46 protein-coding genes (2 of these 46 cut by a window edge) are annotated in these 57,671 nt (G+C 34.3%); 20 read left to right on the forward strand and 26 right to left on the reverse strand.

Annotation, left to right across the window (positions count from 1 at the left end):
* From U6A24_RS11620 to U6A24_RS11700, 17 genes are all read left to right on the forward strand, one after another.
* On the forward strand, positions 1-120 hold the final stretch of the coding sequence (locus U6A24_RS11620) for a glycosyltransferase family 2 protein (RefSeq protein WP_324180139.1). Its footprint begins 828 nt before the window's first position; 120 of the gene's 948 nt are visible here — the last part of the coding sequence; its start codon lies off the left edge, out of view; its stop codon occupies positions 118-120.
* 304 nt (positions 121-424) lie between these two features.
* Positions 425-2,155: a phospho-sugar mutase gene (locus tag U6A24_RS11625; RefSeq protein WP_324180140.1), complete on the forward strand. Its 1,731-nt coding sequence runs from the start codon at positions 425-427 to the stop codon at positions 2,153-2,155.
* Positions 2,156-2,185: 30 nt separating this feature from the next.
* Positions 2,186-4,009 (forward strand): ABC transporter ATP-binding protein, encoded by a 1,824-nt coding sequence (locus U6A24_RS11630; RefSeq protein ID WP_324180141.1) that lies wholly within the window; start codon positions 2,186-2,188, stop codon positions 4,007-4,009.
* A gap of 1,022 nt (positions 4,010-5,031) precedes the next feature.
* Positions 5,032-5,544, forward strand: coding sequence for an RNA polymerase sigma factor (locus U6A24_RS11635; RefSeq protein WP_456062066.1), 513 nt, complete (start codon positions 5,032-5,034; stop codon positions 5,542-5,544).
* 31 nt (positions 5,545-5,575) lie between these two features.
* Complete coding sequence (locus U6A24_RS11640; RefSeq protein ID WP_324180142.1) at positions 5,576-6,214, forward strand: hypothetical protein; 639 nt, start codon at positions 5,576-5,578, stop codon at positions 6,212-6,214.
* 19 nt (positions 6,215-6,233) lie between these two features.
* Positions 6,234-6,680: a hypothetical protein gene (locus U6A24_RS11645; protein ID WP_324180143.1), complete on the forward strand. Its 447-nt coding sequence runs from the start codon at positions 6,234-6,236 to the stop codon at positions 6,678-6,680.
* Between the two features lie 186 nt (positions 6,681-6,866).
* A complete protein-coding gene (locus U6A24_RS11650; protein ID WP_324180144.1) occupies positions 6,867-8,078 on the forward strand; it encodes an RsmB/NOP family class I SAM-dependent RNA methyltransferase in 1,212 nt (403 codons plus the stop codon).
* A gap of 117 nt (positions 8,079-8,195) precedes the next feature.
* Entirely contained in the window at positions 8,196-11,861 is a 3,666-nt protein-coding gene (purL, locus tag U6A24_RS11655; protein ID WP_324180145.1) for a phosphoribosylformylglycinamidine synthase, read from the forward strand.
* 250 nt (positions 11,862-12,111) lie between these two features.
* Positions 12,112-13,884 carry an AMP-dependent synthetase/ligase gene (locus U6A24_RS11660; RefSeq protein WP_324180146.1) on the forward strand — a complete coding sequence of 591 codons (1,773 nt, stop codon included), beginning with the start codon at positions 12,112-12,114 and terminating at the stop codon, positions 13,882-13,884.
* A gap of 193 nt (positions 13,885-14,077) precedes the next feature.
* Positions 14,078-14,533: a MarR family winged helix-turn-helix transcriptional regulator gene (locus U6A24_RS11665; RefSeq protein WP_324180147.1), complete on the forward strand. Its 456-nt coding sequence runs from the start codon at positions 14,078-14,080 to the stop codon at positions 14,531-14,533.
* A 17-nt stretch (positions 14,534-14,550) separates the two neighbouring features.
* Positions 14,551-16,956 carry a 3-hydroxyacyl-CoA dehydrogenase/enoyl-CoA hydratase family protein gene (locus U6A24_RS11670; protein WP_324180148.1) on the forward strand — a complete coding sequence of 802 codons (2,406 nt, stop codon included), beginning with the start codon at positions 14,551-14,553 and terminating at the stop codon, positions 16,954-16,956.
* 83 nt (positions 16,957-17,039) lie between these two features.
* The gene (locus U6A24_RS11675) at positions 17,040-18,230 is read left to right on the forward strand and encodes an acetyl-CoA C-acyltransferase (protein ID WP_324180149.1); all 1,191 of its coding nucleotides are present in this window, start codon (positions 17,040-17,042) and stop codon (positions 18,228-18,230) included.
* A gap of 31 nt (positions 18,231-18,261) precedes the next feature.
* The gene (locus U6A24_RS11680; protein WP_324180150.1) at positions 18,262-20,079 is read left to right on the forward strand and encodes an acyl-CoA dehydrogenase family protein; all 1,818 of its coding nucleotides are present in this window, start codon (positions 18,262-18,264) and stop codon (positions 20,077-20,079) included.
* Positions 20,080-20,769: 690 nt separating this feature from the next.
* Positions 20,770-23,046 (forward strand): starch-binding protein, encoded by a 2,277-nt coding sequence (locus U6A24_RS11685; RefSeq protein ID WP_324180151.1) that lies wholly within the window; start codon positions 20,770-20,772, stop codon positions 23,044-23,046.
* Between the two features lie 147 nt (positions 23,047-23,193).
* The gene (locus U6A24_RS11690; RefSeq protein WP_324180152.1) at positions 23,194-23,973 is read left to right on the forward strand and encodes a sugar-binding protein; all 780 of its coding nucleotides are present in this window, start codon (positions 23,194-23,196) and stop codon (positions 23,971-23,973) included.
* Positions 23,974-24,044: 71 nt separating this feature from the next.
* Complete coding sequence (locus U6A24_RS11695) at positions 24,045-25,163, forward strand: MFS transporter (RefSeq protein WP_407654037.1); 1,119 nt, start codon at positions 24,045-24,047, stop codon at positions 25,161-25,163.
* A gap of 73 nt (positions 25,164-25,236) precedes the next feature.
* Positions 25,237-26,097 carry a TolB-like translocation protein gene (locus U6A24_RS11700; protein ID WP_324180154.1) on the forward strand — a complete coding sequence of 287 codons (861 nt, stop codon included), beginning with the start codon at positions 25,237-25,239 and terminating at the stop codon, positions 26,095-26,097.
* A 15-nt stretch (positions 26,098-26,112) separates the two neighbouring features.
* Here the strand turns inward: U6A24_RS11700 and U6A24_RS11705 are convergent, their stop codons facing one another.
* From U6A24_RS11705 to U6A24_RS11740, 8 genes are all read right to left on the reverse strand, one after another.
* Positions 26,113-27,912 carry a hypothetical protein gene (locus U6A24_RS11705; RefSeq protein WP_324180155.1) on the reverse strand — a complete coding sequence of 600 codons (1,800 nt, stop codon included), beginning with the start codon at positions 27,910-27,912 and terminating at the stop codon, positions 26,113-26,115.
* Positions 27,913-27,954: 42 nt separating this feature from the next.
* Positions 27,955-29,187 carry a DUF4249 domain-containing protein gene (locus tag U6A24_RS11710; RefSeq protein WP_324180156.1) on the reverse strand — a complete coding sequence of 411 codons (1,233 nt, stop codon included), beginning with the start codon at positions 29,185-29,187 and terminating at the stop codon, positions 27,955-27,957.
* Between the two features lie 5 nt (positions 29,188-29,192).
* A complete protein-coding gene (locus U6A24_RS11715; RefSeq protein WP_324180157.1) occupies positions 29,193-31,979 on the reverse strand; it encodes a TonB-dependent receptor in 2,787 nt (928 codons plus the stop codon).
* The gene (locus U6A24_RS11720; RefSeq protein ID WP_324180158.1) at positions 31,969-32,721 is read right to left on the reverse strand and encodes a hypothetical protein; all 753 of its coding nucleotides are present in this window, start codon (positions 32,719-32,721) and stop codon (positions 31,969-31,971) included. Before U6A24_RS11720 ends, U6A24_RS11715 begins: the two co-directional genes overlap by 11 nt.
* Positions 32,722-32,995: 274 nt before the next feature.
* Complete coding sequence (locus U6A24_RS11725) at positions 32,996-34,804, reverse strand: hypothetical protein (RefSeq protein ID WP_324180159.1); 1,809 nt, start codon at positions 34,802-34,804, stop codon at positions 32,996-32,998.
* 35 nt (positions 34,805-34,839) lie between these two features.
* Entirely contained in the window at positions 34,840-36,045 is a 1,206-nt protein-coding gene (locus tag U6A24_RS11730) for a DUF4249 domain-containing protein (RefSeq protein WP_324180160.1), read from the reverse strand.
* A 4-nt stretch (positions 36,046-36,049) separates the two neighbouring features.
* The gene (locus U6A24_RS11735; RefSeq protein ID WP_324180161.1) at positions 36,050-38,818 is read right to left on the reverse strand and encodes a TonB-dependent receptor; all 2,769 of its coding nucleotides are present in this window, start codon (positions 38,816-38,818) and stop codon (positions 36,050-36,052) included.
* 1 nt (position 38,819) lies between these two features.
* The gene (locus tag U6A24_RS11740) at positions 38,820-39,575 is read right to left on the reverse strand and encodes a hypothetical protein (RefSeq protein WP_324180162.1); all 756 of its coding nucleotides are present in this window, start codon (positions 39,573-39,575) and stop codon (positions 38,820-38,822) included.
* A gap of 273 nt (positions 39,576-39,848) precedes the next feature.
* Here U6A24_RS11740 and U6A24_RS11745 point away from each other — a divergent pair, with 273 nt between their 5' ends.
* The 3 genes from U6A24_RS11745 (at position 39,849) to U6A24_RS11755 (ending at position 43,961) form a co-directional block, all read left to right on the forward strand.
* On the forward strand, positions 39,849-41,573 hold the full coding sequence (locus U6A24_RS11745; protein WP_324180163.1) for an amidohydrolase family protein: 1,725 nt from the start codon (positions 39,849-39,851) through the stop codon (positions 41,571-41,573).
* A gap of 80 nt (positions 41,574-41,653) precedes the next feature.
* Positions 41,654-42,994 (forward strand): M28 family peptidase, encoded by a 1,341-nt coding sequence (locus U6A24_RS11750; protein WP_324180164.1) that lies wholly within the window; start codon positions 41,654-41,656, stop codon positions 42,992-42,994.
* A 34-nt stretch (positions 42,995-43,028) separates the two neighbouring features.
* Positions 43,029-43,961 (forward strand): alpha/beta hydrolase, encoded by a 933-nt coding sequence (locus U6A24_RS11755; protein ID WP_324180165.1) that lies wholly within the window; start codon positions 43,029-43,031, stop codon positions 43,959-43,961.
* A gap of 42 nt (positions 43,962-44,003) precedes the next feature.
* Here U6A24_RS11755 and U6A24_RS11760 read toward each other — a convergent pair whose 3' ends face one another.
* From U6A24_RS11760 to U6A24_RS11845, 18 genes are all read right to left on the reverse strand, one after another.
* Complete coding sequence (locus U6A24_RS11760; protein WP_324180166.1) at positions 44,004-44,363, reverse strand: DoxX family protein; 360 nt, start codon at positions 44,361-44,363, stop codon at positions 44,004-44,006.
* A 3-nt stretch (positions 44,364-44,366) separates the two neighbouring features.
* Positions 44,367-44,909 carry a GNAT family N-acetyltransferase gene (locus U6A24_RS11765; RefSeq protein WP_324180167.1) on the reverse strand — a complete coding sequence of 181 codons (543 nt, stop codon included), beginning with the start codon at positions 44,907-44,909 and terminating at the stop codon, positions 44,367-44,369.
* 62 nt (positions 44,910-44,971) lie between these two features.
* A complete protein-coding gene (locus U6A24_RS11770) occupies positions 44,972-45,502 on the reverse strand; it encodes an STM3941 family protein (RefSeq protein WP_324180168.1) in 531 nt (176 codons plus the stop codon).
* A gap of 9 nt (positions 45,503-45,511) precedes the next feature.
* Positions 45,512-45,991: a DUF1905 domain-containing protein gene (locus tag U6A24_RS11775; protein WP_324180169.1), complete on the reverse strand. Its 480-nt coding sequence runs from the start codon at positions 45,989-45,991 to the stop codon at positions 45,512-45,514.
* Positions 45,992-46,156: 165 nt separating this feature from the next.
* On the reverse strand, positions 46,157-46,702 hold the full coding sequence (locus tag U6A24_RS11780; protein ID WP_324180170.1) for an AAA family ATPase: 546 nt from the start codon (positions 46,700-46,702) through the stop codon (positions 46,157-46,159).
* Between the two features lie 30 nt (positions 46,703-46,732).
* A complete protein-coding gene (locus tag U6A24_RS11785; protein ID WP_324180171.1) occupies positions 46,733-47,173 on the reverse strand; it encodes a GNAT family N-acetyltransferase in 441 nt (146 codons plus the stop codon).
* A gap of 79 nt (positions 47,174-47,252) precedes the next feature.
* On the reverse strand, positions 47,253-47,777 hold the full coding sequence (locus tag U6A24_RS11790; protein ID WP_324180172.1) for a DUF4269 domain-containing protein: 525 nt from the start codon (positions 47,775-47,777) through the stop codon (positions 47,253-47,255).
* Positions 47,778-47,816: 39 nt separating this feature from the next.
* Positions 47,817-48,239: a DUF4174 domain-containing protein gene (locus U6A24_RS11795; protein WP_324180173.1), complete on the reverse strand. Its 423-nt coding sequence runs from the start codon at positions 48,237-48,239 to the stop codon at positions 47,817-47,819.
* A gap of 28 nt (positions 48,240-48,267) precedes the next feature.
* Positions 48,268-48,798 (reverse strand): CIA30 family protein, encoded by a 531-nt coding sequence (locus U6A24_RS11800; protein WP_324180174.1) that lies wholly within the window; start codon positions 48,796-48,798, stop codon positions 48,268-48,270.
* Positions 48,799-48,831: 33 nt separating this feature from the next.
* Positions 48,832-51,546, reverse strand: coding sequence for a phosphoenolpyruvate carboxylase (locus U6A24_RS11805; RefSeq protein ID WP_324180175.1), 2,715 nt, complete (start codon positions 51,544-51,546; stop codon positions 48,832-48,834).
* Between the two features lie 1,008 nt (positions 51,547-52,554).
* A complete protein-coding gene (locus U6A24_RS11810; protein WP_324180176.1) occupies positions 52,555-53,013 on the reverse strand; it encodes a hypothetical protein in 459 nt (152 codons plus the stop codon).
* Positions 53,014-53,100: 87 nt separating this feature from the next.
* Complete coding sequence (locus U6A24_RS11815) at positions 53,101-53,571, reverse strand: Crp/Fnr family transcriptional regulator (RefSeq protein ID WP_324180177.1); 471 nt, start codon at positions 53,569-53,571, stop codon at positions 53,101-53,103.
* Between the two features lie 142 nt (positions 53,572-53,713).
* Complete coding sequence (locus tag U6A24_RS11820; RefSeq protein ID WP_324180178.1) at positions 53,714-54,910, reverse strand: leucine-rich repeat domain-containing protein; 1,197 nt, start codon at positions 54,908-54,910, stop codon at positions 53,714-53,716.
* Positions 54,911-55,062: 152 nt separating this feature from the next.
* A complete protein-coding gene (locus tag U6A24_RS11825) occupies positions 55,063-55,533 on the reverse strand; it encodes a YHS domain-containing (seleno)protein (protein WP_324180179.1) in 471 nt (156 codons plus the stop codon).
* A 35-nt stretch (positions 55,534-55,568) separates the two neighbouring features.
* Positions 55,569-55,925 carry an SPW repeat domain-containing protein gene (locus tag U6A24_RS11830; protein WP_324180180.1) on the reverse strand — a complete coding sequence of 119 codons (357 nt, stop codon included), beginning with the start codon at positions 55,923-55,925 and terminating at the stop codon, positions 55,569-55,571.
* A gap of 25 nt (positions 55,926-55,950) precedes the next feature.
* Complete coding sequence (locus U6A24_RS11835) at positions 55,951-56,304, reverse strand: hypothetical protein (protein ID WP_324180181.1); 354 nt, start codon at positions 56,302-56,304, stop codon at positions 55,951-55,953.
* A 73-nt stretch (positions 56,305-56,377) separates the two neighbouring features.
* Complete coding sequence (locus U6A24_RS11840) at positions 56,378-57,430, reverse strand: helix-turn-helix domain-containing protein (protein ID WP_324180182.1); 1,053 nt, start codon at positions 57,428-57,430, stop codon at positions 56,378-56,380.
* 141 nt (positions 57,431-57,571) lie between these two features.
* Positions 57,572-57,671: the end of a M12 family metallopeptidase gene (locus U6A24_RS11845; protein WP_324180183.1), read on the reverse strand. It continues 932 nt past the right edge of the window; 100 of the gene's 1,032 nt are visible here — the last part of the coding sequence; its start codon lies beyond the right edge, outside the window; the stop codon is at positions 57,572-57,574.

Consider the following 57,671-nt stretch of genomic DNA (forward strand, 5'->3'; position numbering starts at 1 on the left):
GCTTTAACTTCAATGATCTTGGGGACCCAGTTTTTCCTGGCCGGGTTTTTAGGTGAAATTATTTTAACCAGTAAAAGAGATAAAGAGCGATATAATATTTCTGAAAGGATTAATTTATAGTGATATTTAGGGCCTTCGAGCTTCGAGAACCTCAGTCCGCAATACGAACGCTGAGGTGTCATACTGAGCCTGTCGAAGTGTTCTCGGAGGGTAAAGTATTTTATTGAGCTTGTCGAAGTGCTCTCAAAGAATGACTTCGTTATACTTAGCAATACCAAAATGTTTAAAACAAAAAAAAATCTAAAAACCGAATATCATTGCTTTATTTTCATAAAATATCGGTAACGAAAACATAAGTTTATCTACTTATTTTAATGCATTTCAAAGAAATTAAATAGTATTTTTGCAATTAAAATTACAGCATATGCAAATCACAGATTCTGAAATTACCAATAGAGTCAACGAATGGTTAACTCCTGCTTTTGATCAGGATACGCAAAACGAAATTCAAAACCTGCAAAATAACAATCCCGAAACGCTAAAGGAAAGTTTTTATAAAAACCTTGAATTTGGTACTGGGGGTATGCGAGGTATAATGGGTGTAGGTACTAATCGTATTAATAAATACACCTTAGGAAAAAGCACACAAGGATTAAGTAATTACCTAATCGGGCAATTTGCAGGCGAACAACCCAAGGCTGTAATCGCATACGATTGTAGAAATAACAGTGATACACTCGCGCAAACCGTTGCCAATGTGTTTTCGGCAAATGGAGTAAAAGTATTTTTGTTTTCGAGCCTTCGTCCTACGCCAGAATTATCTTTTGCAGTAAAAGAACTAGGATGCCACTGTGGTATTGTGCTTACTGCCAGTCATAACCCCCCAGAATATAATGGATATAAAGTATACTGGCAAGATGGCGGGCAATTGGTACCACCACAAGATGGTGAGATTATTGCCGAAATAAATGCATTACAATATTCTGATATAAAATTTGAAGCAAATCCTGATCTAATCGAGACGATAGACAAGGAAATCGACACGATTTTTATAGAACAAAGTGTAAAAAACGGAAGCTTTGCTGCTACGCAGCAGGCCAAAGATGACATTACTATTGTTTTTACATCGCTTCATGGAACATCGATCACCGCTGTTCCCGAAACGTTGAAAAAAGCAGGGTATAATAATGTCCATATTGTTGAGGAACAGGCGGAACCCGATGGCAATTTTCCAACCGTAAAATCACCCAACCCAGAAGAGCCCGAAGCATTGACAATGGCTATGAAACTTGCCAGTAAGGTAAATGCCGATATTGTTATAGGTACCGATCCTGATTGTGATAGATTGGGTATTGCTGTACGGAATAACCAGGGAGAATTACAATTACTCAATGGTAATCAAACCATGATCGTGATGACCTGGTTCTTACTTGAACATTATAAAAACGAACTCGGTTTTAAAGGAAACGAATTTGTTGCATCCACCATAGTGTCCACACCAATGATGCGCACTTTGTCTGAAGCTTATGATGTAGAATATAAAGAAGTACTTACGGGGTTCAAATGGATCGCCAAATTGATAAAAGATTATCCAGAGAATCATTTTATTGGTGGTGGTGAAGAAAGTTTCGGCTTTATGGTAGGTGATTTTGTGCGTGATAAAGATGCTGTGACTTCTACTCTTTTGGCTTGTGAAATTGTTGCCTACACCAAGTCCAAAGGCGGTTCTTTTTATAATGCGCTTTTAGAATTATACACAAAACACGGTTTTTATAAGGAAAGTTTGGTTTCTCTTGTTAAGAAAGGAATTGAAGGTGCTGCAGAGATCAAACAAACTATGATAGATTTAAGAAAAAACCCTCCTACTCATATTAATGACGAAAAAGTGGTGTTGATCGAAGATTATAAGACCAGTATCGCAAAAAATGTTCAGGATAATTCTGAAGGTACAATCGATGTTCCAAAATCGAATGTACTTATATTTTATACTGAAGCAGGAAGTAAAATTGCAGCAAGACCTAGCGGAACAGAACCAAAAATTAAGTTTTACATCAGTATACAAGAGGCCCTGGCTACAGTTGCAGACTTCGACCGGGTGCAACAACAATTGGATAGAAAAATAGAAGCTATCAAAAAAGATTTAAAATTAACCTAAACAACAGTACTATACTGTTTCAATGCATTAATGAATTACTTTAAACAAATTCTTCGCTTTGCGAAACCATACAGGATATACGCTCTATTAAATATCATTTCTAATATTTTTTATGCCCTTTTTGGCACATTGGCGATGGTTTCTTTGTTTCCGATGCTTAATGTATTATTCGGAAAAACTGAAAAATTACGAGAAAAACCTGAATGGACAGGGTTACTCGACATAAGAGAGTATAGCGAAGCCTACCTTAATTATTATGTAACAACAAAAGCCGATCAAGGCAATGATGATGTATTAATTTTTATGGTCATCCTTGTGGTAAGCATGTTTTTTCTGAAGAATATTTTTGGCTATTTGGCCATGTATTTCATTACATTTTTAAGAAATGGTTCCTTAAAAGACATTCGAAACGAATTATACAAAAAGACCGTAGAACTACCGCTATCCTATTTTTCTGAAAAAAGAAAAGGAGATACTATGGCAAGGATATCTACCGATGTTCTTGAAATCCAGCATTCTTTTTTATCAATCTTAGAGCTTATTGTAAGAGAACCTCTAAGTATTCTTTTTGCTATAACCGCCATGTTGCTTATTAGCCCAAAACTTACACTTTTTGTCTTCATTTTTATTCCAGTTTCGGGTTTTTTAATCTCTCTAATAGGTAAAAGATTGAAAAAACACTCTGACAAGGTTCAAAAAGAACAAGGCTTTTTCCTATCAATTGTCGAAGAAACTCTTGGAGGTCTTAAAGTAGTTAAAGGGTTTAATGCCGAAAAGATATTTGGTAAAAAGTTTCAGGACTCTACGTCTCGTTTTTATAAATATTCCAATGCCCTATTAAACAGGCAGAACCTTGCATCTCCCACTAGTGAATTTCTAGGAATAACAACCATTTCGGTTTTGTTATGGTATGGCGGACAAATGGTATTGGTAGAAAAATCACTTGAGCCTAGTTTATTTTTAATCTATATGGGACTTGCATACCAGATTCTTACTCCGGCAAAAGCAATTTCGAAGGCTAGCTATGGTGTAAAAAGAGGAAACTCTGCTGCTGAAAGAGTATTAGAAATCCTAAATACTACTTCTCCTTTAAAAGATAAACCTGATGCCATTGAAAAAAATGATTTTAACAACGACATTACTCTAGAAAATATATCCTTCAAGTATGAAGATGAATACGTTCTTAATGATTTCTTTTTAAAAGTTCCAAAAGGAAGTTCGGTGGCACTTGTAGGTCAATCGGGAAGCGGAAAATCTACTATTGCCAATTTGGTAACCCGTTTTTATGATGTAAATAAAGGTAGTATCAAAATCGATGGCACAGATATAAAAGACCTCAAAAAAGAGTCATTACGTGGACTCATGGGACTGGTTACTCAAGATTCGATCCTTTTTAATGATACTATAAAGAACAATTTACTCGTAGGAAATGAAAATGCAACGGATGAAGAGATTATAGATGCACTTAAAGTAGCCAATGCCTGGGAATTTGTTAAAGATCTATCAAAAGGCCTAGACACCAATATAGGAGATAGTGGAAGTAAACTGAGCGGTGGACAAAAACAACGCCTATCGATTGCCAGAGCTGTTCTTAAGAATCCCCCTATTATGATATTGGACGAAGCAACTTCTGCCTTAGATACTGAAAGTGAACGACTTGTTCAATCTGCGCTGGAAAATATGATGAAAAATCGAACTAGTATCGTTATTGCACATAGGTTGTCTACTATACAAAATTCAGATTTGATCGTTGTAATGCAAAAAGGTAAAATTGTTGAGCAAGGAAGGCATGATGAATTGATTGCAAAAAATGGGGTTTACCAAAAATTGGTGAATATGCAATCTCTTGACTAATACATTTACCTGTAATTCAAATATTTAAAAAGAAAAAAGAGTGCTATATGCACTCTTTCTCTTCACACAAATCATCTTAATTTAGGGGCTTACTCTAAAATTAAAACTCACTCTTATTAAAAATCTTTCATCTTGGGGATAATGAAAGAACCAACTCAAATATTATGATACAAATATAAGTCAAAAGTTCGAGTTACGCAAGAAAAAAATGATTTTTATCTAAAAAAAATGTATTTTATCTTTTAAAAGTATTCAAAACAAATAATTTTGTAATATAATTCTTACAATAATAGAAATGTTTATTCCCTTACATTTAGCAACACTCAAAAGTTATAACCAAAAAAAAGAGTGCTGGACGCACTCTTTCTCTTCACACAAATCATCTTAATTTAGGGGCTTACTCTAAAATTAAAACTCACTTTTATTAAATCTTTCATCTTGGGGGAAATGAAAGTATTAACTCTTTATTACGATGCAAAGATACTATCTTTTTTTAATTCACCAAATAAAAAATGTATTTTATCTAAAAAATTATGTTTTTTAACATATTTATATATAAAATAACCATTAAAACGTAGTCTTTTTCTTACTTTTATAAATTTACCGCTATTGGTCTTCTGAAAATGCAGAACAAAAAAAAGAGTGCTGGACGCACTCTTTCTCTTCACACAAATCATCTTAATTTAGGGGCTTACTCTAAAATTAAAACTCACTTTTATTAAATCTTTCATCTTGGGGGGAAATGAAAGTATTAACTCTTTATTACGATGTAAAGATACTATCTTTTTTTGATTCACCAAACAAAAAGTGTATTTTATCTATAATTTTAGTAAATAAACTTAATATTTAACATTTATTCTTACAAAATTCCTACAAAAAAACCTTGAAAAGTATTTTTTTAATCACATTAAACCTTTTTTGATTAAATTAGTCATAGATGAAAACGAATTTATAAACCATTAACTATAAAATACGTACTGTTGAATATTACTAAAGAAGAAGAAGAACGCCTACTCACCTCTTTGCAGTCCGACACAGATATTAATTCAGCATTTAGCGAATTAGTGTCTTTATATCAGCAACGATTATATTGGCACATAAGGAACATGGTCAAAAACCATGATGATACAGACGATATTCTTCAAAACGTATTCATTAAAGTGTATAAAAACATTAAAAAGTTTAAAGGAGATAGTAAATTATATTCTTGGCTTTATAGAATAGCTACCAATGAATCCATTACCTTCCTTAACCAAAAAGCAAAAAAATACAATATCACCAACGAAGAGTTAAGCATGCAACTCGTACAAAATCTTGAAGCCGATGCCTATTATGAAGGCGATCAAATGCAACTAAAATTACAAATGGCTATTGCTGCGTTACCTCAAAAACAACAGCAGGTCTTTAATATGAAATATTTCCAGGAATTAAAATATAAAGAAATGTCTGAAATTCTAGAGACAAGCGAAGGTGCCCTAAAGGCCTCTTATCATTTGGCTTCAAAAAAGATTGAAGATTTTTTAAAACAACATTAAACCTTTATACATTTGACAAGTCTTACAATTAGTGAAAAAAGATAATAAACATACAAGTACTGATGGTTTTAAGGTTCCAGAAAATTATTTTGAGAACCTTGGCAAAAAGTTAATGGACCAATTGGAAACCAAAAAAGAGAAAAATGATCTCCTTGAAAGTACTACTGCATCCGGTTTTAAAACCCCAGATGATTACTTCAAAAATTTTAAAAAGCAACTACTAAATAAGCTGCAAGTCGAAAAGGAAGAACATACCATTACCAAAAATAAAATCGAGTCAGGATTTAAAACTCCTCAAGGATATTTTGATAGTTTTGAAGAAAAACTGTCAAAAAAGATTGAAAGCCAAAAATCCGAAAGCAAGGTGATTTCTATATTTTCTAAAAGGAATATCCTATATGTTTCTGGTATAGCTGCAATGATAGCTGTTATAATTTCTCTCTCTATAAATAAAGAAACCAGTTTTAATTTTGAAGATATCGAAATCGCCGACATTCACACTTATTTCGACGAAGGCAACATAGAATTAAGTAATGAAGAAATTGCAAATTTACTTGGAGACGGCATCAGTTATACAGAAACTTTAGAAAATGAAGTAATAAGTGATCAGGATCTTATAGATTATATTTCTGAAGAGGATTTGGAAGATGAAATTATGTTTATTGAATAAAATTGACGAAATCAAAAGGATGAAAAAGATATTACTATTTATATGCATAGCTTTTACTGTTTATACTACTACAGCCCAAAATGGCCCGCGAGAAAGAATGAAAGCATTTAAAGTCGCCTATATTACCGAAAAGCTAAACTTATCGAGCAAAGAAGCACAACAGTTTTGGCCCATATATAATAGGCACGAGGAAACATTAGAAAACCTTAAAAGAAAAGAACGAAGAATAATAAAGAGCTTGAAAGAGTCTAATAATGGACCAGATGGCTTATCAGATGCTAAAGCCGGAGAGTTTTTAAAACAATATTTACAAGTTGATCAACAAAAATCAAAGGCAAGGCAAAAACTTATAACCGATTTACAAGAAGTAATGCCAAATAAGAAAATTTTAAGACTTATAAAGGCCGAATCCGATTTCAATAAACGTATTCTTGATAGAATTAGAGAACGAAGAAAGATGAATTAATTGAGTTTTTATTTTATAGTTATACAAAGAGGTTCATTACATGAGCCTCTTTATTTTTAGTTATTATTGTAGTGCTTTATATATACGTAATTTTAATAGTACCCAGTAGATTAAATAATTATCTTCATTAGATAACTGTATTTGGTTACAAAGGTCTACCTTTGCACACCTAAAAAATTAAAAACAATGCGCTTACATAGAAACCTTGTCTTTGCCGTTATTGATGGATTACACGAAATATTCAATGAAGCAGGATATGCCGATAAGGTGGTACAAAAATTATTAAAACGTGATAAAAGATGGGGCTCTAGAGATCGTAGCTTTGTAGCAGAAACTGTTTATGACATTGTACGTTGGAAACGCTTGTATGCAGAAATTGCTGAAGTAAAAGAGCCTTTTTCGAGAGAAAATCTATGGCGTCTCTTTGCCGTTTGGGCCACGTTACGAGGCATTTCTCTACCCGATTGGAAACAAATTGGTCCCACCCCTACTCGACGTATTAAAGGAAAGTTCGATGAGTTAAGTAAAATTCGAAAGTATAAAGAATCAATTCCAGATTGGTTGGACGAACTGGGAGCAAAAGAATTAGGAAAAGCTTGGGATAACGAAATAAATGCCTTAAATCGGAAAGCTCCTGTAATATTACGCGCAAATACTTTAAAAATATCCAGAGATAAATTAAGAGGTGCTTTAGAAGACGAAAATATTGATACCGAATTTATTAAAGGTTATCCATACGCCCTACAGCTAACAGAAAGGAAAAACGTATTTACTACCGAAGCTTTTAAAAAGGGATTATTCGAAGTACAGGATGCATCTTCTCAATTAGTAGCAGATTTTCTTAATGTTGAGCCCGGCTATCGTGTTGTAGATACATGTGCCGGTGCGGGTGGAAAAACATTACATCTTGCTGCTTTAATGCAAAATAAAGGTCAAATTATCGCTATGGATATTTATGGTAATAAGCTAAAAGAATTAAAAAGAAGAGCTCGTAGAGCAGGTGCCCATAATATTGAACCTAGAGTAATTGAAAGCACCAAGGACATCAAAAAACTTCACGGAAAAGCCGACCGTGTATTAATCGATGCTCCTTGTAGCGGTTTGGGTGTACTACGTCGAAATCCAGATGCCAAATGGAAATTACAACCAGAATTTTTAGATAATATTAAACAAACCCAGTTCAATATTCTAGAGAACTATTCAAAAATGGTAAAGCCCGGAGGTAAATTGGTATATGCAACGTGCTCTATTTTACCTTCAGAAAATCAAGATCAGGTTACAGCGTTTCTTTCAAAAGAAGCTGGAAAAGATTTTAAATTAGTGAAGGATAAAAAAATACTATCTCACCAATCTGGTTTTGACGGTTTTTATATGGCCCTGTTAGAGAAAAAGATATAACTAGTATTGTTCAAAATTTGGTGAATAACTCAATAATTCAATTCGAATTTTATACCTTTCTTTGTATAGAAAGTAGTAAATTTGCCACTTATTAAAATCAACACAAACAATCGAAGTATGATTCACTTCTTCGGAAACCAAAACGAGAACGTATTTGCCGTTCAAACCAATCAAGAAATATCTCAGGAAAACATTAAAAAACTCATCTGGTTATTTGGCAACCAACCTAAAATATCTACAGCGTCTATTGACGCTTTTTTTGTTGGCCCGCGTGCCGCAATGATAACCCCATGGAGTACTAATGCCGTCGAAATCACCCAAAACATGGGGGTTGAAGGAATCATTAGAATTGAGGAATTCAAAGCTGTAAATAAAGATTTTACTGACTTTGATCCGATGCTTTCCCAAAAATATAACGGGTTAGACCAAGACATCTATACTATCAATATAGAACCCGAACCTATTCTAGAAATTGATGATATCGCTGCTTACAATGTAAGCGAAGGACTAGCATTAAGCGATGAAGAAATAGAATACCTTGAAGGGGTGAGCAAAAAAATTGGTCGAAAACTGACTGACTCTGAAGTATTTGGTTTTTCACAAGTTAATTCTGAACATTGTCGCCATAAAATATTTAACGGTACCTTTATTATTGATGGTGAAGAACAACCAACTTCACTGTTTAAACTGATCAAAAAAACTTCAGAAACAAATCCCAATGATATTGTTTCAGCCTACAAAGACAATGTTGCTTTTATTAAAGGTCCAAAAGCAATCCAATTTGCACCAAAAACAGCAGACAAACCCGATTTTTATGAAGAAAATCAGTTTGATAGTGTCATTTCTTTAAAAGCGGAAACACACAACTTCCCAACTACAGTTGAACCATTCAACGGAGCTGCAACAGGTTCTGGTGGAGAAATAAGAGATCGACTTGCGGGAGGAAAAGGCTCTTTGCCTCTTGCAGGTACAGCCGTATATATGACTTCTTATTCAAGACTGGAAGAGAATCGACCTTGGGAAGAAGCAATGAATGAAAGAGATTGGCTGTATCAAAAACCTATGGACATTTTAATCAAAGCCTCAAATGGTGCCTCTGATTTTGGTAATAAATTTGGACAACCTCTTATCACAGGGTCCGTACTTACTTTTGAGCATGAAGAAGAAGCCAGAAAACTAGGTTTTGATAAAGTAATAATGCTAGCGGGTGGAATTGGATACGGAAAAGCCGAACAAGCCATTAAAGCTACTCCAGAAAAAGGAGATAAAATTGTAATTCTTGGTGGCGAAAATTACCGTATCGGAATGGGAGGCGCGGCAGTGTCTTCTGCAGATACTGGTGAGTTTAGTAGTGGTATCGAGTTAAACGCTATACAACGATCAAACCCTGAAATGCAAAAACGTGCCGCCAACGCAATACGTGGAATGGTTGAAAGTGAAGAAAACACCATAGTTTCTATTCACGATCATGGTGCTGGTGGACATCTTAACTGCCTTTCCGAATTGGTAGAAGAAACAGGTGGAAAAATTGATTTAGATAAATTACCGGTTGGAGATCCTACACTTTCAGCAAAAGAAATTATAGGGAACGAGTCTCAAGAACGTATGGGATTGGTGATCGGACAAAAAGATATAGACACACTAGTACGTATCGCCGAGCGCGAACGTTCACCTATTTATAAGGTTGGGAATGTAACTGGTGACCATAGATTTACTTTTGAGTCGCAAACCAAAGGAGATAAACCTATGGATCTTGCTCTTGAGGATATGTTTGGCAGTTCCCCCAAAACGATTATGAAAGATCATACAGTCTCTCGTAATTATGATGATATTAATTATGATACAAATGATCTTCAAAAATATCTGGAGCAAGTCTTGCAATTAGAGGCGGTTGCTTGTAAAGACTGGTTAACAAACAAAGTAGATCGCTGTGTGGGTGGGCGTGTCGCCAAACAACAATGTGCCGGACCGTTACAATTACCACTTAATAATTGTGGTGTTATGGCTCTGGATTATAAAAGTACCGAGGGAATTGCCACAAGTATTGGTCACTCCCCTATTTCTGGATTAATTGATCCAGAAGCAGGAAGTAAAAACTCTATAGCGGAAGCATTGACCAATATTATTTGGGCACCTCTTAAGAATGGATTACAATCAATTTCCTTATCGGCCAATTGGATGTGGCCCTGTAAAAATGAAGGAGAAGATGCAAGATTGTATAAGGCCGTGAAAGCAGTTTCTGATTTTTCTATAGCATTAGGAATCAATGTGCCTACAGGGAAGGACTCTTTATCTATGAAACAAAAATATCCAAACGATGAAGTTATTGCGCCAGGTACTGTAATTATTTCGGCTGCTGCCAATTGTGACAATATCAATAAAGTAGTAGAACCTGTATTCCAAAAACATGGTGGAGACGTCTTCTATATAAATGTATCGAATGATGAACACAAATTAGGCGGTTCATCATTTGCGCAAATAGTCAATAAAATTGGTACAGCTACGCCTACAATAAAAGACGCTGGTACTTTTAAAAGAACATTTGATATAATTCAGGATCTAATTAGAAATAATAAAATTGTAGCTGGTCACGATGTTGCTTCTGGTGGTTTGATTACTACACTTTTAGAATTGTGTTTTTCTGAAGTTAACCTTGGAGCCAAACTTGATCTTACCAATGTTGGAGAATCAGATTCTATAAAATTATTATTTGCCGAAAATTCAGGTATTGTTTTCCAAAGTGCTCTTAATTCTAACATTGAATCTGTCTTAGAGAAAAATGATATTCAATTCTTCAAGATTGGACAAGCAAAAGAAGGTGATACATTATCTATTAAAAATGGAGAAGATTCCTTCAACTTAAATATTGATGAGCTAAGAAGCATATGGTACAAAACATCTTACTTGTTAGATCAAAAACAAACGGCTAATAATTTGGCAAAAGACAGGTTCAATAATTTTGTAAAGCAACCTCTAAAATTTGAGTTCCCAATCCATTTCATGGGAAGAAAACCATTATTGGATAATTCAAAGCCAAGACCAAAAGCGGCCATAATTCGTGAAAAAGGAAGTAACTCTGAAAGAGAGATGGCCAACGCAATGTATTTGGCTGGTTTTGATGTTAAGGATGTACATATGACCGATTTGATATCGGGCAGGGAAACCTTAAAAGATATTCAGTTTATTGGTGCCGTTGGAGGTTTTTCAAACAGTGATGTTTTAGGCTCTGCCAAAGGATGGGCAGGTGCTTTTCTATATAATGAAAAAGCCAATACAGCTCTCAAAAACTTCTTTAAAAGAGAAGATACACTTTCTGTGGGGATATGTAACGGTTGTCAATTATTTATGGAGCTTGAAGTCATCAATCCAGACCATAAAGTTCACGGAAAACTTGTTCACAATGAATCTCATAAACATGAAAGTGGATTTACATCCGTAAAAATTCAAGAGAATAATTCAGTAATGTTATTGACCTTAGCCGGAAGCACATTAGGGGTTTGGATTTCTCATGGAGAAGGTAAATTTGACCTTCCGCTCCCGGAAGACGAGTATAATATCGTTGCAAAATATGGATATGACTCTTATCCGGCCAATCCAAATGGATCTGATTATAATACTGCAATGATGAGTGATAAAACGGGGCGCCACTTGGTAATGATGCCACATATTGAACGTTCAATTTTTCAATGGAACTGGGCACACTATCCTAAAGGAAGAAGAGATGAAATATCTCCTTGGATAGAAGCTTTTGTGAATGCAAGAAAATGGATAGAAAACAAATAACTGACAATCAGTTATTTATAAAAAAACCCATTTTATCGCACTATATATGTCATAAAATGACCTTTTTTGTGTCTGGATCAAAAATATATTAACAAAAACAATAAAATATTAAGGAGTTATCAAATTAGAGCTCCTTTTTTTATATATTAGAGTTGCGTATTATCAGATTTTTTATAATTTGCAAAACTATGCACGCATAGTAGTTTTTAAAACATTAAAAAAGCTACTTAGAAATATTTTAAAACAACTTATGACGACAATTACTAGACTATTTGATTTTCCACACTATCAATTAAAAAAGTTTAATTTAGACAAAGCTTTAGTAACCAAATATGAAGGCAAATGGGTTGCTACGTCCTCTGCAGAATACGTAGAAAAAGCAAACCAAATTAGTCGTGGATTGCTAAAATTAGGAGTAAAGCCTAATGACAAAGTAGCAATTATATCTTCTAACAACAGAACAGAATGGAACATCACCGATATTGGTGTTCTTCAAATTGGCGCTCAGGATGTACCTATTTATCCTACTATTTCTCAGGAAGATTATCAGTATGTTTTGAATCATTCTGAGTCTGTTTACTGTTTTGTATCTGATGAAGAAGTATATCAAAAAGTAAAAAATATCAAAGACCAAGTTCCTTCACTAAAAGAAATTTATTCTTTTAATGATATACCAGATTGCAAGAACTGGAGTGAAGTACTAGAACTTGGAAAAGACGATAGCAATCAGGACGAGGTAGAAAAAATCATGGCTTCTATTAAAGAAGAAGACCTTGCAACTTTAATCTATACTTCTGGGACCACTGGTAGACCTAAAGGTGTAATGTTAAGTCATAAAAATATTGTAAGCAATGCAATAGCGAGTTCTACAAGGTTTCCTCTGGAAAGTGGAAAAAGCAAAGCTCTAAGCTTTCTTCCTGTATGTCATATTTATGAGAGAATGACTATGTATTTTTATCAATACTGTGGCGTATCTATTTATTTTGCTGAATCGCTCGAAACCATTAGTGACAACCTAAAAGAAGTGAAGCCAGATGTAATGACGGCAGTACCAAGGTTACTTGAGAAAGTTTATGATAAAATTATTGCCAAAGGAGCAGATCTTACGGGAATAAAAAAGAAACTTTTCTTCTGGGCTGTTGAGTTAGGCTTAAAATACGAACCTTATGGAGCCAATGGGTGGTGGTATGAAAAGAAATTAGGAATCGCAAGAAAACTAATTTTCAGTAAATGGCAAGAGGCACTAGGAAATAACATGAAAGTAATCGCATCGGGAAGTGCTGCGCTACAACCAAGATTGGCTAGAGTATTTAATGCTGCTGGACTTCCGGTAATGGAAGGATATGGGCTTACAGAAACATCTCCTGTAATTTCTGTAAATGATGTTAGAGATAATGGATTTAAAATAGGAACCGTTGGAAGAATCCTTCCGAATACCGAAGTAAAAATTGCTGATGATGGAGAAATCCTTGTTAAAGGCCCACAAGTAATGCAAGGGTATTATAAGGATGAAGAAAAAACCAACGAAGCTTTGAAAGGTGGCTATTTTCACACAGGTGATATTGGTGAAATCGACAGTGAAGGTTTCTTGCGAATTACAGATCGTAAAAAAGAAATGTTTAAAACCTCTGGAGGTAAATACGTTGCTCCCCAGTTGATTGAAAATGCAATGAAGCAATCGCGTTTCATTGAGCAAATTATGGTTATTGGTGAAGGAGAAAAAATGCCTGCTGCATTTATACAACCTAATTTCGAATTTTTACGAGAATGGGCAGAACGCAAAGGATTAATGGTAGGAGACTCTTTTGAAGAAATAGTAACCAATCAAACAGTTATTGATCGTTACCAGGAAGAGGTTGACGAGCACAACGAAAAATTTGGAAAGTGGGAACGCGTTAAGAAGTTCGAACTTACCTCAGATGAATGGAGTATTGATGCCGGACACCTTACTCCTACCATGAAACTAAGAAGAAAAATAATTAAGGAAAAATATAAAGATCTTTATTCGAAAATTTATGGCTAATTCAATTCACTGATTACATAGCATATGCATATAGGCTTAACTATAAATCAGTAAACTCCTCATTTTATGAGGAGTTTTTTTATTAATTCCCCAGAAAAATGTAACTTACTTCAACAAATCACAAATTTTTATCATATTTATTATGCATGCATAATAAATTTTTCTTACCTTTACCTTCACAATTATAATTTGAATGAGGGAAAAAACAATTGATTATGCACTTAGGGCTACCTGGATGGCAGTCGCTAAAATGTATAATGAAGAGGCAAGTAAAAAAGGAAGTACAATGGCAACGGGTTTTGCGTTGTTAAGTATTGATCCTGAAAACGGTACTCCGTCCACTTCATTAGGCCCCAAAATGGGGATGGAAGCCACGAGCTTATCACGTACTTTGAAAACCATGGAAGAAAAAGGGTTGATTTTCAGAAAGAAAAACCCCCAGGATGGCCGTGGTGTACTTATTTATTTAACTCCGTTTGGAGTTGAAATGAGAAATTTTTCAAAAGAAGTAGTTTTCACTTTTGACAGTGCTGTAAAAAAGCATATTCCAAAAGAAAAATTAGACACTTTCCTGGAAGTATTTCAAATGATAAATGATTTGATCGCTTCAAAAAAAGTGTACACAAAACAAGAATCTATAAAACCTTAACAACTTTAAGTTTAAAAATGAAAAGAACCATTAAAAAAATTGCAGTCGTCGGGTCAGGAATCATGGGATCCGGTATTGCATGTCACTTCGCAAATATTGGTGTAGAAGTGCTATTATTAGATATCGTTCCCCGTGAACTAAACGACAAAGAAAAAGCCAAAGGGCTTACTCTTGAAGACAAAGTAGTACGTAATCGCTTGGTTAATGATTCTCTAACCACCGCTCTTAAATCTAAACCCTCTCCTATTTACCACCAAAAATTTGCAAGCAGAATCACTACAGGTAACCTTGAAGATGATATCGCAAAAGTTGCAGATGTAGATTGGATTATCGAGGTGGTTGTAGAAAGACTTGACATTAAGAAACAGGTTTTTGAAAACTTAGAAAAATATAGAACTCCAGGAACATTAATTACTTCAAACACTTCAGGTATTCCTATTAAATTTATGAGTGAAGGAAGAAGCGAAGACTTCCAGAAACATTTCTGTGGAACGCACTTCTTTAATCCGGCTCGTTACTTAAAGTTATTTGAAATTATTCCTGGACCTCAAACTTCCAAAGAAGTATTAGACTTCTTAAATGGATATGGTGAGCAATTCTTAGGAAAAACTTCAGTAGTAGCAAAAGATACTCCGGCCTTTATCGGAAACCGAATCGGAATCTTTAGTATTATGAGCTTGTTCCATATGGTTAAAGATATGGGATTAACTATTGAAGAAGTTGATAAATTAACGGGTCCTGTGATCGGACGTCCTAAGTCTGCTACCTTTAGAACGGTAGACGTGGTAGGATTAGATACCTTGGTGCATGTTGCCAATGGTATTGCAGAAAATTGCCCTGATGACGAACGTCACGAATTGTTTAAACTTCCAGATTTCATCAATACAATGATGGAAAACAAGTGGTTAGGAAGCAAAACAAAACAAGGTTTTTACAAAAAGAATGTAACTGCAGAAGGTAAAAGGGAAATCCTTTCTTTAGACCTTGATACATTAGATTATAGAGATAAAAAAAGAGCCTCCTTCCCTACTCTTGAAATGACCAAAACTATTGATAAGGTAATCGATCGTTTTAAGGTACTAGTTTCTGGAAAAGATAAAGCTGGAGAATTTTATCGTAAGAATCTTTCTGCTCTTTTTGCCTACGTTTCAAACCGTATTCCTGAAATCACAGATGATCTTTATAAGATCGACGATGCTATGAAAGCAGGATTTGGTTGGGAACACGGACCATTCCAAATTTGGGATGCTGTAGGTGTAGAAAAAGGTATCGAAATGATGAAAGCTGAAGGGTATGAACCAGCAGCTTGGGTTAATAATATGATCGCTTCTGGTAGTACTTCATTCTATACTGTAAAAGACGGAGCAACTTACTATTACGATATCCCAAAGAAAGAACAAGTAAAAGTACCAGGGCAAGATGCCTTTATTATTCTTGATAATATTCGTGAATCTTCCCAGGTATTTAAAAATAGCGGTGTTGTTGTAGAAGATCTTGGAGACGGAATCTTAAATGTAGAATTCCAAAGCAAAATGAATACTATTGGTGGAGATGTATTGGCAGGACTGAACAGAGCTATTGATATTGCGGAAAAAGATTTCCAAGGATTGGTTGTTGGTAACCAAGCTGCAAATTTCTCCGTAGGTGCCAATATAGGAATGATCTTCATGATGGCTGTAGAGCAAGAATACGATGAGCTTAACATGGCTATCAAATACTTCCAAGATTCAATGATGCGTATGCGTTACTCTTCTATCCCAACAGTTGTTGCTCCACACGGAATGACACTAGGAGGTGGATGTGAAATCTCACTTCATGCGGATAAAGTTGTTGCTGCAGCAGAAACATACATGGGACTTGTAGAGTTTGGTGTAGGTGTTATCCCGGGTGGTGGTGGATCAAAAGAAATGGCCTTAAGAGCTTCAGATCTATTCAAAAAAGGTGATGTAGAGCTTAATGTTCTTCAGGAGCATTTCTTAACTATCGGTATGGCAAAAGTATCTACTTCTGCATATGAAGCGTATGATACTAACCTACTTCAGAAAGGAAAAGACATCGTAGTTGTCAATAAAGATCGTCAGATTGCTACCGCAAAAGCGTATGCAAAATTAATGGCAGAACAAGGATATACGCAACCAGTTCGTCGTAAGGATATTAAAGTACTAGGTAAACAAGCTTTAGGTATGTTCTTGGTAGGAACAGATTCGATGGAAGCTAGTAAATACATCTCAGAGCATGATCATAAGATTGCCAATAAACTAGGATACGTTATGGCCGGTGGAGATCTATCTGAACCAACAATGGTGACAGAGCAATATTTATTAGATCTAGAAAGAGAAGCTTTCTTATCTCTTTGTACAGAACGTAAAACCCTTGAACGTATCGAACACATGTTGAAAAAAGGGAAACCATTACGTAATTAGATTTCTGGATTGTTGGATTGCCAGAGTATTTAGAAGTCCAACTAATCTAAAAATCAAATAATCTAAAAATCTATTTAATAAAAATGAAAACAGCATATATAGTAAAAGCATATAGAACAGCCGTAGGTAAAGCACCTCGTGGAGTGTTCAGATTCAAAAGAACAGACGAATTGGCTGCTGAAACTATTCAGCACATGATGAAAGAGTTGCCTCAATTGGATAAAGATCGTATCGATGATGTGATTGTAGGTAATGCAATGCCAGAAGGGTCTCAAGGTTTAAATATGGCACGCCTTATCTCTCTTATGGGACTTAACTCTATTGATGTTCCTGGGGTGACTGTGAACAGATTCTGTTCTTCTGGTATAGAAACAATAGGAATCGCTACTGCAAAAATTCAAGCAGGAATGGCAGATTGTATTATTGCCGGTGGTGCAGAAAGCATGAGTTCTGTGCCAATGACAGGTTTTAAAACAGAGTTGAACTATGATTTAGCAAAGTCAGGTCATGAAGATTATTACTGGGGAATGGGTAATACTGCTGAAGCCGTTGCCAATCAGTTCAAAGTGTCACGCGAGGATCAAGATGAGTTTGCATACAATTCTCATATGAAAGCATTAAAAGCGCAGGCAGAAAATCGTTTTCAAGATCAAATCGTTCCTATTGAAGTAGAGCAAACTTATTTGGATGCAAATGGAAAGAAAGCTACCAAATCTTATACCGTTACCAAAGATGAAGGACCTCGTGCAGGAACTAGTGTGGAAGTATTAGCCAAACTAAGACCTGTTTTTGCCGCAGGAGGAAGTGTAACCGCAGGAAATTCTTCTCAAACTAGTGATGGCGCTGCATTTGTAATGGTAATGAGCGAAGATATGGTGAAAGAACTAAATCTTGAGCCTATCGCAAGATTGGTAAACTACGCAGCAGCTGGTGTTGAACCAAGAATTATGGGTATCGGACCCGTAAAAGCCATTCCAAAAGCGCTAAAGCAAGCCGGATTAAAACAAGATGATGTTGAACTTATTGAGCTTAACGAAGCTTTTGCTTCTCAATCTTTGGCGGTAATTAGAGAACTTGGATTGAACCCAGACATTATTAATGTTAATGGAGGTGCAATTGCATTAGGTCACCCACTAGGATGTACTGGAGCAAAACTTTCGGTGCAATTATTTGACGAAATGCGTAAACGAGATATGAAAGGAAAGTACGGTATGGTTACTATGTGTGTAGGAACAGGTCAAGGAGCTGCCGGTATTTTTGAATTTTTAAATTAAGAAAAGTAAAAAGAAAATAACACGAAATAAGATGAGTACAGAAACTATAAACAAAGATATTCTTAGGGGAGGACAATTCCTTGTAAAAGAAACCAATTGTGACGATGTATTTACTCCAGAAGATTTTTCTGAGGAGCAACAAATGATGAGAGACTCGGTTAGAGAATTTGTTGACCGTGAAGTATGGCCAAATAAAGAGAGATTCGAAAAGAAAGATTATGCATTAACTGAAGAAATAATGCGTAAGGCAGGAGAACTTGGGTTTTTAGGAGTTTCAGTTCCTGAAGATTATGAGGGTCTAGGAATGGGATTCGTTTCTACTATGTTAACATGTGATTATATCTCTGGTGCAACTGGTTCTATCGCTACTGCTTTTGGAGCACATACTGGTATTGGTACTATGCCAATCACTTTATACGGTACCGAAGAACAAAAGAAAAAATACGTTTCAAAATTGGCTACCGGTGAGTGGTTTGGTTCGTATTGTTTGACTGAACCTGGTGCCGGATCCGATGCAAATTCAGGAAAAACCAAAGCTATTCTTTCTGATGATGGAAAACATTACATGATCTCTGGGCAAAAAATGTGGATCTCTAATGCTGGTTTCTGTAACGTAATGATTGTATTTGCGCGTATCGAAGATGATAAAAATATCACAGGATTTATCGTTGAGTATGATCCAGAAAATCCAAACGGAATTACATTAGGTGAAGAAGAACACAAATTGGGTATCCACTCTTCTTCTACGCGTCAGGTATTCTTTAGTGATTGTAAGGTACCTGTAGAAAATATGCTTGCAGGAAGAGGTGATGGTTTCAAAATTGCGATGAATGCACTTAACGTAGGACGTATTAAATTGGCTGCTGCTTGTCTTGATGCACAACGTAGAGTAATCAACGAAGCTACAAAGTACGCCAATGAGCGTATCCAGTTTAAGACACCAATTATGAACTTTGGTGCAATCAAAGGTAAAATTGCAGAAATGGCGACTTCTACCTATGCTGGTGAATCTGCATCGTACAGAGCTGCAAAAAATATTGAAGATAGAATTGCTATCCGTCAAGCAGAAGGAAATACACACCAAGAAGCAGAGCTTAAAGGTGTTGAAGAATACGCAATCGAGTGTTCTATACTTAAGGTAGCTGTTTCTGAAGATGTTCAAAATACTACAGACGAAGGAATACAAATTTTTGGAGGGATGGGATTCTCTGCAGATACACCAATGGAGTCTGCATGGAGAGACGCTCGTATTTCTAGAATTTATGAAGGTACCAACGAGATCAACCGTATGTTGGCAGTAGGTATGTTGGTGAAAAAAGCAATGAAAGGACACGTTGATCTTCTTGGCCCTGCAATGAAAGTAGCAGACGAATTAACAGGTATTCCATCTTTTGATACTCCAGATTATTCAGTTTTATTCTCTGAAGAAAAAGAAATTATTGCAAAGCTTAAGAAAGTATTCTTAATGGTTGCAGGGTCTGCCGTTCAAAAGTATGGTCCTAAATTAGAAGAGCACCAGCAATTATTAATGGCAGCTTCAGATATTTTAATTGAAATTTATATGGCTGAGTCTGCAATTCTTCGTACCGAGAAAAACGTAAAACGTTTTGGAGAGGCCGCTCAAGAAACTCAAATTGCAATGAGTCAGTTATATCTATACAATGCAGTTGACATCATCATCAAAAAAGGAAAAGAAGGAATCGTTTCTTTTGCTGAAGGTGATGAGCAAAGAATGATGCTTATGGGACTAAAACGTTTCACAAAGTATGCTAATCAGCCTAATGTGGTTGCATTAAGAACCAAAATTGCTAATAAAATAGCTGAAGAAAACGGATATTTTATTGGATAAGACATTTGCCCTCCCGATGGCATTAAACTAGGGAGTTGTTTAATTTTGATTTAAAAAACCGCTTTTTAATTGGGTAAAAGCGGTTTTTTTATTTTCAAACCTCCCTTCTACCATTTGCACAAAACTCATTTGCAGCACTTTATAAACACATCTCATCAATTTTAAGAGCAAAAACAAAAATTTATCAACACGAAAACGTTGTAGTAATAAAATCACATCGGCAAATTGATTATTTCGTAATAACTTAGTAAAAATTTAACACAAGAGACACTTTAACAAACAAAAAATTACTAATTATGAAATCTATTTACTTTTCTACGAAAACACGAAAATTATTTGAGCTACTTCAACAATAAACAAAAACAAGTCCATTTTTCGTGAAATAATTCTTACGAATTGAAATTTGAAAAATTTATCTTCAGGAAATTTCATGTTATGTTTAAGTTGTAATTAGTACATAAACGACCCAACCTGTAATTTTATCAATTACTAAATTCTCTTTTACAACTTTACAATCAAATATTTATATTCATTTTTCATGAATATAGCTTGACCAAAGCATATACCCGAAAAGCAACCACTCCTTAAGATTTGATCAAACCATCTCTTTGTAATTTCTTTTTACAGAGCTATACAAATCGAAAATGAGCTACCTATGCTTATGCTTTAACTAAACTTAAAAACTACAAAATGAAACGAAAACCTTTTATTTCAATTTTAGTAACACTTCTTATGTTGCTGCCTTTTACAGGAACTCGAGCACAGGATGAAGATGTTTTGTTCCAGGCTTTTGATTGGAACGTCCAAAACCAACCCGCCGGTCAAACCTGGTATAATGTGGTATCACAAAACAGAAATGCAATTAATGATGCCGGTATAGATCTCATCTGGATGCCGCCACCGAGTAATTCTGCTGCTCCCCAAGGATATTTACCTCGAGAACTTTATAACTTTGACAGTGCCTATGGTACTGAAACACAATTACGCAATTTAATAAATCAATATCATGCTCTTGATATAAAAGTGATAAGTGATATTGTTATTAATCACAGGGTTGGTTCTAACGATGCTGTTACTTTTACAAACCCTGCCTGGCCCACTTATTATATAACCGCGGATGATGAAGGAAGAAATTTTGTTAATTTCCCCGTTGATTTTAGCATTAACAATGATTTTTTTCCAGGCACAGCCCTGAAATCTGACGGATCTAATGGTGGGTTTGCGGCCGCTAGAGATTTGGATCACGAAAACCCAGAAGTACGTCAAGAAATTATTAGATGGATGAACTTCTTGAAAAATGATCTTGGGTTTGACGGATGGAGATATGACTTTGTTCATGGATACAACCCAATATATAACAAAGAATACAATGATGCTACAAATCCTTATTTTGCTGTAGGAGAATTATTAGAAAGTAGTCGAGTACAAACAAATAACTTTGTAAATTGGACCCAAGGTTCTTCTTCTGCATTCGATTTTAACACAAAGGTAAGCCTGCAAAATGCTTTGCGTGACAATAACTTATCCTACTTAAGAGATTTTTCTGGAAATCCTTCTGGCATGATTGGTATCAACCCTACAAAATCTGTTACCTTTCTTGATAATCATGATACAGGTGAAGCACAACAGTGTTGCGGATCAGGTTATGTTTTTCCAGGAGGAGAGACAAATCTTAGAAAGGGATATGCTTATATCTTAACGCATCCTGGAAACCCTATGGTGTTTTGGACACACTTTTTTAATACCGGATCTGGAGTACAGAACGCAATTAAAGACCTTATTGCAATTCGAAAAAGCGTACGTGTTTTTGCAGGATCAACTATTAATATAGTAGAAGCAAGAAATGATTTATATGCCGCCTATATTGATGGTAGATCGGGAACAATTGCTATGAAATTAGGTAGTGGAAACTGGTCTCCCAATGGTAGTGGTTGGACGCTAAGAACTTCAGGCAATGATTATGCAGTATGGACTCAGGGCGGAAGCAATACTGGTGGTGGAGAAACTGTACCTCCTTTTACGGTTAACTTCAAAAAACCAAATGGTTGGGGTAATAGTGTAAATGCATATTTCTTTGATGCTTCAGCAAATGCTACGTTACCGGGAACCTCGGGTTGGCCCGGACAACAAATGACTAATATTTCTGGAACGTCTTGGTATTCATATACTGTAACCCCACAATCTGGTGTTTCTGCTGCAAATATTAGAGTAATATTTAATGATGGAAACAATCAAACAGGAAATTTATCAAGAAGTGCAGATGGCTGGTATGACAATGGTACATGGTCAAGCACTTGTCCTTCTGAATGTACAGGAACTCCAACTTCTAACGATGTAACTCTTAACTTTCAAAGACCTGGGGGTTGGGGTAACAATACAAACATATATTTATACAATAAAGCAACCAACCAAACCTTAGCAGGAACCTCGGGGTGGCCTGGTCAATTAATGTCCAATCTTAGTGGGACTTCATGGTTCAGCAGTACATTCACCTTACCAAACGGCGTTTCATCAAATGATGTCGGTGTTGTTTTTAACAATGGTAATGGGCAACAAACTGTGGATTTGACCAGAGGAACCGATGGTTGGTTTAGGGTTACAGGAACTAGTAATGGAAAAAGAACCGGTACTTGGTCAAACAATTGTACTACTGGTTGTCCTGCCAGAAATGCATTCAATGTTACGACCAATACAGACAAACTAATTACCATTAGTAACAAAGCCGTTATTTCTCCGAATCCAATAAATTCAAGAAGTAAATTATATGTCTCTACGACTGAAGAAGGTTTGTTACAAGTTACCATCTCTAATATTCTTGGTCAAACAAGAACTATTTTCAATCAAAATACAATTTCCGGAAATCAAACTATTGATCTTGGTAACCGACAAATAGATCAACAAGGAATGTATTTTTACACTATTAAACTTAATGGAAGAACTATAGACCAACTAAAAGTTATTCATTAGACAGTAAGTCTTTACCCCACCCTTTATTTTCACTTTCAGTATTGACGCTGTTTGAAGGGCTAGCGGTTGTTACTATTTACAAGTAGCAACCGCTTTTTAAATTTTGTTTACTACCTTTATTGTAAATTGAACCTGAACTCGACTCTTATGAATATTTCCATTGTTTCGGTACTTCTGCTTTTTCTATTAGCAACCACTCCTTTAACGAGTAATGATTTATCAACAGGTAAATCTGCAACTTCTCAAAAAAGTAGTAAAACCGATCATCAGATTAGAGAAGTAAAAAGAGCGGTTATTGTACCCAAATTAGATGGAGAAATGGATGATCCTGCCTGGAAGGAAGCTATATGGTATGGTTTAGATCAACGATGGTTAGGAGAACCATATACCTTTACCGATTTTTTTGGAAGGTATAAATTGGTCTGGACTCCTGAAGCACTATATCTGTTAGTTGAAATAAAAGATGATTTATTGTATGATCAAAACAAGGATCCCTTAAAATTGTGGTGGGACGATGATTGCGTTGAGATATTTATAGATGCTGATAACTCGGGAGGTGGTCATCAATACTCTAACAATGCATTTGCCTATCATGTCGCCTTGGATGGTAATGTTGTTGATTTGGGGGCAGACAAAAAACCCCTGCTATACAACAATCATGTTACAACAAAAAGAGTTACCAAAGGTGATGTTTCTATTTGGGAATTTGAAATTATTATTTATGATGAGACTTATAAAGAAGGAATAGTAAACGATCCTCTAATACTTACCGAAAATCAAAAACTTGGCTTTGCGCTGGCTTATAATGACAATGACGGCAGTCAAGAACGAGAGAATTTTATCGGTTCTGTTTTTATTCCCGGTGAAGATAAAAACCTAGGCTGGATTAATGCAGATGTTTTTGGAACGATAGTACTTAAAGAATAAAACCTTTATATTAGCTATATAATTCTTCCAGCACTCTGAAGCCAAAATTTTACATACTTCCAGTCATTATCATTTCGCAATTTTTTTGCACCTCTCTTTGGTTTGCGGGTAATGCCGTGATAGATGACCTGGCAGTACAATTCAATGTAGAATTTAATATTCTTGGTTATCTATTATCTTTTGTACAATTTGGATTTATTGTTGGGACGCTCACTTTTGCTCTATTAACTTTGGCAGATCGATTTTCTCCATCTCGCATCTTTATGATTTGTGCCTTTTTAGGCAGTATATGCAACTTATTGTTACTTGTTCCAAATATCACAGTTTTTAATTTATTAACCGCACGTTTTGGTACTGGTTTTTTTCTTGCAGGTATTTATCCTGTTGGAATGAAAATAGCGTCAGATTATTACAAAGGTGGGTTAGGCAGAGCCTTGGGATACCTTGTTGGAGCCTTGGTTTTAGGAACAGCATTTCCACACTTTATTAATGAGTTTTCCTGGAGTCGAGATTATAAAGCTGTAATTATTAGCACTTCTATCCTTGCTATTATTGGTGGGTTAAGCATGTGGTGGTTAGTAAATGATGGTCCCTATCGAAGACCTGTATCAAAATTACAACTAGGTGTAATCACCCAACTTTTCAGTATTCCAAACTTTAGAAAAGCAGCTTTTGGGTATTTTGGACATATGTGGGAACTTTATGCCTTCTGGGGGTTTGTACCCATTATTCTTAAAACATATGCCGATATACATAGAATTGAGCTACAGGTTTCATTCTGGTCTTTTGTAGTTATAGGTATTGGAACCATATCATGCATTTTAGGCGGGTTAATTTCATTAAGAACGGGAAGCAGAAAAGTAGCATATAATTCTCTCTTAATATCTGCAATTTTATGCATTACCTCTCCTCTACTATTTAAATTTCCTCCGCAATGGTTTATTGTTGTATTATGCATTTGGGGAATGGTGGTCATATCAGATTCTCCTCAGTTTTCTACTATGGTAGCTTCAACTTCACCGCCAGAATTAAGAGGAACCGCCCTCACTATCACTAATAGTATTGGTTTTGCTATAACTATTATAAGTATTCAATTATTGTCTTTTTTGTTGGATAAATTAGATCCCACTTTATTATATCTATTCTTGGGAATTGGCCCTATTTTAGGCCTATATTCTATTAGAAAATAAAACTCAATAATTCTCTTAACATATCCTTAAGAGTAAAAAAACAGGAATCCATGTATTTTAGAAAACAAAAACAATGAGAAACCTAATTGTATTTATTTCACTTATCTCTTTCTCTTCATTTTCGCAAACCAATACAGAAGTTTACTTGTTTGATCTCACAACAAAAGATAACACATTCAATCTTAGAAATCAAAGAAACATATCTAATAATAAAGGATATGATAATCAACCTTCATTTTATAATGACAATATTGTTTTATTTTCTTCATCGAGAAACAATCAAACCGATATCGCTGCATATAATATAAGAGATGCAAAAGTTAATTGGATTAGCGATACTCCCAATGGAGGTGAGTACTCTCCTACCAAGATTCCCAATCAAAAAAATGTTTCTGCGATACGACTGGATAACGATGGAAAACAGTTGCTTTACAAGTATAATTATAATGACGGCAATTCACATGAGCTTTTAAAAAATTTAAAGGTAGGTTATCATTGTTGGTACAACCAAGAAGTTATTATTTCTTCGGTATTAGAAGACGATGCTTTATCCCTAATAGTATCTAATCTAAAAGATGGTTCTAATTATACGGTTCAAAAAAAAGTGGGTCGATCTTTACACAAGATTCCTAATTCCAACCTAATAAGTTATATTAGTAAAGAAAATGAAACTTGGGAAATCAAATCTTTGGATCCTATATCAGGGGACACAAAAAAAATAATAAACACCATCCCTGAAGCCGAGGATATGTGTTGGTTAATCAACGGAACAATTTTAATGGGAAAAGATGACCAGATATTCAAATTCGATCCAAAAAAAGATGATGATTGGAGTATATTTTACTCTTTTAAGGATAGCGGATTAAATAATATTACTAGAATAGCTACAAATTCTATAAGTACTTTACTTGCTATAGTATTCGAATCCAAATAAGGGTATAATCTTCTCTTATCTAACTTCAAAGTACTTTTTAACCGATACGGGGATACCATTATTTGTGAACCCCTCCAAAACTATTTCATAAACACCATTCACATCAGAAGTAAAAAACGGTATATTGACTGTTTCATTATGTATTAAAACATTTGGTTTCCATAATAACTGATTTCTGAAATCCGGAATGCGATTGTATACATTATTAGAAGGTGAATATTGTTGTGTATAATAATTCTTATATGATTGAGGTCTTGAAAGTGTCGTATTTAGCAAATAGTCTTTATGTAAATTTTCGACATAATTGCCTTCAAAAGTCTCAAAAACCAATACACCTTCAAAAACCTTACTTCCTAAAAAATATCTATCTCTTACAAAACTAATATTCTTAATCTTTCTAGCATCATAATCTATCCATTGTTCATGTTCTTGTTCAACGATTCCATCAACAATAAGAAGAGTCGAAAGATTATTATTGGATTGGGTGGGGTAATACCCTCTTACAGCAAAATGACTTTCTCCCAATTCATTTTTTTCTATCCATACATTATCTACTACTTCTACAATAGTCTCTTTTACAGTAGGGAATCTTGTGTAATCATCAAGATTATACACTACACGATCGGTACCATAAAAAGAGACATCATCTTTAACCTCGGGAATAGTATCAGGTTTTACGCTAAAAAAATTATTCTCAACTTGATTATAAACACTTCGTTCAATTATTTCGTCTTTAAACTCTTGTGTTATTTTAAACTGGTAAAAATTAAAATCTGGAAAATTGAATTGTGGCGCTTCATCAAGTTCTATTTTATAGTTATTTCTGCTTTCTCCTAATACCTGAAGCACTATATTATCAGTTTTATAAGTTTTATCCAAATTAAAAACAAAAACTCCTTGTTCGTTGGTAGAGGCAATTTTAACATCATGTATTTTTCCTGGTACTGATACCGCTATATCTATAGAAGATACCATAAAATCAGGCTCTTTTGGTACAAGCTTCCCATAAATTAATTCTCCGCGCATTTCAGGTAAAAAAAATGAAGAGGAAATTGACTTTTCTTGACTTTTAAAGTTTTTAGTTGATAAAGAGGAGAAACTATCCGCAGTAACTGGTTGTGCCGTCTTAAATGCATTCTTTTTCCTTACGGAAATAGAATAGTTTCCTGGCTCACTAGTAAATCCAGATTGATTAAGGGTTAGAGTTACGGGGCTTCTCTTTTGAAAAACCTGTTTGTCTATTCTCAACTCGATCCTACCGTTACTTTTTTGAGCACTTATCGTAGACTTTGATTGCTTTTTATTGACAGAAGAGTTTATAGAATTTAGTTGAGAATTATTTAAATCATTATCTACAAGAAAAACTTTTTGATCTCCTTGATACGGATTAAGTATACTGATATCCCCAAGAAAGAAATTATCTTTTTGAGCATTTAGCATCCATTGCGTATACCCCATCAGTTTATAATTTCCCGAGGGGACAGAAACAGGAATAAAGAAATCACCCTGCCCCAAACCATTTTCTAATTTAACTTTTTGCTTAAAAACAACTTTTTTCTTTTCGTCTATAAGTTCAACATAAGCAATTTTACTAATTTCACTCAAAAGGTTACTTTCGCCATTGAAGCAATACAAACGATAATACAAATATTCTCCCGCAAATAATAATGTTGTATTATAATGAATAAACATTTTTTCCTGAGGCACTTTTTGATATCCAGCTATATCCTCTGGTGTTTTTAAAATAGCTTGTCTTTGCGCATAGATACCAGCAGTACAAAGAAATATAATATATAACAGTGGTTTAATTTTCACAGAGATAATTTTACATTATAAATTTATTATTCATTTTTTCTCTTAGTCTATCCAAAAATCGGGAGCTTCACTCCTACCAAATACAGTGCAATCTCCGCATTCTCTGGGCACAAAAATATATAGTCCTTGCTGTATGTCTGCTCCTTCTTGGAAATCAAAGAATTTGAAATCTCCAGAGTTTATTACTCCTATCACTCGTGTTAGAAAATCTTCACTAGATTCTCCCGAGGCGGGTTCTGGTGCAAACAAATCGCAATCTGGCGAGAATCCTGGAAGATCAATAACAAAATCTTCTCTATCAAAAAAAATACGTTCTGTAGCTATTGATGAAACATCAAAAAAACCAATTATCTTCTCGCTAGGATTAACCTCAGAAACGATATTTCCCCCAACAAAACCAGGTTGTATTTGAGAGAACAAGCTCTCAGATTCAGAAAAACTACTTAGCGTTTCATAAAATTCATTGGCCTCTCTAGATTGCACATATTGTTTAACCAGTATCGAATAACGATCTGCAATTGCGATCTCATCTGGTCTTAAAAATCTTACCGGAAATCGTGTAAGACGATCTTCTCCTAAAGTAGTAGTGTTGTTAACATTTATATTATTAGACACAACCGTATTATAGCAGATTCTTTGTCCCTCTGGTCTTTCTGTAAGAAAAAAGAGAAATGGTCCTAACGGACTTCTTAGGCCATTTATATCATCACTATTCCAGTTTTGTGTTATGATTCTATAGGTTTCTTCATATTCGTAACGATAATATAGTGAGTTACCAGTCGGATCAAATGTATCTACAAACACCTCGACACCTTCGGTACCATCATTATTCGTTGTTCTTTCGGCATATACCCGATCAATAGACGTCTCTTGCGGTAACGTAGTTTTATTAGAAATATAAGATCTGTTATTTTGAGTAACAATTGATAATTGATATTCATTTCCTGGTGTAGCGGCAAACTCTTGTATTGAGGTGTATACTCCCGGTGTAAGTTCCTCAAAAAGATATTCTGTTCCCACTCCTTCAATTACTTTTACTGTAGCTCCTTGTTCAGCAAGTGGACCATCATCTTCAAATCTAAATGTTCTTGATAACAAAATTTGCTGATGCTTAACTTCATTGGTTATGGTAGCATTAACTACCAAAATATCTTCGAAATTCTCGGTTTCTATGTCAAAAGGCTCAACACATTGAGAAACTATTACACTAATCATTAGAAGAGCTAATACTCTTCTAGTTTTCTTATATATCGATATTTGATTAAGGAATTGCATTCTCATTAGAATTTAAAATTATATGTAATAGAAGGTATCGGAACCGAGAAAATAGAACTTTGTAACGCTTTTACTTCTCCATCTTCAGTTACAAAGAACACTGAAAAAGGATTATTTCTTCCCAAAACATTATATACCGATATTGTCCAAAAACTATGTGCGAGTTTATTTTTTTTATGATTCCCTTCAATATTAAAACCTAGATCCAATCTAAAAAAATCTGGAATTCTAAATTTGTTACGGTCACTAAAAACAGTAAAGTCAGATCCATTAAACGAAAAACTACCTACAGGAAAAGTAACGGGACGTCCGGTTTGATAAACAAAATTTGTAGCCAAACTAAAACGCTTGGTAAATCTATAATTTGCTACCAAACTAAAATCATGAGGTTTATCAAAATTTGATGGAAAAAAATCTCCGTCATTTACTCTTTCTTCTTCAAATTCACCATCAAGCCTAATGAAGGATCTGGAGTAGGTATAACCAAGCCAACCATAGAGTTTCCCCTTTTGTTTTTTAAGTAAAAATTCTACCCCATATGCTTTACCGTCACCTTGTAAGGTCTCTGTTTCAATATTCTCATTAAGTAAAATTTCTGCTCCGGTTTTAAAATCAACAATGTTTTCAGATTCTTTATAAAACCCTTCTAAACTTAACTCATATGCACCTTCATCAAAGTTCTTATATAACCCAAGTGCATATTGCTGGGAGCTTTGTGGTTCTATATTAAGGTCTGAAAGTTTCCAGGCATCAATTGGCGATACGGTTGTATTATTGGATAACGTATGAATAAACTGAAATGTTTTGTTATAGGAAGCCTTTACTGAAAAATTATCTGTTAATAAGTATCTTCCAGAAATTCTGTACTCTGGTCCTCCATAAGTTTCAATGACTTCGTTCTTATCGAAGAACAATGTTTCTTGTATCGTACCTTCGCTCCTAGGGGTACCTTCTTGATATACATTCTGTGTTCCCTCTCCCAATGCATTGTATACAGAATATCGAATACCCGCATCTAAGGTAAATCTTTTGGTGAGGTCAATTTCTGCGGTTAAAAAGGCAGCCGATTCTAGTCCTCTTTCTTCATCAATTTCTAGTGGTTCAATAATCGACTCTTCCCCTTTTGGTTCAATACTACCAGGATTTACGACGTATAACTTACTAGAAACTCCATAATCAAACTTAATTTTATCGCTATACAGATACTTGAATTGAAATTTTAATTCGGTTTCGTCAATGCTATATCCTAAATCAAAATCATCGTTGGTTTGTCCATCAAACTCGATATCAAATTTATATTGGCTATTTGCCAATGACAATTTTGCAGAATTCTTATCATTAAACTTATAATTCCATCGTAGTGACAATGCTCTATTATTATAAACAAATAGTGAATCGGAAGTAATACTAAAATCGTCTCTACTGAGATATGCCATTGCTTCAATCTTGGAATTTTCGGTGATTTCATGATTGTATTTTGCTATAACATCATAAAAAGAAGCCTCACTGTTTTTAAGTGATTCTTCATCCAGGTTTTGCAAGATCCAATTGGCATATGCTCCTCTTCCCCCAATCATTATTCCTGCTTTATCCTTAACCACAGGGGTTTCTATAAGAATATTACCTGTTACAGGTCCTATAGATGCCTCTCCCGTGAATTTCTCTGTACTGGCGTCTTTAGTTTTTAAATCAAATACCGAAGATAATCTTCCTCCATATTCTGCCGGAATACTATTTTTATAAATATTAGCATCACCAAGAGCAAATGGGTTGAGCGCAGAGAAAACACCAAAAAAGTGTTGAGGATTATAAACCACGGCATCATCTAATAGGATAAGATTTTGATCAGATTTTCCTCCTCTAACATTATAACCCGTAGCACCTTCACCTGCCGTTGTAATTCCCGGTAATGTTGTTGCAACCTTGAGTACATCTCGTTCACCTAACGCAAGTGGAATATTCTTGGACTCTTCGACATCAATTTCTGTTTTTGTTATGGCTTCATCTACATTATTATTAGTTTCTGATTGTAAAATCACCTCTTCTAATTGCTCTATTTTTTCATTTAATGTGACATCAAATCTTCCATCGTTGTATATCACAATTCTTTTCTTAAAATCTTCCATCGCCAAAGCATTAATCTCGACAATATTTGGTCCAACTTTAAGTTCTGTATCAAAGAATCCGTTGGCATCTGTTTCTGCTCCTACATCTTTACCATTAACTACAATAACTGCATCAGGTAATGGCTTTCCTGTTTGTCCATTTTTGACATAACCATAGAATCTGAATTTTTCTTTCACACTACCTCGTAGCGCCTTGCCTATTTTAATCGTTTCTATTTTCTTCTTTTTGGGTGATTTATTAGTTGAAGAAAATATAGGAATTATGGCTTTTTTTCTTTCGGCTATGTTATCCGATTTTTCGTCAATCCTTTCCTCTCCAAAGAATTTGTCTGGAAGCGTATTATATATTATAGCATTTTGGGTAAGAATAATTTTATCCTCACCCATGATATAAAAATTGATAATTGTAGCACCAAAAATGTCATTAAGAAGATTTTCAATAGTAACATCATTATAATTTCCAGATATATTATCAAAACCTTCTAGCCATGAATTAATAAAATAAAATTGATAATTGGTTTTCTCTTCGATTTGGTTTATTACCGATTTTAAATCAGAATCTTGAAAAGAGATTGTAATTCGTGGGCTTTGTTCTTGTGTCCAAGAATATTGCGAACACATTAAAAGGATCAATATCAAACATCTTTTCATAGCCTTATATCTCATTTTTTGACATCGCAGGTTCTACAATTTTCTCAAATAATCTTTGCATAAATCTGTCGGGTTGTGACTTTCTTAATTTTTTATTATCCTCATAGAAATCCTTTATTTCTTTTTTCAGACCTGGATAAATCTTTATGATATCGGTTTTCGAAGTAATTCTTTTATAGTTCCTTTCAGAAAGGAGAACATATTTATTTGCGTTGACAAATTCGTATTTTACTATACTTCCGTTTATATTTCCCAGTTTTTTCTTTCTTATTTTCTTATGTCTTTTTAGCAATGAAAAATGCGGAGTCTCTAGAAGCACTTCATGAAATCCATTAGTCATGTCGTTGTTTTCGATAAAACCATCTATTCTTACAAATCGGCTACCGTCTATCGTAAACTCTGCAATATTATCCCTAATTAACTGTAGTATATATGCTGTCGATCCAGATTTTAATGCTGCCAACACCATATCTGTTTCAAGATTGTATTTCATTTCGACATTAAAATAATGTTGACCTTGATAGAGAAGAGAGCCAAGAAGGACATCATCAGATTTATAGAATGCGTGCTTTCCCTCAAATATTCGATTAACATCAAGATTCACATACTGCTTACCATTAAATAAACCTGTATGTTCTGATCCTATTACTTTGTCAAACCAATTGTAATAGGAACTTCTTTCTTGTTTACTTTGACCAAAAAATAGTATAGGTAACAATAAAAAAATCATTACACTACTTTGATTAATTTTCCCCATATTTTCAGTAGTATTCTATATAAGCATCTAGACCTTTGATATTTATCTACAATAACAATAGTCAAAACTTATAATTGAGTTTAATTGGTGTAAGAACTGTCCCTCAAAGTTCTTTTAAATCTACTTAATGATAACTCAAAAATGAAAAATAAAAACTATAAACAATGTTAATAAAAGAATAAATCATTGTTATGTGTTATTTTTTCCAGGTGATATGTCTTTAATAGAAGCGTGATGATATCCTACAATTTCTAGAAGAGTTTTGCCTATCTATTTATCTCATTATTCCTGTTGCTTGTGCTTGTCGAACCTTAAAATTTTTCTTAATAGAAATAGGAGTTCCATTATTTGTAAAACCTTCTACAGATATTTCATAATCTCCAACAACATCCGAAGTAAAAAAATCTATAATCTTCTCACTATTTTTATTCGTCTTTATCTTTGGTTGCCAAAGCAACTGATGCCTATAGTCTGGAAGGCGATCATATTTTTTTTCCTTGTCATAAGTTTGTTTAAAATATCTCTTTTCTCTTAAAGGAGGTATAAGTTTCGAAACCGCAGTACTACTATTTTTAGAATTTTTATGAAAGTCGGTATTTATTGTCTTCACCACGAGTACCCCATCATAAGTTTTGGATCCCAAATAATATTGATTTCTTATAAAGCCAATACTCTTTACGTTTCTGGCATCAAAATTTATAACCTCCTCGTGATCCTGAATTACTAAACCATCGACCAAAACCAGTGGTAAAAGATTATCATCTTTTTGCCCGGGGTAGTTACTTTGTATTGCAAACACAAAACTTCCTTTATTAGTCTTCCTTATCCACACCCCATCAACAATCTCAATTATACTTTCTTTTACAGTTGGGAACCTCGTATATTCATCAAGATCATAATTTGTAATTCCTTCTCCATAAAAAGACGCGCCCCTTGAGGCCTCTGGTATTGTATCTGGCTTTACATTAAAAAAGCTATTATCTATTTGATTATGAATACTACGATTTAAGATTTCTTCTTTTAATCCAGAGGTGAGTTTTAATTCGTGCCATTCAAGATTTTCGAGGTTTATTTCAGGAATATCTTCAATATGTAAAGAATAGTCGTTCTTATTATCTCCCAGTACCTGGAGATGAATTCCTCCTTCTTTATATTCTGCTTCTTGTGTAAATATAAAGCCTCCGTTTTTGTTGGTTGAAATAATATTTATATTGCTTGTTCTTCCTGGAACCGAAATAGCAATATTTACATCTGATACTGATATCCCCGATTTTTTGGGTATAATCTTTCCGTATATCAACTCTCCTCTCATTTCGGGAAGGAAGACAAAATCTCCTAATTCCTTCTGAGGCGCGGAGACTTCAGGATAGTGCCCAGAATAATCCTCAGCACTCAATTTTATTGCTTTGGCAAACCCACTCTTTTTTCTTACCGATACCGAGTAATGAATACTTTCGTTATAACGATTCTCAACTTTCAATTGTACCCGAGATCTTTTTGAATAAATGGTATCATCAATAGATATTAATATCTTTGCTACCTTGGTTTCCTTTTCTTTCAATTCATCGATACCCTTTATAGAATTGATCAAAACACTATTCGAATCTTTACTGGCGGTAATTTCTTCAGAGTTGGATTGATAAGGGTTTACAATATTTAGATCTCCCTTAAAAAAGTAAGAGTCCCCCCTATTTAACATCCATTGTGTATACGCAATAAGTTTATAACTTCCTGAAGGAATTGAAACGGGCACAAAGAAATCTCCTTGTCCGGTGCCTTTATTTAAAAGTATTTTTTGATCATATACTGATATCCCTTCTTGATTAATCAACCGAACATAAGCCAATTTACTTAAACGGCTTAATTGTTTGTTATTTGTATTTACACAATATAGTTTATAATAAAGATACTCTCCTGCAAACAACAAAGAACTATTATAATGTATAAATAGTTTTTCTGCGGGCATCAAATTATAGCCTATTACATCTCCTTCTGTCTTAAGCTTTGACTGCCTTTGCGAATATCCAAAGATGTGTATAAATAAAAAGGCGAATAGCAAAAATTTTGTTTGTAAGGCTATCATTCTATATAAAACTTTAACTAACAATTTATTACGCATTAATCTATCCAAAATTCAGGTACGGCACTACTTCCAAAAACGGTACAATCTCCACATGGTCTTGGAACAAAAACTAAACTTCCTTCATCTTCTGTATCTCCTCGTTGCTCTTCAAGAAACCTTACGCTTCCGGTGCGTATCAACTCTTGTAAACGTACTTCAAATTCTTCTATGCTTTCTCCTTCTCCTATTACTGGCGCTATTCTTTCGCAACCAGGAGAAAAACGAGGAAGACCATTGATGACATCCACTCTATTAAAAAAGATTCTTTCTTCGATAACCGATGCAACATTAAAAAAACCTAAAACTCTTGCTTCATCATTATCAATCGATGATATATTCCCGCTTATAAATCCCGGTTGCACTTGAGAAAATAAACTTTCAGACTCAGAAAAATTGGCCAGTGTTTCATAAAAACCATGAGCCGCTCTCGATTGAACAAATTGTCGTACCAAAACACTATATCGATCTGCAACGCGAATATCTTCACCTTCAATAAAATGAAGTAAAAAACCAGTGACTCGATCTTCAGACAATGTATTTGTATTGGTAAGGATAATATCGTCAGACGATCTACTGTTGAAACATATATCCTGCCCTGGGGGTCTATCAACAAATTCTAATGAAGTGGTTAAATCTACAGGAACCCAAAATGGAGCTACAATTTTATAAGTTTCTTCAAACCGATATCTATAATACACCGAGTTTCCACTGGGATCAAAACTATCTACCAAAATACCTACACCTTCTTTTCCATTATCACCAAACATTCTCACAGGATACACTCTTTCAATTGAAGAAGTTGTGCTTGGTAACGATTCTGTTCCCGAAACGTACATTTTTCCATCAGAAGTCTCAATAGATAGTTGATAATCTTTATTTGAAACAGCGGCAAATGGATTAACAGACCTATAGATTCCAGGAAACACTTCTTCAAAAAGAAATTCTGTATTTCCATCTTCTATGACTTTGACAACCGCTCCTTGTTCTGCCAAGGGACCATTATCCTCAAACCTATATGTTCTAGTAAGCTTAATCTCCTGGGTTCTTAACTCATTGGTTATGGTTGTATTAACTACAAGAATATTTTCTGAATCCCCACTTTCCACTTCAAACTCCTCTACACAACTTGAGTACAGCAAGCAAATGAGCAAGAAAAACATTCTATAGTGATAATTATTAATCTGTAAGATGGAAAACTTCATTATCCTAAAATTTAAAGTTATAAGTGATGGAAGGAATTGGAATCGAGAAAACCGAACTCTGCAAACCCTTCACTTCTCCATCTTCAGTAACAAAGTACACCGAAAGCGGGTTATTACGTCCTAAGACGTTATAAACAGAAATCGTCCAAAAACCATGTGCCAGTTTGTTTCTTTTATGGTTTCCTTCTATATTAAGTCCAATATCCAAACGATAAAAGTCGGGGATTCTGAACTTATTTCGGGCGCTAAAAACTGCAAACTCGGTATCGTCAAAACTGAAAGTTCCTATTGGAAAGGTAACTGGTCTCCCTGTTTGATATACAAAATTTGTTGATACGCTAAATCGCTTGGTAAACTTATAATTGGTTACCAAACTAAAATCATGAGGTTTATCGAAATTCGAAGGGAAAAAATCTCCATTATTAACGCGTTCTTCATCAAAAGGGCTATCCAACTGTAGAAAAGATCTCGAATAGGTATACCCTAACCAGCCATACAGCTTTCCTTTTTGCTTTTTAAGTAAAAATTCAACCCCATATGCTTTACCTTTTCCTTGCAAAACCTCGGTTTCTATATTTTCATTGAGTAATATTTCTGCTCCAGTCTTAAAGTCCAAGATATTTTCTGAACGTTTATAAAACCCTTCAAGGCTCATCTCGAACATAGCATCTGCAAAATTTTTATATAGACCCAATGAATATTGTTGTGAGCTTTGAGGTTCTATATTTAAGTCTGAAAGTTTCCACGTGTCAATTGGCGAAACGGTAGTATTATTAGAAAGGGTATGAATGTATTGAAAAGTTTTATTGTATGATGCTTTAACAGAAAAATCATCTGTAAAAAGATATCGTGCAGAAACTCTGGTTTCGGGACCTCCATAGGTCTTTATTACCTCATTATTATCAAAGGTCAAGGTTTCGACTATGGTACCTTCATCTTTAGGTACACCTTCCTGAAAAACATTTTGAGTACCCGATCCAAGAGCATTATAGAGAGAATATCTAATTCCTGCGTTAAGCGTAAATCCTTTGAATATATCAATTTCTGAAGCAATAAATGCTCCCGATTCTAGTCCTCTTTCTTTTTCAATCTCAAGAGGATCAATTATAGATTCTGGCCCTTTTGGTTGTAATGTACCTGGATTTACTTCGTATAATTTTCCTGACACCCCATAATCCAATTTTATCTTATCATTGTATAAATATTTGAACTGTAATTTCAGCTCAGACTCGTTAATTTTATATCCAAGTTCAAAATCATTATCTGCATCACCATCAAATTCAATATCAAAACTATATTGACTATTGGAAGCAGCTACTTTTACGCTGTTCTTTTCATTAAATCTATGATTCAATCGAAGTGAAAATGCTCTATTGCCATAAACATATAGAGAGTCTGATGTAATACTAAAATCATCTCTGCTCCAATACGCTGTAGCTTCAATTTTTGTTTTATCGCCAATCTGATGATTATATTTTGCAATGGCATCATAAAATGAAGCTTCACTATTCTTTAAAGATTCTTCATCCAATGAACTTAGAATCCAATTAGCATATGCTCCCCTACCTCCAATCATTATTCCCGACTTATTCTTAACTACTGGAATTTCTGCCAATAAATTCCCCGTTACAGGTCCTATAGAACCTTCTACAGCAACCTTTTCTTTACTGGCATCTTTCGTTTTTAAATCAAAAACCGAGGATAATCGACCACCATATTCAACCGGGATGCTACTTTTGTAAATATTGGCTTCTCCCAAAGCAAAAGGGTTTAATGCAGAAAAAATCCCGAAAAAATGTTGAGGATTGTATATTACAGCATCGTCTAGCAATATTAAATTTTGATCAGATTTTCCTCCCCTAACATTGTAACCATTTGCACCTTCACCTGCTGTCGTTATGCCTGGTAATGTAGTCGCTACTTTAAGCACATTTCTTTCTCCCAAAGCCAAAGGAATATTTTTGGACTCTTTTACATCAATCTCGGTTTTGGTAACAGTATTATCAACATTAGTGTTTTTTTCGGATTCCAAAATTACTTCGTCCAACAACTCAACCCTTTCTTTTACAGCAATGTTCAGCGTACCATCATTATAAATGATCACATTTTTTTTAATGCGCTCCATTCCCAATGCATCGATTTCTATGAGATACTGCCCCCCCTTTATAGACATCACAAAAAATCCATTTTTATCTGTCTGTACTCCCAAATCTCTTCCGTTAACAATTATCTTGGCATCTGCAACACCTCTTTGAGTTTGTTTATTGCTTATACGTCCCGAGATATTAAAACTCTTTTGATTGCTATTTGCAACCGATTTCCCTATTCTTATTATCTCACTACCGGCATTGTTTACTTTACTACTTAAAATATTCCCAAAGCTTTGTGATTGCGTTATAATGTTATTCTCTTTTACTTTATCAGTCTCTTCATCAATAATAAAACCATCGGGGAGGTAATCATAGATACGATTGTTCCTGGTTAAAATAACTCTTCGCTCTTTTTCAATAATGAAAAAATTAAGCAGTGTATCTTTAAAAAGATCGCTAAGCACTACATTAATATCTGCATTTTCATAATTTCTTGATATTGACTGATATTCTTCTAACCAAGAATCCTGAAAAAAGAAAGTATATTTAGATTTTTCTTCGATCTTCTCTATTGCTGTCAGTAAATCTATATTTTCAAAAGATAGTGTTATGGAGATTTCAGTATTCTGGGCGTAAATACTTTGAATACATAAAACAAACGCTACTATATATTTCTTTATCATCTTAGAAGTCATTTTTTAATAATGATTCGCTAGCGATTCTTTCAAATAAACCTTTCATGAAACTATCGGGTTCGGTCTTTTTTAAAATTTTATTATTACCGTAGTATAGCTTAACGTCTTGTTTTGTATCTGGAAAGATTTCTATGATATCATTTTTGGATTTTACGACATGATATGTGCTGTCATAAAACAAAATATAAGTATACTCTTTTATAAATTCGAAATAGATTTTACTTCCACCAAGGTCTTCTATTCTTTTTTTTCGATTTTTTTTGAGCTTTTTATAAAGGGTCATATCAGAATTTTCATATACAATTTGATAAAAACCCCTTGTAATCTCTTTTGTATTTCCAATATTTTTTAGTGATCTAAATTCGAAACCCTCTATTTCAAAATGAGAGATATTGCTCTTAATAAGTTCTAGGATAGCAGTAGACGACTTCGACTTTAAAGAGACCAATAAGTTATCTGTTTCCAAATTGTATTTTAAAGGAATATCATAGTACGTTTGCCCTTTATATATTATGGTTCCCAGTAAGACTTTATCCGACAAAAAAAAGGGGTGTCGATTGGCAAATATCTTGTTGATATCTGTATCTATGTATTTTTTTCCATTAAATAGTCCTGTATACTCCCTTCCGATCATATTGTCAAACCAGACATAACTGGTTTTATACTCTTTATCAATCTGCCCAAAGAATAAAGAAGGGAACAACAGAAAAGCACATATGCTTTTTGTTACATGTTTTGTAATCATTTCGCCCCGAGATATTTTTGTCTGTAATTTTGCAGGTTATCCTCAAAAGATATCCTTAACCAACTATCACTATTTAAAAGTAAGCTGAAATAATTTATATTATGTTAACGAAAAACACTACAACGTTTTCGTGTTAATAAGTTTAATGTTATTCGATTAGAATTGGATAATAGCACTAACATTATATGATTCGAAGTGCTATAAAATGTATTCTTATTGGTTATAAAAATACAAAGTGATTATTTTTATGCTAAATTAAACTAACTCTACTCCATGAAAAAAGGCATATTGTTTTGTATTCTGTTTGTAGTAAACACTACTAATCTCATTTCACAATCTACATTAATAAAAAATACAACGATTATCGATGTAGTAAAAGAAAAAATTATTCCAAATCAAAATATATTAATTGATGGGGAAACAATTTCGGCAATCTCTTCAAAAAATATAAAGGTCAAAGAGAATACAATAATCATAGACGGTACCGATAAATTTATCTTACCAGGAATGATCGATACGCATATACATTTTTTTCAAACAGGAAGCCTATATACTCGCCCTGACGCCCTAGATCTAAAACATGTTTTTTCTTATGAAGATGAAATACAATTTGCAAAAGATATCATTCCTGATAATTTCAAAAGATACCTAAGATTAGGGATTACGTCTGTTATGGACATGGGAGGACCTTTTTTCAATTTTACCATTCGAGATAGTATTGCCAAAAACGATGTTTCTCCTAATGTATATGTAACAGGCCCATTATTCTCTCCTTATCAACCAAAAGCATTCTCAGAACTTGAAGATACTCCTATAAAACAAATTAATTCAATAGCACAAGCTACTGCACTTTTTAATAAAATGATTTCATATAAACCTGATTTTATAAAAATCTGGTACATAACAAGCAAAAAATTTCCGGCAGAAAAGACATACCCTATTGTAAAACACATTGCTAGTTTAACTCATAAAAATGGATTACCCCTTGCCATACATGCAACAGATTTAAAGACGGCAAAACTCGCTATAAAAGCAGGTGCAAATATCCTGGTGCATAGCGTGAGAGATGAAATCGTAGATAAAGAGTTCATTGATCTCTTGAAAAATAACTCGGTAACATATATCCCTACACTCATTGTTTCTAAAAACTATGGAAAATCATTTCTCGGCAAACCTGATAATCATCCCCAAGACTTAGCATTCGCCCATCCTTCAGTATATCGTTCTTTAACAGATATGAATAAATTAAATGACACTGAAGTTCCTGAAAGAATCAGAAAATTACGTAAAGATCGTAAATGGTTGGAAAGACGGTATCAAAAGGCTGACAGTATCATGTTTTTGAATTTAAAAATTCTGACAGATAATAAGATCAATATTGCAACAGGCACAGATGCCGGAAACATAGGTACTATACACGCTTCATCATATATTCAGGAGATCGAAGCAATGCAAAAGTCAGGCATATCCAATATGAATATCATCAAGGCATCTACCCTTAATGCAGCCAAAGGGTTTGGATTGGACAATAAGCTCGGTTCTATCACTGAAGAAAAACTTGCAGACCTGATAATCTTAAACAAAAACCCAATAGAGAATATTCAAAATCTGAATACTATTTACGAAGTCATTAAAAGCGGTAAAGTATTGGACATAAAAAATCTGATACAAGAAACTCCAGAGCAGATTGTTCAACGCCAGGTAAACGCTTATAATGCAAGAGATATCAATGCATTTATGGCTACTTATGCAGATGACATCAAGATATACCACTTTCCAGATAAACTTGTACTCGATGGAAAAGAGAAAATGCGTCAACAATATAAATCTTTGTTTGAACGTGTGCCTAATTTATATTGCGAGATCAAAAATCGAATTACATTAGACAACAAGGTTGTTGATCGAGAACACGTAAGGATTAATGATAAAAACTCTGACTTAATAGCTATTTATGAAATTAATGACGGTAAAATTTCTAAAATAACCTTCATAAAATAAGATCGTTCCTCTTATAAATTTGTTAAGAAACTCTCCTTGCAAGTCAACTTTATTTAAATTAGGCGATCAAATTAACACAAATGAAGACATTCTTTACCTCGACTTTACTTTTAGTTTCCACAGTTTTAATAGCACAAACCGATCAAAAAATATATGACATCATCGATGCAGTTTCTGCACAAAGAATAGAAAAAGATATTAAAACTCTAGCCGGTTTTGGTACACGCCACACTCTTAGTGACACTATTTCTAATACGAGAGGAATTGGAGCAGCCAGAAGGTGGATAAAATCCCAGTTTGACAAAATTTCAAAAGATTGTAACAATTGCCTGGAGGTATTTTATCAAAAAGATTTGGTAAAAAAAGGAACCAATCAACGTATTGTAAAAGATGTTTGGGTAGTAAATGTGGTTGCTATACAAAGAGGAACCAAATACCCTAATCGCTTTATTATGATGAGCGGGGATATTGATTCTCGTATTTCAGACCCAACAAATTATACCGACGATTCTCCTGGTGCTAATGATAATGCCAGCGGAATGGCCGGAGCTATTGAAGCAGCACGGGTGTTGTCTAAGTATAAATTCGAGAATAGTATCATTTATGTTGGATTATCTGGAGAAGAACAAGGGCTTTTTGGAGGACAAGGACTGGCAAAATATGCTAAAGAAAAAAATTGGGATATTACAGGAGTCATGAATAATGATATGATCGGAAATATTAAAGGAGTTGACGGAGTAATTGATAATCGAACCTTTAGGATATTCTCTGAACCTGTACCCCCGACTGAAACCGAAAAACAACGTAGATCCAGGCGTTTTTATGGAGGCGAAGTAGATGGTATTTCCCGGCAACTAGCTAGATATGTTCATAAAACAGTAAAAACCTACATGCCCGAGATGAACCCTATGCTTGTATATAGATTAGATCGTTTTGGACGTGGGGGCCATCACAGGCCATTTAATGATGCTGGTTTTGCTGGCATTCGTATCATGGAAGCCCATGAAAACTATACACAACAGCACCAAGATATTCGGAAAGAAAACGGGATTAAATATGGAGACGTTGTGGAGCATGTTAATTTTGATTATGCCGCCAAACTCACCGCTGTAAACGCCATTAATCTTGCCAGTATAGCTTCTGCCCCTCCTACAGTTACAGAATTGGAAATCGGAGGAATTGTAGAGCCCGCAGCCAAATTTAGATGGAAAATGATAAAAGACAACGATATTAAAGGGTATAAAATATATTGGCGAGACACCACTTCCCCTACCTGGGATCACAGTCGTTTTGTAGGAAATGTTGATAATTTTGTACTTAAAGGAATCGTTATTGATAATTATCTATTTGGAATAAGTACCGTGGGTAAAAACGGATACGAAAGCCCTGTTGTGTTTCCTTCAAAAATTTTTAGAGAATAGTTTTTACCACATAAACCAATAAAAAACTTAAATAATGAACCTTTTAAAATTAATTTTAGCCACTACAATTGTTTCCTTTATTTCCTGTAAAGAACAGTCAAAAACCAATGACATTGCAGCAAAAGGAACATCTGAAAAAAATGTTCTAAAAGAAAACGAAATTGTGATCCACAAAAGTTTTAAATCAAAACATGTGGATGCTCGAAATGTTGAAGTTTTCTTACCTACCGGATATGATGCAACCTCATCAAACAAATACAAAGTTCTCTACATGCATGATGGTCAAAATGTTTTTAACCCAAAAACATCATACACCGGAATTGATTGGGGAGTAGATGAGGCTGTGGATAGCCTGCTAAAATTGAAAAAAATTAAAAATACAATCGTCGTAGCGGCATGGAATAATGGTTCCAAGCGTTTTTCTGAATATATGCCCCAGGCCCCTAAAGAAATAAGCGAAACCAAAGAAGCAAAAGAAGGATTAAAGAAAAATACAGGTTTTGATAAACTCTTTTCTGATGCTTACCTTAAATTTCTTGTCGAAGAATTGAAACCTTTTATAGATAGAACATATAATGTTTCAACCAAACCTGAAGACACCTCTATTATGGGATCCTCTATGGGTGGCCTCATATCGTTGTACGCTATATGTAAATACCCTGATGTTTTTGGTGCTGCTGGGTGTGTGTCTACTCATTGGCCCGTATTTATATTAGGAGAAGCATATATGAGTACTTTACCTTCTACCCTTCCCGATCCTTCTAATCATAAAATTTACTTCGATTTTGGTACCGAAACTTTGGATGCACAATATGAACCTCATCAAATTAAAGTTGATCAAATGATGGCCAGTAAGGGGTATACCAGAGGAGAAAATTGGATTACTAAAAAATTTGAAGGTGCAGACCATAGTGAAAAGAGTTGGAAAGCCCGCATACACATCCCACTAGAGTTTTTATTAAAGTAAGAATTTTATTATTATAGAAATCTGTTGCAAAATGATTTACAACTAAAAAGGGGCCTTTATCTTGTGAAGGTAAACATATGAAATAATCAATATCGCAATCAACACCAGATTGATAAGGTTAATAAATATTGGATCTTTATGTGCAAAATGAGCAACAATCGCAGTGATAAAAAATAACCCCACTCCTGCATAGGCCCATTCCTTTATTCCCGTTGGGATCTGAGGTACTAAAAGTACAGCGACAGCAATAATCTTTAATACCGCCAACTGAAGTCTAAAAAAATCCGGGAAACCCAGCTCTCTAATTCCTTCTATTGTTTGTTTACTATAAAGATAGGTGTAGGCGCTCCATAATAAAAATGTACACAGTATTGTGGTACTTACCCAATATGCTAATTTCATAATTTATAGTATTTCATGATTTAGTTTGCCATAATAAATCAAATCTACAATCTCTCCAGAGGTTGTCTTATAGTCCATTTTAATTACACCTTCTACCTCAAAACCACATTTTTCTGCAAGAACTTGTGCAGCTTTGTTTGAGTGATGTGTTCTAAGAAAAATCTTTTTGAAGTTAAAATGATCAAAACAATACGGTATAAAGAGTTTCATCGCCCTGGTAGTAAGTCCTTTACCCGAATATTTCTCATCGGTATAGCACCCAATTTCGGTTTTAGGGATCGACCAATCTACGTTTTTAAGATCAAAAAATGCTATGAAATCATTCGTTGTATTATCTACCAAAAGGTAAGGAAAATACTGTTTGGCTTCTCTTTTTTGAACAATTTCCTGCAAAAAAGACGCAGTCTCAGTAATGTTTGCCGTTCTAGACACGGTTCCTGTAAAAAAATCTTCCAGTCTTTTTCTATTCCTATCAACCAAGTAAAAGTAAGGTTCCAGGTCCCTTAATTCCAAGGGTCTTATGGTATAATTTTCAAAATTTATCATTCAACAAATCTATTTCCGTAATACATCAAAACCAACAATCATACCCTATCAATTTATCTGTATTAATTTTTATATTTTTCAAAATAACTATTCAACGTATTGTTCAATTCTTTTGAACTTATATCCAATCCATTGGCAGCAATATTAAAAGGAGAGTTATAATTATTGACATTAAATTGCATGATTTTCTTTCTAAAAGTATTTGATTCTTTGTCTAACCAATATTGAGGATCTTTTACCTGAATTATTAAAATTTTTGTGCTGTGAATTTTGATTTCTTCGAACCCCAAAACATCTTCCCATTTAATGAATTCTACGGGAGATTTTTTAGGATTAACACTAATACCTTCTGCGGCAATGATCAACGCAATTTCTGATTTTATTATTCTTTTGATCCCGGCAAAAATCCCTAATCCAAAAAACAATATTGCAACGATACCAATTCCTCGTATCAATATGGGGCTTTTTATTCTCCATTCTGTTAGATTATCCGCTTCAATTACAAACCATATTCCAAGGACGACAAATACAATAGAGCCAATCAATAACAAAACCGACTTTTTCTTACTGGTATAAATTTCTTTCCTTTCCATTTATCTTTATTAGTTTCGTTGGTTGTGTTGACCTTTTTGTTGATTTAGAAATTCTAAGATTTTTTGAACTTGCAAATCAATATTTTTGACCTTGATAATTGAAAATATAAGGCTTCTTTTTTTTCCATCGGTAAGTTGGTTATACATACCCTTAGCTATAGGGTCTTGTTCCAGAAGTACTTTTAAAACTTCGGGTTCCTCTACTCCCAGCGGATTAGGATCCTCAAAAATTTCGAATGAAACGATATCTCCAAGCGTCTTATTTAATTTTTTCAATTTTGCATTAGCCAGAATAATAAAGAAATTCCCATCACCCAAATGATTCAACCCACATGAATAGGAAAGATTGCCATCAATAACACACTTTAACCTGGTTGCACGTTTTTGTTCGAATTGGTTTACAACATCGGCATCGATTTTGAGATAATGATATCCTCCTTTTCTTTGTTCTAATTGTAGTATAGGTTGTTCGAATGCAAAACGCGGCATTATATAGTATCTTTATTTATTATCATATCAATTTATTAAATATATCGAATAAAATTTCATTTACACCATAAATTAAACCCTTCTACATTTTGCTTCCAATTTGAACTAATCCATAACAGAAATGCGAGATTAAAAAAGAATATTCTTTTCATTATAGTTGGTCCCTCATTTGTGGTATTTTTTTAGTTCGTTTAAAACTTTTTCTGTTTTTCTTTCTAATTCTATTCCTCCATCTATTCTGAGCACCGGACAATCAAACTTTTTGATCCAATTATTATGAATGGTAATAGATCGTCCCAAAAAATTGGGATCATCATATTTCTTTGCCCATTCGAGAAACTTAAGAGAGTTTTGTTGTATTTGTTTATCTGTATATAGCGATTCCCCATACCTATCAAACTCTCTTTTTTCGAGACGTTTTATTCTTATAGCAGGGTCCAGATACATAAATACTGCAAAATCAAAAATGCGCTCCCAGTATTTACCCCAACTCACCATCGATCCCACTACTATTGCTTCCTTGTGCTTGTTTAGATCGGCAATTAGATTCGCATTTCGTTGATCCAAAGGCACTTTTTCGATAAACGGCGGTTTTGTTGGTTTCCAATAATAATCATCAACATCCAGATGCCTAAACCCTGTATGCTTTTCGAGTTCTTTTCCCAAGGTTGTGGTTCCCGAACCAGAGGCACCAAATATTAAAATTTTCATGACTGGATTATTCTGGCTTGTAATTGTATACTACTTTAAAATTAAATCACAATTAACTTCTACATCATCAATAATAGCCCCTTTGCTTTTATAGAATTCTTGTGCTTTATTATTCCAATTTGAAACCTGCCACTTCATTTTATAACAGTTTTCTTCTTTACCCTTTTCTATAACTTTGTCAAACAGCTGGGTGCCAATTCCATCTCCTCGATAGGCATCTTTAACATATAGATCGTCTAAATAAATAGCCTTCCCTGTCCAGGAATAATACGAAAAGAAATAGGTAGCAAAACCAATGATTTCATCTTCATCAATTGCAACGAGACAATTAAATATCCCCTGATCCTTGACCATTTGCTCTGGAGTAATTTTAACTTTTTCTGGGGTTTTAATAAAAGTAGCAAACTCCTTAATTAGTCTATGCACCTCTTCAAAATCGTTTGGTAAGGCTTTTCTTATTTCAACAGTCATTGATCTTCTTTTTTACATTCAGTATTATGGTCTACACACAAAAATATATTTATTTATATCACTTTTGAAAGTACTTTGATTATACCTTAACATTTAGTAATACTGAATAAGGGTCTCCTTCTAACCCCAGTAATTTTGCAAAGGCAGGTTCGGTCTTATATCCTTCTTGTTTTAGTTTTCTGACTCTTGCCCTGAAATCTTCTCCTTTTTGGTTTAATAGTTCATATTCGATCACCATATGGCGATAGGCATGCTGTGATTTTGTAGGTATATCTTGCCCGAAAATCTCAATTTTAAAACTTTGACCAATAAAGCTTACCACCGTAGATTTGACTTCATTTTGTTTATAAGATCGTATTTTAAAATCATTTTGATGGCCAAATAGTTCGCAAAGCTGTGATGAGAATTCGATATGATTCTTGCATTGGCATATGATATCCAAATCACTTTTGGGTACATCTATTTGGATAGGAATAGTTCCTGTTAAGATTGGATCGTAGTTTTTAAGATGTTCAAAAACATTTAACCTGGTAAGTTCTCGATATGCTTCTTGTTGGCGTTTGCTCCCCGACTTTAGATATGTAATGTCACCAAAATCAAACATTGTTTTTTCTTTTACTGAAATAATGGGAATAATTAAAAGCTAGTCATTCTTTGAACGCAACTCTTGTTTTCTCATTGGCATTTGATCTATGGTTTCAAAAATCTGCCTGGCACTTACATAAGAATCAAATTTCTTTTTTATACCACCATCCAAACCAATTAAAATTACTTTAAACGTTTTTTCATCAAAATTAAATCTATCATACAGTTTCGAAGATTGAATCGGATCAGTATCCTTTACACCCAAAAAGTATGAAGTTTTGCTAATTTGATACACGATCAATTTTCTTTCTACTAATCCCGATTCATTTTTTATTAGTCCTCGTACTTGTTTTTTAAACGTATCATTATGGTACGAGTCGGCTATCACCAATAAAACACGGTCCTGCCACAGATGTTGTTTCAAATCTTGCGAAAATACCACTAGGGGCAAAAGAACTATAAGACAGCATAGTGTTTTCATACTAAAAAGATACAAAAAAAGGGAATCCCTATTGTAATTCTATTTTGTCTATTAAAAGCATAAAATCTTCGGCTTTTTTATTACCAATTAAAAAAACGATTTGTTCTATATATGCTCCAGAAAAATTAGGCTGATTTAATCTTCTTCCCCGAAACGCAGGATACATGTCTTTTAAGGGGATTTTGATTTCTTGCCATTCTCCAGAAGTTTTAAAAGGGTATACATACGAATAATAGATAGTTGTAGAAGGTTTGATCCTAAATTGATACTTCTTACCATCACCTTTTAACAGGATTTTGATGGCTGTATATTCCTTTATTGATTTTTGGGTAAATTGATACCTCACCGACGAAAATCCACCATTATTTTCTAAAGATACTGTCCCTTTAAATATTCCGAAGCCATCTTCACTTAAATCAAATGTTCCCGAAGACCTTCCTCCCATAACAATATCATCTACAATTCTCCAATACTGGATATCTGAATTTGCATTGAAGTCAAAAATGGTTTGTGAATGCATTGAAGAGGTTGCCATTATTAATACGACTAAATATTTCATTAGATTTTTTTTATTTTCTATCCATGTAACCTTTTACCCTGTGCTTTTTAATCCACCTGATAATGCATTTACAAGCAATAATAACTGTAAAAGATACTTATCCCCCTCTTGCTGGTTCGTCCCCCGGATGCTTCGCCACTTTTTTAGATAATCTATTTGTATTGCATGTAGCACTTTCAAGGCGTCATTTCTTAATTTGTTGTTTTCGAGTTTCGAAATGCGTCGTGTTTTTACAGATTCTCCCAAGATATCTTTAATTTTTTCAACACAAGCATTATAATCCATAACTATTAAATTAATCAACTCTTGCTTGACTTCTGGATCCTCAACCAAATTGGCAAAGTCATTCATAACGTCAATATCCGAGTTCAATAAATTCGACTCAATTTGAATAAGGCGATATTTCAAGAATGGCCATTCTTCTGCTAAGAGTTTTAAATGTTCAAAATCATCCGGATATTGTTTTTGAAATTCATTCAAAGCTGTTCCCATTCCAAACCAACCAGTCAGATTAAATCTGGATTGACTCCAACTAAATACCCAAGGTATAGAACGAAGATCCTCTAAAGAACGTTGACCCGTTCTACGTGCAGGTCTTGATCCAATTTTGCTTTGTTCTAAAACGTCAATAGGTGTTGCACCAGCATAAAATTCAATAAAGTTGGGATGATCAAGTAATCTTCTATAGGTGCCCCTAGCAATGTCAACCAAATTATCCATCATTTCGTAGCATCGATTATCTTTGGTTTTGCTTTTGGCTATCATAACTTGTCTCGCTGTTCCGGCAACAAACATTTCGAGATTATAAGCCGCCGTAAGGCGATTCGCAAACTGGTTGGCAATGGTTTCTCCCTGGATGGTCATTTTAATACGTCCGCTCATTGAACCTGGAGGCATACTATCCAAAAATCGGTGAATTTTTCCACCTCCACGACTAATTGTTCCTCCACGGCCATGAAAAAAACATAACTTTATACCAAGTTCTTTGGCCACTTTGGTAAGATTTTCTTCGGCTTTATAAATATTCCACCTACTGGTTAATATCCCTCCATCTTTATTGCTATCACTATAACCAAGCATTACTTCTTGGGCAAAATTTTGTGTCGCTTCGCGCTGTTTTTTAAGGAATGGATGGTTTAAATAAGCCATCAAAATCTCGGGCCCTGCCATGAGATCATCGATAGTTTCTAAAAGTGGAACCACTGGAAGATTTTCCTCTTGCAGCCCAACTTCTCTTAAAAACAAAAAAACCAATAATAAGTCACTTACATTGCGTGTCATACTTACTATTAAAGAACCAATACCTTCGGTACCATATTGATCTACATATATCTTAACCTCACGAAGATAACCAAGTACATTATCCGCTTCGGGTCCGCAAGAGGCTCCTGCAACCAAAAAAGGTCGGTTACTTTTTAATTCCTTATTCAAAAACGTTAAGCGCTTTTCTTCATCCCAATTGGTATAATCTGAACTTTCATAACCCACCGCAGCTAAAATTTGACTGATTGCCTTTTCGTGATATGCGCTATTTTGTCTAATATCAAGCTTGACTAAATGGAAACCAAAACATTGAATTATTCTTTCTACAGGAAATAACCATTGTTTAGCAATTCTGGTTGCACCTAAGTCAATAAGTAACTGCCTTAATTTTTTGAGCTCAGTAGACAATTCACCTGCCGAACTAAAATAACTAGCTTCACCAAGGGTATTGTTACCCTCAATGGTAGTATCTAACTGTAAAAGGAGTAAATTCAAAAACTGTCGTAAGGGTTCTGAAGGATTTCGCTCTATGGCTTTTTGTCCCTTGTCTCCAAATAATTTGGCTTTGGATTGGATTTCATCTAAAAAACTTTGTGGTATAGAAACTTGATAACTTGAAAAACTAAGTTTTGCAGCCAGATCAATCAGTTGATCACGAAGCATATTTAATACTGCTTTACGGTGTAATCTTAAAGTAGAACCAGTAAAATTGGCAGTGACGAATGGATGACCATCCCGATCACCTCCTACCCAACTACCAAACTGTATTAAAGGAAAATGTTCAGGCCATTCCAACAGTTCTGGTGTAAACCCTAAGCTTGTCCACGCATCAAGCAAACGCTGATCTGTTAAACGTACTGCTTCAGGAAAAACGTTTACAAAATAGTGCATCAGATTGTCTCTTTCATCTTCAAGACGTGGTTTTTGAAGATAAATTTCACCCGTGCGCCACCAACGTTCCATTAAACTAATAACTTCCTGTTTGAGGCTAGATTGCTCTAAAGTGGACCAATTTGGATTTTCTTTTTTAACTAATAACAGGTACAATTCTCGATGGATGTCTAAGACCGTTAAACGTTTTGCCTCTGTTGGATGAGCAGTCAATACCGGAACCACTTTTATTTCATTCAGTTTTTGAGCTATTTCTTTCTCATCAATTTCATTAGTTTTCCATTGATACAATGTCTCTCCCCACGAACCTCTTGTTGACTGTATACCAAATTGTGTTTCCGCTTTTCGCCGATATTGGGTAGCTGCATTTTCTTCTGCAAGGTTCAATAACTCAAAACAAATCCCAATGGCTTGAGTCAACTTTTCATTGGAATGTATGTTTCTTTCTGCAATTATGTCATTATTAAATGGTAATTTTTGAGCCAAATCTTCTTCCCCTACCGATTCCAGCATTTCTTTAAACAGAGATATCAAATAATGAAAATCGACCTTTATTTTTTCAAGCCCCTCGTACTGAAGTGATTCTTTTATCATTGAATTATTCTTTGATAGATGATTTATTTTATTGTTTCTTGTGGAATTATCTGCGAGTATTATTCCGTTAATGAAATATACAAAGATTATCGAGAGTGAGGACAAGTTATTAAGAAACAATTACCTATACTTGTTGTTATAATTTCGGTCAGCTTTATGTTCTGTTTTCCTCCCGCTAGCTCCAGAATGTTTCTGGTGCCGGTAAGAGTAAGAAGAAGTAGAGATGAGTATAAGCAAGGTTTTTATAAAAATTAATAATACGATTAAAAGCACATGAGATACGAGACACAGTCTCGCACCAGCTGAGGATAATTTTTAAGGAAAAACAGGCCTGAAACTCCGGCAGCTTATTATCCCATCAGAATGTGTTGCCGGAAAACCCGGCACAACTTTCCGAGCGGGGAATATGCTGCCGGAAAACCCGGCACGTTTTTCCGGGCCCGGAAAATGTTCCCGGGTTTTCCGGGGCGTTTTTCCCAGGTGTAGAATCATTCTAAATAATTTAAGTTACATATAACCTATGAACCATGTATTGGTCATGCTACAATGAAAAAGTTTTAAGAACAGAGAATTTTACTATTGGTATAAAACTTAACGTTTTTTATAAAAGATAAAATAGTTTTAAAGTAGATTATACTCCTGCTGGTCCTCGTATAGGCTAGCACCCGAATCCTTTCGGGTGCCGTTAATGCTTAGTAAATTACTGTAGGACAAAGTAAATAGAAAAAAGCTATGGTATCTAGGTATCATAGCTTTTTTTGTAGTAGTTAATAGAGGCACAAGTTGCAAATTTGCGCCAGCAATGGAACAAAACTGGTGACTAGAAATTTTCAGCTTAACTAGTATAACAATTTGTAAGAGAACAGATTCAATTAACCTGCGTGCCTAGAATAAAGTATAGCAATTGTTGTACATAGTTATTCTTCAAAATGGATGGATTGCAAATTTAAAGGCTATAATTACCCCCAAAATCGGTAGTAAGCGGTAGCAGGTATATTTTATGCTGTTTTATTGTGATATGTTCGGTTTTCTGTTTTTAAAATACACATAGAAACTGGTCATAATTGCCAGTGAAGAAAATATAGTCATCACCGTACCTGGAAGGAATTTTACAAAGCCCCCCAAGTCAAGGAAAAGAAAATATCCCAAATCTGCCAAGCCACCGGTTATGGCCGCCAAAAAAATAGCATGTTTATTTCCTTTCCAGATATAAAAAGCACAAATAAAAGTGACAATTCCGATCCAAAACAAATTGAAACCGTGTTGTCCTATAATTGCACCCGAGGCATCAGGATACGCTAATTGTAGCGTATTGGGGTCTACCGCATCAGCGATTCCGGCAATTGACGAAGTGATATCATCGGTTAAAATACCTTTCATGGTCATGATCCCTGCAAGAATATGTACTAATCCCCAAATGATCCATAGCATAGTTGAAATTTTTAATAGTGTTGATAGGTTTTTCATTTGAATCTAAATTTAATAAGATCAAATATCGTACTCTGTCATTCGATATGCATTAATCTAGATTAAGAAATAGAGGTAGTTTCTATATCATTTATTAGTAATTCTCTTACGTTTTACATTACTTAATGCCTCAGGTGTAATGCCAAGGTAAGAAGCAATCATTTTTTGAGGTACACGTTGTGCTATACCCGGATACGTTTCTATAAAATGCTCGTATCGCTCAATCGCCGAGGCACTCATTAACATGATGACTCTTTTTTGTAGAACCAATAATCTGTTAACAAGAGGTTGTACATTTTTTTGTTCACTTTGTATGTCTTTTTCACGGATGATAACAATAGAATCTTCCAAGGCATCTATAAACAAATTGGTTTGTACTTCTGGCGGACAACTATCTGCAATGACCCAACCTTCTGGGGCAAACATGAAAATATGTTCTTTCCCCTTTGCGTCTATAGAATAGCTTCTAAGCAAACCAGATTTTACATGATAAATCTTACTATTTAGCTCTCCGGCCTTTTGAAGAAATTCTCCTCTTTTTATCTTTTTTTGTTTCATTATTTTGAGTCGAATTCAAAAATGGTATCGTATGATTGAATATTGGCTAATGTAAAAATATTATTATGATAACTCGTTGTGTATTTTGTATTTCATTTAGACTTTCTGGTATGATAAGGTGTTGATGTTTTTATACGTATTCTTATCTCAGTTTTTTACTAGGCTCTAGTTGATAGATCGAATTGATTTCTGTAGGGTCTAGAGAAATATTCTTCCCTTCGGTATCAATTTTTTGGATCACTTTATCATTCATACTAGTCAATTTGGTGGTAGTATTAATAGGATTGTCATGAAGCATAATATCTGTAATCCCTTCTAAGTTATACAATGGCCAGAGGTTATCGACCTTATTGTTTTCAAGTAGCAACCATCTTAGGTTTTTCATTTTAGATAAGGCCACGATTGAACTAATTTCATTTCCTGACAAGAATAACTTTTTGAGCTTATGCAGTTTTTCTAAAGCTGTTATATCTGTTATTTGGTTATCTCTTAGGTCGAGCCATTCAATATTTTTTAATCCCATAAGAAAATCAAGGTTTTTAATGTTGTTTTGTCTTAATACGAGAACACCAACATTTTCTAACCTTGATAAGGTTTCAAAATTTTGAACATGGGTGTTCATAAGATTAAGTTGTACAATCTTGATCAATTTTGCAAGCGCTGTGATCTCTGAGATCGGATTTTTTTCGAGAATCAACACTTCTAAGTCCGTTAAGTGTGATAGTGGTGATATATCATCGATTTTGTTATTGGGAATCCAGATACCTTCCAGTTTGGTTAGTTTTTTAAACGGGGACAAATCCTGTAATTGATTGAATCCCATATTGAAATGAGTTAACTTTTTCCAATTCTTGATGATAGATATATCAGATATAGTATTGAAATGCCCGGTTATTCCTTGTATTTTTTTTAGTTTACCCAAAGAAGAAATGTCAGAAACTTTATTCCGATCAAACGAAAGCATCTCTAAGTTAATCAGGTTTTTAATGGATCCAATGTTTTCAATTTCATTTCCATTAATATTCAGATACTCTAGTTTTATAAGATTAGCTATGGGGTCCAGGTTTTTAATTTTATTATTATCTAATCGCAAGTATGTAAGGTTCTTGGCATATTCTAGTCCTTTTAGCGAAATAATTCCTTTACCAACCGCAATAAAACGGGTTAGTGATTCTAAGTCTGACTTCGTAATTTCTCCTGTAGGTTTATCAAAATGTACTCGTATAGCCGTTTCAAGATAAAAATCTGGAATAGTAACGGCTTGTTCTTTTTTTTGACTGAAACTTAAGGAAGTGAATACTAGAAATAAGGCGAAGATATAGCGTTTTGTTTCTTTCATTTTATCAGAATTTTGTTATTAAAGAAAACTTAATATTTCTATCCAACAATTACCAATAAAAGTATGTATATTATTTGTAAGAGCATGTTAATTTATTAACATGCTCTTACATTGTATTAATCCTTGGACAATCTAAAAAAGGATTCCAGTTTTTAATTATGTGTTTTACTCAGTTTACTCCAATTCTTATCGGCTGTATTTTTCAACTTATCATGATTATTTTCTGCCAACCATAATTGTTTGGCATCCAATTCTACATTATTTAAATATAGGTAGTACTTACCATTATTTACAATAAATTTATTGGGGTCAACTCTAAATTTTGCTCCCGCATAAATACCAAAAGCACAAAACCCTCCATATTGAGGCAAGTACTTTGATGGGTTTTTGTCAAAAGTGGCTTTTTGTTCTTTTGATGTAAAATAGTATATTACTTTTTTGTGTTCAGATTTATAGTTTTTATTTCCTCTTTGAGCCAACCCTAAATCAAGGTAAGACACGGGACTATATCCCTGAAGTGCGATATTACTATTATCTATATTATTTGCCATTTTGTCTTGTGCCGATAAGGTAATTGTAAATAAGAATATCGATACTACTATTATTGATGTTATTGTTTTCATTTTTTATATATTTTGATGATTTATTTGATTGTTAATTATTGAATAGCCATTTCTGGTTTATGAAGACTAACTACTATGAGCACCGCTGCTCCATTGATCCAGTAATAATAGGCATCTATTCCCTTGAAAGAAAAAATAAAAGGAGCGGCAATGAATACTACGGCAACTAGAAGATCTACTACCAAATGAAACTGATATGAGATCACTTTATAAACTCCTAACTGGTGATCGGTCAAAAGGGTAAGAACAAATGCTGCGATTCCTGTAGCGACAGACAGTTGCAGAGCAATCGGATTAGAACTTCCCAAACCTAATAAGAAAGGTAAAATTATCAGTGCTATCGCAACGGGATAGTCTAAATATGCATGTATTTTTTTGGTTACAAATTTCATGTTCTACGATTTTTAATACGTTTTACTATTCTGCATTGAAGTATTCTTCTTGAATTACTTTCCCTTCTTCATTCCAAATTCTACGAATGATTTCATGCCAATATATTTTGCTTCCGTCTTTCATATCAAAATCAAATGTAAATTCTGAAGCCGATACATGTTCATCTACAATAGAATGATGATGTGTTATTGCATTGACCTTATTTATGGCACCTGCAAAGTTTTCCATTTTTGAAATCATTTCTGATTTTCCGGTTGTGCTATTGTTCCCATAATCTGATGTGATAGCATCGTCTGCAAAAAATTCTTTTACAGCATCAACAATAGCTCCTTGAGCCACTATTGAATCCATTTTTGTTACTTGGGTTTTAATATCCATCTTTATTTTTTTTGTGAATTAATATGTCACAAAGATGATGGATAATAAGGGTTTAAAGGCTACCAAAAAGACGCTATGAATTGTACTTTTTAGTTTTGAATTGCGAAGGAGTTATTCCTGAATAGTGTTTAAAGAATCTCGAGAAATGATTTGCTTCTTCGAAACCTAGCTTGAAAGAAACGCTAGCAACGCTATCTCCCGCCAGTAACATTATTTTTGCCGTATTTATTAATTCTAATCGGATTAATTGGCCAAGAGAAGTATTCATTTTGGACTGTACTTTTTTGGAAAGAGCTTTTATAGAAAGATTCATTTTATCTGCATAAAACTGTAATGATCGTTCTTGCATATGATATTCTTGTAGTAAAGCAATGATATCTTGTGCAAACAAATCCCTATTTTCGAAATCAAAATTATCTCGAAACTGCTTAGGTGTTTGATTGGTCATATTCTTGAATACACGATTAAAGTATGCATCATCCTTAAAACCTAAATCATACGATATCTCTTGAATTGTTTTATCGGTAAAGGCGATTTCTTTTTTGCTTTCTTTCAACCTCTTGCCAGTTAATAATTTTTTGACAGATAATCCTATTTTATTCTTGATTAAAGCTTGCGCATTATATCCTCTTTGATTTATTAGACTGGTCAATTCGGCACCGGTTAAATGATTGGAATACTCTTTATCAATAATATCTTTTACATCAAAAATGATCTGATATTCTTCTTTGTTTGCCTTAAAAGGATTTTGCCAATACCATTGTTTTGAAGATACGTCGATGATATGAGAAGAATTTTCGGTTATAGATTCTGATAAAAACGCATGACATTGCTCACATTCCATCAAATTAATATACCCCAAAGAAATAAGATGTTTAAATAATACTCGTACATCCTTATTATAGAATTTTGTTTCTTCATAGAACTCTATTTTTCTAATGAGAAATTCATCTGAAAGAAACTTGATGTATTGTCCTTTTTCAAGAAAGATAGCTTTTTCTTGCCAATCAAAGTAGTTTTTAAAATCAACCTGAATACTTCCTTTACCCGATAATATATGTATCAGGCTATGAGTTTCAATAAAGTATACTTTATTGATTTCTGGAGAGAACTTTTCAACTTTCAATTTTTCAGACACTTAATTATACCCTAAAAATAAACATAATTCTACTATAATATTTGGTAATAATAAGGGTTCTATAGTAGTGTAACAAAAAACCCCGAGCTTACATCAGACTCAGGGTTTTTCTCTATTCAAAAACAAGGGTTAACTAATATAATACCAGGTTGTTCCTCTTAATTCTACACGTCTCCAACGACTTTGATTTCTATCATAATACCACCACTGATCATTCCAACGGTATACT

This window comes from Aquimarina gracilis (assembly GCF_035285365.1).
In the GTDB taxonomy this organism is placed as follows: domain Bacteria; phylum Bacteroidota; class Bacteroidia; order Flavobacteriales; family Flavobacteriaceae; genus Aquimarina; species Aquimarina gracilis.

Excerpts from the sequence above, each read along its gene's own strand:
- U6A24_RS11625 (WP_324180140.1), top strand. The coding sequence starts at position 425 with ATGCAAATCACAGATTCTGAAATTACCAATAGAGTCAACGAATGGTTA.
- U6A24_RS11630 (WP_324180141.1), top strand. The coding sequence starts at position 2,186 with ATGAATTACTTTAAACAAATTCTTCGCTTTGCGAAACCATACAGGATA.
- U6A24_RS11645 (WP_324180143.1), top strand. The coding sequence starts at position 6,234 with ATGAAAAAGATATTACTATTTATATGCATAGCTTTTACTGTTTATACT.
- U6A24_RS11650 (WP_324180144.1), top strand. The coding sequence starts at position 6,867 with ATGCGCTTACATAGAAACCTTGTCTTTGCCGTTATTGATGGATTACAC.
- purL (WP_324180145.1), top strand. The coding sequence starts at position 8,196 with ATGATTCACTTCTTCGGAAACCAAAACGAGAACGTATTTGCCGTTCAA.
- U6A24_RS11660 (WP_324180146.1), top strand. The coding sequence starts at position 12,112 with ATGACGACAATTACTAGACTATTTGATTTTCCACACTATCAATTAAAA.
- U6A24_RS11665 (WP_324180147.1), top strand. The coding sequence starts at position 14,078 with ATGAGGGAAAAAACAATTGATTATGCACTTAGGGCTACCTGGATGGCA.
- U6A24_RS11670 (WP_324180148.1), top strand. The coding sequence starts at position 14,551 with ATGAAAAGAACCATTAAAAAAATTGCAGTCGTCGGGTCAGGAATCATG.
- U6A24_RS11675 (WP_324180149.1), top strand. The coding sequence starts at position 17,040 with ATGAAAACAGCATATATAGTAAAAGCATATAGAACAGCCGTAGGTAAA.
- U6A24_RS11680 (WP_324180150.1), top strand. The coding sequence starts at position 18,262 with ATGAGTACAGAAACTATAAACAAAGATATTCTTAGGGGAGGACAATTC.
- U6A24_RS11685 (WP_324180151.1), top strand. The coding sequence starts at position 20,770 with ATGAAACGAAAACCTTTTATTTCAATTTTAGTAACACTTCTTATGTTG.
- U6A24_RS11690 (WP_324180152.1), top strand. The coding sequence starts at position 23,194 with ATGAATATTTCCATTGTTTCGGTACTTCTGCTTTTTCTATTAGCAACC.
- U6A24_RS11700 (WP_324180154.1), top strand. The coding sequence starts at position 25,237 with ATGAGAAACCTAATTGTATTTATTTCACTTATCTCTTTCTCTTCATTT.
- U6A24_RS11710 (WP_324180156.1), bottom strand. The coding sequence starts at position 29,187 with ATGCAATTCCTTAATCAAATATCGATATATAAGAAAACTAGAAGAGTA.
- U6A24_RS11715 (WP_324180157.1), bottom strand. The coding sequence starts at position 31,979 with ATGAGATATAAGGCTATGAAAAGATGTTTGATATTGATCCTTTTAATG.
- U6A24_RS11720 (WP_324180158.1), bottom strand. The coding sequence starts at position 32,721 with ATGGGGAAAATTAATCAAAGTAGTGTAATGATTTTTTTATTGTTACCT.
- U6A24_RS11725 (WP_324180159.1), bottom strand. The coding sequence starts at position 34,804 with ATGATAGCCTTACAAACAAAATTTTTGCTATTCGCCTTTTTATTTATA.
- U6A24_RS11730 (WP_324180160.1), bottom strand. The coding sequence starts at position 36,045 with ATGAAGTTTTCCATCTTACAGATTAATAATTATCACTATAGAATGTTT.
- U6A24_RS11735 (WP_324180161.1), bottom strand. The coding sequence starts at position 38,818 with ATGATAAAGAAATATATAGTAGCGTTTGTTTTATGTATTCAAAGTATT.
- U6A24_RS11740 (WP_324180162.1), bottom strand. The coding sequence starts at position 39,575 with ATGATTACAAAACATGTAACAAAAAGCATATGTGCTTTTCTGTTGTTC.
- U6A24_RS11745 (WP_324180163.1), top strand. The coding sequence starts at position 39,849 with ATGAAAAAAGGCATATTGTTTTGTATTCTGTTTGTAGTAAACACTACT.
- U6A24_RS11750 (WP_324180164.1), top strand. The coding sequence starts at position 41,654 with ATGAAGACATTCTTTACCTCGACTTTACTTTTAGTTTCCACAGTTTTA.
- U6A24_RS11755 (WP_324180165.1), top strand. The coding sequence starts at position 43,029 with ATGAACCTTTTAAAATTAATTTTAGCCACTACAATTGTTTCCTTTATT.
- U6A24_RS11760 (WP_324180166.1), bottom strand. The coding sequence starts at position 44,363 with ATGAAATTAGCATATTGGGTAAGTACCACAATACTGTGTACATTTTTA.
- U6A24_RS11765 (WP_324180167.1), bottom strand. The coding sequence starts at position 44,909 with ATGATAAATTTTGAAAATTATACCATAAGACCCTTGGAATTAAGGGAC.
- U6A24_RS11770 (WP_324180168.1), bottom strand. The coding sequence starts at position 45,502 with ATGGAAAGGAAAGAAATTTATACCAGTAAGAAAAAGTCGGTTTTGTTA.
- U6A24_RS11775 (WP_324180169.1), bottom strand. The coding sequence starts at position 45,991 with ATGCCGCGTTTTGCATTCGAACAACCTATACTACAATTAGAACAAAGA.
- U6A24_RS11780 (WP_324180170.1), bottom strand. The coding sequence starts at position 46,702 with ATGAAAATTTTAATATTTGGTGCCTCTGGTTCGGGAACCACAACCTTG.
- U6A24_RS11785 (WP_324180171.1), bottom strand. The coding sequence starts at position 47,173 with ATGACTGTTGAAATAAGAAAAGCCTTACCAAACGATTTTGAAGAGGTG.
- U6A24_RS11790 (WP_324180172.1), bottom strand. The coding sequence starts at position 47,777 with ATGTTTGATTTTGGTGACATTACATATCTAAAGTCGGGGAGCAAACGC.
- U6A24_RS11795 (WP_324180173.1), bottom strand. The coding sequence starts at position 48,239 with ATGAAAACACTATGCTGTCTTATAGTTCTTTTGCCCCTAGTGGTATTT.
- U6A24_RS11800 (WP_324180174.1), bottom strand. The coding sequence starts at position 48,798 with ATGAAATATTTAGTCGTATTAATAATGGCAACCTCTTCAATGCATTCA.
- U6A24_RS11805 (WP_324180175.1), bottom strand. The coding sequence starts at position 51,546 with ATGATAAAAGAATCACTTCAGTACGAGGGGCTTGAAAAAATAAAGGTC.
- U6A24_RS11810 (WP_324180176.1), bottom strand. The coding sequence starts at position 53,013 with ATGAAAAACCTATCAACACTATTAAAAATTTCAACTATGCTATGGATC.
- U6A24_RS11815 (WP_324180177.1), bottom strand. The coding sequence starts at position 53,571 with ATGAAACAAAAAAAGATAAAAAGAGGAGAATTTCTTCAAAAGGCCGGA.
- U6A24_RS11820 (WP_324180178.1), bottom strand. The coding sequence starts at position 54,910 with ATGAAAGAAACAAAACGCTATATCTTCGCCTTATTTCTAGTATTCACT.
- U6A24_RS11825 (WP_324180179.1), bottom strand. The coding sequence starts at position 55,533 with ATGAAAACAATAACATCAATAATAGTAGTATCGATATTCTTATTTACA.
- U6A24_RS11830 (WP_324180180.1), bottom strand. The coding sequence starts at position 55,925 with ATGAAATTTGTAACCAAAAAAATACATGCATATTTAGACTATCCCGTT.
- U6A24_RS11835 (WP_324180181.1), bottom strand. The coding sequence starts at position 56,304 with ATGGATATTAAAACCCAAGTAACAAAAATGGATTCAATAGTGGCTCAA.